This is a genomic window from Bradyrhizobium nitroreducens (assembly GCF_002776695.1).
GTDB lineage: Bacteria > Pseudomonadota > Alphaproteobacteria > Rhizobiales > Xanthobacteraceae > Bradyrhizobium > Bradyrhizobium nitroreducens.
In genome coordinates this window covers 1,834,296-1,890,073 of the sequence record NZ_LFJC01000003.1, presented here as the reverse complement: position 1 = coordinate 1,890,073, position 55,778 = coordinate 1,834,296, and the positions used below count along the sequence as shown (strand labels likewise).

Below are 55,778 nucleotides of genomic sequence, written 5' to 3'. Positions count from 1 at the left end.
CGGCATTGAGCTCGATCTCGCCGTCCTGGATGAAGAGTTCGCCGGGGATCATGTTTGACTTCCTATGTCATTCCGGGGCTCGCGGAGCGAGAACCCGGAATCTCGATCAACAACCTCTGGATTCCGGGTTCGCCCTTTGGGCGCCCCGGAATGACGAATTCAAACTACCTGATCGGCTCGTGCACGGTGACGAGCTTGGTGCCGTCCGGAAAGGTCGCCTCGACCTGGATGTCGTGGATCATCTCGGGGATACCAGGCATCACCTGATCGCGGGTCAGGACCTGCGCGCCGGATTGCATCAGCTCGGCAACGGTTCGGCCGTCGCGCGCGCCTTCAAGGATGAAATCGGAGATGATCGCGATCGCCTCGGGATGGTTGAGCTTGACGCCGCGGTCCAGCCTGCGGCGGGCCACGATCGCCGCCATCGAGATCAGAAGCTTGTCCTTTTCGCGGGGAGACAGGTTCATGAAGCATCTCTTCCGTTCAACAAGTCAATTCAGCCAGTCAGTTCAACCAGAGTCGCGGCAGCGCGGCACCGGTACGCGCCAGCACGGCCATCATGTCGGCGCGCAAGCGCGCCGCATCTTGGGCACAGAACCGCGCCATTGCAAATCCATTCCAGGCGGAGATTCCCACCTCGCCGGAGAACGAGTCCGCGGCTTCGCGGATGCGCTCGACGAGGGCCTCGTCGCCGGGAACGATCAGCGCCGTGCCGATCGCCGCGCCGCCCTTCGCCACCGCCGATCGCCCAAGTCTTGCGCCGATATTGCCGTCGAGCCTGACGGTCTCGGCGAACACCAGCCTGCCACCCCGCCGCAGTCGCCAGCGGTCGACGAATTCCCCCTGCTCCATCCGCTCGCCCATGGCGGTGCGGCCGAACACCACGATCTCGCACAGCAGAAGCGAGGCGGTCTCGTCGAGCTCGATGTCGAAGCGGCGATGGACCCGGGCGCGATCGAACAGGATCGTCTCCTGCGGCAGCCAGCCGAGATGCGCGCCCGCGGCGATTTTCAAGGAAATATTGAGCTGCGCTGCCGCTCCCGGCGCGCGATAGACCTTTTCGGCCGCCGCCGTCGTCAAGGTCAGGCGCGAGCGCTCGCCCCCTGCGATGTCGATCTCGAAACTGTCCCCTCCCGCGACGCCGCCGGCCGTGTTGACGAACACGCCGGACAACCCCTCGCCTTCCGGCGAGGGAAAGCGCACGCGCAACGAGCCGGATTCATGCAAGACGCCGCGCCGCGTCACGCCGTCACACGCATGGACGTCGAAGCGCACCGCGCCGCGGGCACGGTTCGCCTCGAAAACCCCTGACGTGACCGAAACGTCGCTGCGCATCCGCCTCCCCCAGCCGGTCGCGGCAGAATGCTTACAGCGCCATCTGGCGGCTGATCTCGCTCGCGTCCAAATTGGCGCGATCGCAGGTGAACTTCACCGCGCCGCGATCCATCACGGCAAAACTGTCGCCGAGTTCGCAGGCAAAGTCGAGATATTGTTCGACCAGCACGATGGCGATGTTGCCGAGGTTGCGCAAATAGGAGATGGCGCGGCCGATGTCCTTGATGATCGAGGGCTGGATGCCCTCGGTCGGCTCGTCGAGCAAGAGAAGCTTCGGCCGCATCACCAGCGCGCGGCCGATCGCGAGCTGCTGCTGCTGGCCGCCGGAGAGATCGCCGCCGCGCCGGCCGAGCATGGATTGCAGCACCGGAAACAGCGAGAACACGTCGTCCGGAATGTTCTTGTCCTGGCGCTTGAGCGGACCGAAGCCGGTCTTGAGGTTCTCCTCGACCGTCAGCAGCGGAAAGATCTCGCGGCCCTGCGGCACGAAGCCGATGCCTTTGCGCGCCCGCTCATAAGGCTTCAGGCCGGTGATATCGCTGCCATCGAACACGATCGCGCCCGACGAAATTGGATATTGCCCGACCATGGCGCGCAGGAGCGAGGTCTTGCCGACGCCGTTGCGTCCAAGCACGCAGGTGACCTTGCCCGGCTCGGCCGCAATCGAGACGCCGCGCAGCGCCTGCGCCGCGCCGTAGAACAGGTTGATGTCCTTGACCTCAAGCATGGCTCAGCGTCCCAGATAGACTTCGATGACCCGCTCGTTTGACGAGACCTGGTCGATGGTCCCTTCCGCGAGCACGGTGCCTTCATGCAGGCAGGTGACCTTGACGCCGAGCTCGCGCACGAACGTCATGTCGTGCTCGACGACCATGACGGTGTGGGTCTTGTTGATCTCTTTCAGCAGCTCGGCGGTGAGATGCGTCTCGACGTCGGTCATCCCCGCGACGGGCTCGTCGACCAGCAGCAGCTTCGGATCCTGCGCCAACAGCATGCCGATCTCGAGCCACTGCTTCTGGCCGTGGCTGAGGCTGCCGGCGAGGCGGTTGCGGGCCTCCGTGAGTCGGATCGTCTCCAGCACCTTGTCGATGCGCTCGGACTCCGCCTTGCTGCCGCGCCAGAACAGCGTGCCACGGACCGAGTGATCGACGTTGAGCGCCAGCAGCAGATTGTCCTGCACGGTCTGGCTCTCGAACACGGTCGGCTTCTGGAATTTGCGGCCGATGCCGAGCTCGGCAATGCGGGTCTCGTCCAGCCGCGTCAAATCGGTGACGCCGTCGAACAGCACGGTGCCCTCGTCCGGCTTGGTCTTGCCGGTGATGATGTCCATCATCGTGGTCTTGCCGGCACCGTTCGGACCGATGATGGCGCGCATCTCGCCGGGCTCGAGCGTCAGTGACAGATTGTTGATGGCGTGGAAGCCGTCGAACGAGACGTGCACGCCGTCGAGATAGAGCATCGCGGAGGTGGCGCGGTTGTCCATGACGTTCATGTGTGCCTACTCCGCCATCTTCGGTTGGGTGACACCGTCTTCGGCGGCGGCACTCGCAGAGGCCGCATTGCGCTTTTCCTTCGAGGAGTCCCACCAGGCATTGAAGGTGCCGACGATGCCCTTCGGCAGCAACAGCGTCACCAGGATGAACAGCGCGCCCAGCATGAACAGCCAGTACGGCGCCAGCACGCCCGAGGTGAAGAAGGTCTTGGCGTAGTTGACCACGACGGCGCCGAGCGCAGCGCCGACCAGCGTGCCGCGACCGCCGACCGCGACCCAGATCACCGCTTCGATCGAATTGCCCGGCGCGAATTCGCTTGGATTGATGATGCCGACCTGCGGCACGTAGAGCGCGCCGGCAACGCCGGCCATGCAGGCCGACACCGTGAACACGAACAGCTTGTAGGATTCGACGCGGTAGCCGAGGAAGCGCGTACGCGATTCCGCATCGCGTACCGCGATCAGCACCTTGCCGAGCTTGGACGAGACGATCGCGCGGCAGATCAGGAAACCGAGGATCAGCGCCAGGCAACTCAGCGCAAACAGCGCAGCGCGGGTTCCTTCAGCCTGCACGTTGAAGCCGAGGATATCCTTGAAGTCGGTCAGGCCGTTGTTGCCGCCGAAGCCGAAATCGTTGCGGAAGAAGGCGAGCAGCAGCGCATAGGTCATCGCCTGCGTGATGATCGAGAGGTACACGCCGGTGACGCGGGAGCGGAAGGCGAGCCAGCCGAAACAGAAGGCGAGCAGGCCCGGCACGACCAGCACCATCAGCGCGGCGAACCAGAACATGTCGAAGCCGTACCAGTACCAGGGCAGCTTCGAGTAATTCAGGAACACCATGAAGTCGGGCAGGATCGGGTTGCCATAGACGCCGCGGGTGCCGATCTGCCGCATCAGATACATGCCCATGGCGTAGCCGCCGAGCGCGAAGAAGGCGCCGTGGCCGAGCGAGAGGATGCCGCAATAGCCCCAGATCAGGTCGATCGCGAGCGCCAGGATGGCGTAGCAGACATATTTGCCCCAGAGCGCGACCAGATAGGTCGGCACCTGCAGGAACGAGCCCGCGGGCAGCAGCAGGTTGGAGAGCGGGATGAGGATGCCGCAGGCCGCGACGACGGCAAGGAAGATCGTCGCGCTGCGGTCCAGCGATCGTGTCAGCATGTGAGGGGTCATGCTTCCACCGCACGGCCCTTGAGCGCGAACAATCCGCGCGGGCGTTTTTGAATGAACAGGATGATGAGAACGAGGATCGCGATCTTGCCGAGCACGGCGCCCGCAACCGGCTCCAGGAACTTGTTGGCGATACCGAGCGTGAAGGCGCCGACCAGCGTGCCCCAGAGGTTACCGACCCCGCCGAACACCACGACCATGAAGCTGTCGATGATGTAGCTCTGGCCGAGATTGGGGCTGACATTATCGATCTGCGACAGCGCCACGCCGGCGATGCCGGCAATGCCCGAGCCGAGGCCAAAGGTCAGCGCGTCGACGCGCGAGGTGGCGATGCCCATCGAGGCCGCCATGCGGCGGTTCTGCGTCACCGCGCGCATCTCGAGACCGAGCGCGGTGTAGCGCAGCATCGCGAGCAGGATCGCGAACACGGCGAGCGTGAAGACAAGGATCCAGAGTCGGTTATAGGTGATGGTGATCTGGCCGAGCTCGAACGCGCCGCTCATCCAGGAGGGATTGCCGACCTCGCGATTGGTCGGGCCGAACATGGTGCGCACCGCCTGCTGCAGCACCAGCGACAGGCCCCAGGTCGCCAGCAGCGTCTCCAGCGGACGGCCGTAGAGGAAGCGGATGATGCTGCGCTCGATCAGGACGCCGATGGCGCCGGCGACGAGGAAGGCGAGCGGCACGGCGATCAGCAGCGAATAGTCGAACAGGCCGGGATAGCGGGTGCGGATCACCTCCTGCACCACGAAGGTGGTGTAGGCCCCGATCATCACCATCTCGCCATGCGCCATGTTGATGACGCCCATCACGCCGAAGGTGATGGCGAGCCCGATCGCGGCGAGCAGCAGCACCGAGCCGAGCGAGAGGCCGTACCAGGCATTCTGCACGCCGGACCAGACCGCGAGCGAGGACTGGATCGAGCTGATGGCACTGGCCGCCGCCTTGGTCACCGAGGCCGGCTGATCGCCCATGCCCGTGAGCAGCGCCAGCGCTTCCTGGTCGCCGCGCACCTTGAGGGTGGCGACTGCCTCGAGCTTCTCGACTTCGGTGGCATCAGACTTGAACAGCAGGATGGCCGCACGCGCATCGCCCAGCGCGGCCTTGACGGATTTGTTGGTTTCCTTGGCGAGCGCGCCATCGACCGCCTCGAGCGCGGTCTCCTCGTGCGACTTGAAGACGGATTGCGCAGCCTGGAGGCGCGTCCCGATATCCGGAGACTGCAGCGTCAGGCCGCCGATCGCGGCATCGACGCTGCGGCGCAGACGGTTGTTGAGGCGGACCGCGCTCGCACTATCGGGGACGCTGGCAACCGGCTCGCCGGTCGCGGCATCGATCGACTTGCCGTCGGTACCGGTAACGTAAACCTTCTTGCTGTCAGGATCGGCCATGAGGCGGCCGTCCTGAAGCGCGCTGATGATGGGAAAGGCCAGCTTGTTGCCGCTGCTCGCGACCACGCCGATCGCCTCTTCCGTGTCGGAGAAATCGTCATTGGCGAACTTGGCGACCCCGTCCTCGAACGGACCGGCAAAGGCCGGCAGCGCGAACGCGATCAGCAGTAACGAGAGCGCAAATGCGCGGAGACGCGCGGACAAATGGGCTGGCACTGTGAAAGACCCCGGCAGAAATGGGTGGAGAAGGCGGCGGGATCGCCGCCTTCTCCGATCTCGCAATGGAGCGTCAGATCCGGATCAGGAGCCCGAACCGAGGCACTTGTTGGTCTTGGTGTTGAAGTTGCCGCACTTCTTGCCGACCCAGTCGCCGATCAGGTCCTTGGAGCCGTCGAGCTCCTTCGACCAGGCGTCGCCCGGAACGAGGCTCGGGGTCTTCCAGACCACATCGAACTGGCCGTTGCCCTTGATCTCGCCGATGAACACCGGCTTGGTGATATGGTGGTTCGGCAGCATCTTCGACACGCCGCCGGTCAAGTTCGGCGCCTCGATGCCGGGAAGCGCGTCGATCACCTTGTCCGCATCGGTCGACTTCACCTTCTCGACGGCCTTCACCCACATGTTGAAGCCGATCACGTGCGCTTCCATGGGGTCGTTGGTCACGCGCTTCGGGTTCTTGGTGTAGGCCTGCCAGTCCTTGATGAACTTCTCGTTCGCCGGGTTCTTGATCGACTCGAAGTAGTTCCAGGCGGCGAGATGGCCGACCAGCGGCTTGGTGTCGATGCCGGCGAGCTCTTCTTCGCCGACCGAGAACGCCACCACCGGGGTGTCCTTCGCCTTGATGCCCTGGTTGCCGAGCTCCTTGTAGAAGGGAACGTTGGCGTCGCCATTGATGGTCGAGACCACCGCAGTCTTCTTGCCGGCCGAGCCGAACTTCTTGATGTCGGCCACGATCGTCTGCCAGTCGGAGTGACCGAACGGCGTGTAGTTGATCATGATGTCTTCCTGGGCGACACCCTTCGACTTCAGATAGGCTTCCAGGATCTTGTTGGTGGTGCGCGGATAGACGTAGTCGGTGCCGGCGAGCACCCAGCGCTTCACCTTCTCTTCCTTCATCAGATAGTCGACGGCGGGGATCGCCTGCTGGTTCGGCGCAGCACCCGTGTAGAACACGTTGCGCTCGCTCTCCTCACCCTCGTACTGCACGGGATAGAACAGGATGCTGTTCAGCTCCTTGAACACCGGCAGCACCGATTTGCGCGACACAGAGGTCCAGCAGCCGAACACGACCGAGACCTTGTCCTTGGTGATCAGCTCACGCGCCTTTTCGGCGAACAGCGGCCAGTTCGAGGCGGGATCGACGACGACGGCTTCGAGCTTCTTGCCGTTCACGCCGCCCTTCTTGTTCTGCTCGTCGATCAGGAAGAGGATGGTGTCCTTCAGCGTGGTTTCGCTGATGGCCATGGTGCCGGAGAGGGAGTGCAGCACGCCGACCTTGATGGTGTCATCGGCGGCCTTCGCGCCGGTCAATGAAGCCAGACCGAGCATCAATCCGGCGGTCGCGGCGAGCACGCCGCGGCGGCTAAATGACGCCGCTATATCGTGAGTAGATTTGCTAAGCATGAGTTTCTCATCTCCCTGACGCAGACGTTAAAACGCTGCGAAACGGCCCCACGGCCGCCTGCGATTAACGGATTCGCAAGAACTGTGCCATGGACTGAGCACCCATCAACTCTTTGATTTTGCTGGAAGAATTACCCGAAAACAAAGTTTCGAAATGGACGCACAGCCTAAATCTCAGGCAATTCAAATGTATGCCAAAGCGGCATGCGGTCTATTTTTTGAGCAAATTGCCTATTCTGGCTAAATTTCCGGCATAACTATTTCTGCACTGCAATCGCCGTTTAGGGCCGTGCTGCCTTGAAAGCGCCCCCTCAATGTTCCATATGAACAGCCGAGACTTCTTGCGAATCAAGGGGTCGTTGCGAGCCGCGTGTTCTTAAGCCCTCTACGGGCGTCTGGCTTGCCCCATATCTCCCAAGCCATCCGACACCCCAAACACGCAGGTGTCTCCTCGACACCCTTTTGCGCGCGCCGCGCTAGATGCGCCGGGCGTTCGCTTTCGACATGGAAAGAACCCCTCTTTTGACTTCGTTTCAGGACTTCGGCCTCGCCGAACCCATCGCGCGCGCTCTTCAGGAAGAGAATTACGTCACCCCCACCCCGATCCAGGCCCAGACCATTCCGCTGGCATTGACCGGCCGCGACGTCGTCGGCATCGCCCAGACCGGAACCGGCAAGACCGCGTCCTTCGCGCTGCCGATCCTGCACCGCCTGCTCGAGAACCGCATCAAGCCGCAGCCCAAGACGGCCCGCGTCCTGGTGCTGTCGCCGACCCGCGAGCTGTCGGGGCAGATCCTCGACAGCTTCAACGCCTATGGCCGCCACATCCGCCTGTCCTCGACCTTGGCCATCGGCGGCGTGCCGATGGGCCGCCAGGTCCGCGCCCTGATGCAGGGCGTCGATGTGCTGGTCGCCACCCCGGGCCGCCTGCTCGACCTCGTGCAGAGCAACGGGCTGAAGCTTGGCAGCGTCGAGTTCCTCGTGCTCGACGAGGCCGACCGCATGCTCGACATGGGCTTCATCAACGACATCCGCAAAATCGTCGCCAAGCTGCCGATCAAGCGGCAGACGCTGTTCTTCTCGGCCACCATGCCGAAAGATATCGCCGAGCTCGCCGACGCCATGCTGCGTGACCCCGCCCGCGTCGCGGTGACCCCGGTCTCCTCGACCGTGGAGCGCATCCAGCAGCGCATCATCCAGGTCGATTTCTCCGCGAAGCCGGCTTTCCTCGCCAAGCTGTTGAAACAGGAGCAGGTCAACCGCGCCCTGGTTTTCACCCGCACCAAGCACGGCGCCGACAAGGTGGTGAAAACCCTTGAGAAGGCCGGCATCCCTGCCTCCGCCATCCACGGCAACAAGTCGCAGAACCATCGCGAGCGCACCCTCGCCCAGTTCCGCTCGGGCGAGATCCGCACCCTGGTTGCCACCGACATCGCCGCCCGCGGCATCGACGTCGACGGCATCAGCCATGTCATCAATTTCGACCTGCCCAACGTGCCGGAAACCTACGTCCACCGCATCGGCCGCACCGCGCGCGCCGGCGCCGAGGGCACCGCGATCTCGCTGGTCGCAGGCGGCGAAGAACTCAGCTACCTCCGCGACATCGAGCGGCTGATCAAGGTGACGCTGCCGCGCGAAGACCTCCGCACCGATGCCGGCCGCCGCGACGCCGGTCCGCCCCCGCAGCAGCAACGACAGGGACGACCGGGCGGCCGCCCGGGCCAGCGCCCGCAGGGCGCCCGGCACGGCGACGGGCGGCGCGACGACAGGCAGGACGGACGTCACCATAGCGCCGGCAGGCAGGGCGACAGCCGGCATGTTGACGGCAGGCCCGTCGAAGGACGCCAATTCGAGGGCAGATCTGTTGATGGCAGGCCCGGTGAAGGCCACAAGGCCTCCAAGGGGTCTCGCCGCCGCCGCGGTAACGGTGGTAAGGTGAACTCCTCACCAGCCGATCGGTCGGAACAGCGTCCCGCGCATAGCGCCGGCAAGCCTGATGGAATACAAGGCGTTGCCTTTTTGCGTCGCGAGAGTCGCCCCACCGGCCGACCGAACCGCAATCCTCATTCGAACTAGCAGTCCACGACTGGAGACACCCACATGGCTAAGGAAGAGCTGATCCAGTTCGAAGGACTGGTCACCGAAATCCTCCCCGACGCCCGCTACCGCGTGCAGCTCGATGCCGGACACGAGATCGTTGCCTATACCGCCGGCAAGATGAAGAAGAACCGCATCAAGACGCTGGCGGGCGACCGCGTGACGGTGGAGATGTCGCCCTACGACCTCGAGAAGGGCCGCCTGATTTTCCGCCACAAGGACGAACGTCCGAGCACCGCGGGCGGCCCCCCTCGCCCCGGACAGCGTGGCGGCCAGTTCCGCCGCCGCTGATCGATTGCCGGCGCGGAAGAAGCGGAATTCCAACCTGTATGATGATCCGCCGTGGACGCCACGGTGGATCAAAAAATCGTGTGCGCCCGGATTGTTTTGAGGCCCCAATTCCGATAAAATGAAATTATCGATTTTCGGCCGGACGACATTAGCATCCACCGGTACAGCCGGTTCAGACACGCTGACGACCCTTCCAAAATTCGATCCAACCGGCCCGCGCGAGCGGGCTCTGACATTGTGTTATCTGAGAAGGGACTACCCCCGTGAGCATGGGAACCGTGAAGTGGTTTAACGCGACCAAAGGCTTCGGCTTCATTCAGCCCGACGATGGCGGCCAGGACGTGTTCGTCCACATCAGCGCCGTGGAACGTGCTGGCCTCGGCACGCTGCGTGAAGGTCAGAAGATCTCCTACGAGGTCGTGGCCGACCGCCGCTCCGGCAAGTCGGCAGCGGACAACCTCCGCGCCGCAGGCTGAACCCGTCGGGCCCCTGGCCCGATCGGCTCGCGAGAAAGCAGGAAGGCCGTGCGCAACGCACGGCCTTTTTCATTTCAGGTCCTGCGCAAGGATGTCAGCACGAGGACGGCACGCCGTTGTAGGGAACGCAGGTGACCTGACGCGGCCGCGTGTAGGACAGATCGCTCAGCGGGATGCTCGACTTCAACACGTAGCCCACGGTCGGCTTGTAAGTGTAGCTCGCCTCGCTGAGGATCAGGTAGGTCGACGGAACGAGCAGGGTCGAGGGTATCTGGCTGGTCACCTTGTCGCCGGCCTTGCGAGCCGAAGTTGCCAGCGTCGCTTGCGTGGCGCCGTTCGCGATGGTGCCGGCCTTGCTCCACTGCACCGTGGCAATGCTGTTGGCATCGATATAGATCTGGGAGATCGAGCTCTTCACGAGAGAAGCGTCGTAAGGCATGATGATCGAGATGCTTGCCGTGAACGAGTTCTGCATGTCGGAATCGGCAAGCGTCGTCGACTGCGATGTCAGATCGGACAGCGTTCGCGCAATCAGCGTGACCTTGCGATCGATCGCAATGGCCGACGAGAATTCGACCGTGCCGAAGAACATCACCAGCATCAGCGGGACGATGACCGCGAATTCGGTCGCCGCGAGCGCGCGCTTGTCGGCGAGGAAGTCGCGCACCGCCTCGCGGGCATTCCTCGAGAAATTCGCAATCGCCTGCATTGGTCCGCCCAGATCCATCTGCATCAGAAGGGTTCGTTCTTGAAGGCCGCGGTCGCCACCAGCAGCCGCTTGCTGCTGCAACCGATGTTGTAGCCGAGGCCGGTGACGAAGAGCGGCCATTGATAGAACATCCGCACTACGACGACCTGGCTGGCGCTGCCGGGATTGTATTGCACGCCGCTCGGGTTGAAGCTGCAGGAATCGCCGTAATCGGGAAGGCTCAGCGTCGTGAAGGAGGTTGTGCTCACCACGTCGACGTAAAGCTTGCTGCAATCGAACAGCGCCGGGATCTGGGTGCAGACATAGGCCTTGAACGTCGTCTGGTCGCACGCCGAGACCACGTTGGGCTTCGTCTGGCAGGCCGCCACCGAGCCTCCTTGCGCCTGCGCCTGGCCGGTCAGAATGGCGCGCGCGGAAGTCTGCGTGACGGTTTCGAGCACCTGGCCGGCGAAGAACACCATTGCCGTCTCGATGATGGCGAACAGCAGCCCGAAGAAGATCGGAGCGACCAGCGCGAACTCGACCGCCGCGGAGCCGCGGCGGCTGCCACGAAACCGGCATAGCGCTTTGCGGAGCGTGAACCTGGTAGGTGGAGGCATCGCGTCAAATTCCTGAAGCAGCGGCGATTATCTGCGATCATTAGCTAAAACTGATTGTTTAAGTGTTGCAGGCGATTCACGCTCCTCCAACCGCACCGTTAAGGATGCGTTAACCGCACACGCTGGCGGGAGAAGACGACGCGCAGAGAGACGTCGCCCTGACGCGGAAACGCCAAGGCCTGTTCAGGCGCAGCCGATCCGGTCAATTGGTCTTGGCGCCCGCACCGGCGTTGCCGCTGGCATTGTTGCTCAGCGAACCGGCCTGGCTCATCGTGTTGTTGAAGTAGGCGTCGCTGTCGCCGAGCGTCACCCGACGCTGGCAAAGCGGCATGCAGCTGTAGGACTCGCGCTCGACCCCGCGATAGACCGTGACGAGCCGGTCGCTTGGACCTTCGACCTGGATCTGGCGGTCGACCAGGATCTCGCCGGCCCGGTCCAGCGCGATGAAATTGGTGGCCCCGTAGCCCTTGCCGGTCACGACGATCATGCCGCCGGGCTGGAGCGTGACGTCGGCGATCAGGGGATTGCCGACCACGATGGTCGCCACCTTGCCGGGCAGTCGCACCAGCTTGGCCTGGTCGACGCTGACGGCAATGGTATCGGCTGTGGGTTCGGCCAGACCGGCCGCCGGCGATGCCAACACGGCGGCGGCAACCAGAAGACAGACGCGCGCCTGACGGCGCAGCAACTCTTTACGCATACTCTTACCCCCGGGACGTCACAAACCGGCAGAAGCGAACAGATGACAGCGGAGCCGGTGCCCGACCCGGCTAACCTGCCTTTAATTCATGAACGTTCCGCAAATTCGCCGGCGATTGTTTGAACGGACTGGATATTTGCGCCCCCGAATTTCCGCCCTATTGGCGGAATGGATAGGCCAGCTGGCCGCCGAACTCCCTCGGCATGGTCGCTTCGTCCTTGCCGTAATCCTGCGGCAGTTGCCCTTCCGGCATGCGGAAGGTGCCGAACAGCACGTCCCAGATCGGGAACGTTCCGGCAAAATTGGTATCGCCGCCCTCCTGGAGCGAGGTGTGGTGCCACCGGTGGAACACCGGCGTCGCCAGCAGGTATTTGAATGGTCCGAACGTCCAGTTCAGGTTGGCGTGCACGAAGGCCGAATGGAAGGTGGTGAAAGGGCCGACCCAGATCATGACGTTCGGGGAGATACCGGCCATCAGCAGCACGACGTCGACGCTGATCGTGCCGAGCACGAGATTGACGGGATGGAAGCGGGCCGCCGAAATCCAGCCGATCTCCACCGACGAATGATGGACGGCGTGATACTTCCAGAAGCCACCGCCGTGAAACAGCCGGTGCACCCAATAGAGCATGAAATCAGACAGCACCAGGAACAGCGCGCCCTGCACCCACAGCGGCAGCTCCGACAGCGGACCGTGGCCGTTGTCGTAGAAGGCGATGAGCCCGTCGGCGTCATGGATGTTGAAGACGACGCCGGCGCCGACGATCAGAAGTCCGATCCGCATCGTTCGGGCGAAGACCGGAACGAAGAACCAATAGCAGATGTCTGTGATGATCTCGCGCTTGCGCCACCACGGCGCGCCGGGATTGCAGGCCCAGAAATGCTCGAGCACGGTGAAGACTGCCGCGAGCACGAAGGTGACGGGGATCACCTTGATGATGGTCTCGCCAATCATCAGGGCGACTAGCATGGGCAGGCTCGACATCGTCGCCTCTCTCCGCGGATTCCGTGCCCTTAGGCGTACTCCGCGAAATTTAAGGGAGGATGAAGCGACCGCCGCGCCGGCGGTGCATCCGGAACCGGAACGGTTTGCAGGCGCCGTCTTAAGGCGAAATTCACTCTGCGCCAAAGCATCGCGCCAGAGCCGGGTTTGCTCGATCGAATTAACCGCGCCGAAAGAGCTCGGCTATCATGGTCATCGGGTCAAAGACGGCGCCGAACGAGGCGATCCCACCCCAGATGGAGTTTTGTTCATGAAGAACTTGATTGCGCGTTTCGCGAAGGATGAATCCGGCGCCACCGCCATCGAATACGGTCTGATCGCCGCCGGCATCGCGCTGGCCATCATCACCGTCGTCAACAATCTCGGCACCACGCTGAACACCAAGTTCACCTCGATCAGCTCTTCGCTGAAGTAAGCAGGTCACCGGACGACGGCAAAAGCCCCGGACCTCCGGGGCCTTTGCTTTTCTGAAGACGGCGAGTTCCAGTGGCGTTGCGCAAGTACAGTACCGATGCCGCGGTCGCGGCGAACGAGGCAGGGGCGCAGGCCGCATCGCCGGTCTATTGGGTCTGCCTTGCCTTGCTGCTTGCAACGGTCGCGCTCGCCGCACGCATTGCCAGCCTCTGGTGAACACGCGTTCCGCCGGCTTCGGTCCCGCACGTCCCTTCGGGCCGTTGTCGGTTTGTTTAGCACTGCGGGCTAGCATCCGGCGACGCCAGTTCCCGCGGCAAAACCAGGCCTCAAGACGCAGCCCATGATCCTCGACCTTGCGCGCCTTCTGCTCTTCCCGGCCCTGATGGCGTTCGCCGCCGCGAGCGATCTCTTCACCATGACGATCTCGAATCGGGTGTCGCTGGCGCTGGTCGCAGGCTTCTTCGCGCTTGCCCTTGCCGGTGGCATGGCACCTTACGAGGTGCTTGCCCACGTCGGTGCCGGGGCGCTTCTGCTGGTCGTGGCCTTCGCCTGCTTCGCGATGGGCTGGGTCGGCGGCGGCGATGCCAAGGTTGCCGCCTCCGTCGCGCTCTGGTTCGGCTTCGCGCAACTGGTGAACTTCCTGCTCTACGCTTCGCTGTTCGGCGGCGCGCTGACGCTGCTCCTGCTCCAGTTCCGGCAATGGCCGCTGCCCTACGGGCTGGCGGGTCAGGCCTGGCTCGCACGGCTGCACGCCAAGGAGAGCGGCATCCCCTATGGCATCGCGCTCGCGCTGAGCGCGCTGATGGTCTACCCGGAGACCGAATGGGTGAAGGCGATCGACCTCGCCCACCTCGCACTGCGCTGAACGCACGGGTAACCCTGCGTTAAGGCGATTTAGATACGCCTCATTAACCATGCTTTGACGAATAGCTGGTCAACTGCCGATTACGGCGGCGGCAGCGTCGCGGCGTCTTGTGGAAAGTGAAGCGTATGAATAGGGCACGCATTGTCGTCCTGACGGTCGCCATCTGCGCCGGCGGCGTCGCCGCGTACCTGGCGAGCGGCTCGGACAATTCTGCGCCGCCCCCAGTGGCTCCGGTCGCGCAGCTTCCCACCGTCGACGTTCTCGTGGCCAAGAACGACATCGGCCTCGGCCAGACCGTGAAGCCGGAAGACGTGCAATGGCAGACCTGGCCGGCTGCGACCGCCAGCGCCACCTTTATCCGCCGCAACGAGCGTCCCGAGGGCGCGACCCAGGTCACCGGTTCGATCGCGCGATCTCCCTTCATTCAGGGTGAGCCGATCCGCGACCAGAAGCTGGTCAAGCCCGAAGGCTCAGGCTTCATGGCGGCGATCCTGCCTACCGGCATGCGGGCGATCTCGACCGAGATCTCGCCGGAGACCGGTGCGGGCGGCTTCATCCTGCCCAACGATCGCGTCGACGTCCTGCTCACGCGCCGGCTGAAGAATCCGGACCAGGCCAACGGCGCTCCCGACATCGTCACCTCCGAGATCATCCTGTCCAATATCCGAGTCCTGGCCATCGACCAGGCGCCGAAGGAGAAGGACGGCCAGAACGCGGTGGTCGGCAAGACCGTCACCCTCGAGCTCAATCCCGCGCAGACCGCGACGCTTTCCGCGGCCCGCCAGAGCGGCACGCTGTCGCTGGCACTGCGCAGCATCGTGGACATCAAGATGAGCGAAATCACGCTCGACGATTCCGCACAGAAGCGGGACGGCATTTCGATCATTCGCTACGGCATTCCAAGTCAGACGGCGAAAGCACGATGAAGACAGTCGATATGAAAAACAGGGTGAATTTGGCGACGTTGCGAACCTCCATGGTTCGCGCCCTGTCGTTTTCGGCCGCTCTCGCGCTGGCGCTCAACCCGGTGCTGACCCCCGTGGTCGCCGCCGATTACCGTCCCGTGGCGCCGGCCGCGGCGGACGGCCAGATGAACGCGCGCTTCCTCTCGCTCGGCGTCGGCAAGTCCATCGTGATCGACCTGCCGCGCGACATCAAGGACGTGCTCGTCGCCGATCCCAAGATCGCCAATGCCGTGGTCCGCTCGGCCCAGCGCGCCTACATCATCGGCGCCACGGTCGGCCAAACCAACATCGTGTTCTTCGATTCCGCCGGTCAGCAGATTGCGGCCTATGACATCGCGGTCAAGCGCGACCTCAACGGCGTGCGGGCCGCGCTGAAGCAGGTCCTGCCCAATTCGGACATCCAGATCGACGGACTGGGAGAAGGCGTCGTCCTGACCGGTACGGCGGCGAATCCGCTCGAGGCACAGCAGGCCAACGATCTCGCGGCGCGCCTGGCCGGCGGCTCCGACAAGGTGCTGAATTCGATCGTCGTGCGTGGCCGCGATCAGGTCATGCTCAAGGTGACGGTGGCGGAAGTCCAGCGCAGCATCGTCAAGCAGCTCGGCATCGACCTCACCGCCAACCTCAATTACGGCACGTCGGTGGTGAGCTTCACCAATTCCAATCCGTTCACGGCGCTCGGCAAGAATCTCGTCGACGGCAACAACCTGACGACGAAGTTCGGCGGCGCGCCGACGGTGCAGGCCACCCTGCGCGCGATGGAAACCGCGGGGGTGATCCGCACTCTGGCCGAACCGAACCTGACCGCGATCTCCGGCGAATCGGCGACGTTCATTGCCGGCGGTGAATTCCCGGTCCCGGCAGGCTATGCGTGCGACCCCACCACGCATGTCTGTACCACCCAGATCAGCTTCAAGAAGTTCGGCATCTCGCTCAACTTCACCCCCGTGGTGCTGAGCGAGGGCAAGATCAGCCTGCGCGTGATGACCGAAGTCTCCGAGCTGTCGAACGAGAACGCAATCACGCTGTCGCAGGCCGTGACCTCGACGTCGGTGAACTCGCTGACAGTGCCCTCGATCAGAACCCGCCGCGCGGAGACCTCGCTGGAAATTCCCTCCGGCGGCGCGATGGCGATGGCCGGACTGATCCAGCAGCAGACCAAGCAGGCCGTCAGCGGACTGCCCGGACTGATGCAGCTTCCGATCCTCGGCACGCTGTTCCGCAGCCGCGACTTCGTCAACAACGCGACCGAGCTGGTCGTGATCGTGACGCCGTATGTCGTTCGCGCGGTGGCGCCGAAGGACCTGTCGCGGCCGGATGACGGCTTCGCCCCGCCACCGGATCCGCAGGCCCAGCTGATCGGCAACATCAACCGCCTCTACGGCGTGCCCGGCCGGACCGAACCGGCCAAGAACTACCGCGGCACCTACGGCTTCATCACCGATTGAGGCGGAACGGGGACTTCACGATGATCACAAGACCACCCCAGCTTCGCAAAGGCGCCGTCCGCCTCGGTGGCGCGCTCGTCGGCCTGACGCTCGCGCTTGGCGGCTGCCAGCACAACGAAGTCGTCACCGCCTCCATTCCCGACGACTACAAGCAGCGCCATCCGATCGCGATCGAGGAGCAGAACCGTTCGATCGTCGTCTTCGTCGGCCATGCGCGCGGCGGATTGACCGCCGCCCAGCGCGCGGACGTGATGGGCGTCGCGTCGGCATGGTTGCACGAAGGCACGGGCGCCATCCGCATCGACGTACCGTCCGGCACGCCCAATGCGCGTCCGGTCGCAGATACGATGCGAGAAATCCAGGCGATGCTGGCGGGCGCAGGCGTTCCGCCGCGCGGCGTCAACGTTCGCCCCTACCAGCCCGACGACAAGCGCTTCCTGCCGCCGATCCGGCTCACTTATTCCAAGATCGCCGCGGTCGCGGGTCCCTGCGGCCTGTGGCCGGAGGACATCGGTCCTTCGATGAAGAACAAGAGCTGGTTCGAGAACAAGGACTATTACAATTACGGCTGCGCGTATCAGCGCAATCTCGCCGCCATGGTCGACAATCCGTCGGACCTCGAGCAACCGCGGCCCGAGACGCCTTCCTACACGATACGGCGCACGGCGGCCTTCGAGAAGTATCGCAAGGGAACGTCGACGGCAGTCACCTATCCTGAGGCCGACAAGGCCAAACTCAGCGACACCGGCAAATGATCAGCTACGCCCGCCAGACACACGAAGAGCAGCCGGATGCAACTCCTCCGCCGGTCGAGGAGCATATTGCGCCCGCGCCGCGCGTCTCGGTCCAGGCTTTCTGCGAGACCGTGGAAACCGCGGCCGCGGTCCAGTCGGCCGGCGAGGATCGCCGCCTCGGCAAGGCCCATCTGAAGATCCAGATGGGCGGCATGGCGGCCGCGATCGAAGCCTACCGCTCGGCTCCGACGCCGAACGTCATCGTGCTCGAGAGCGACGGCCGCAACGATCTCTTGAGCGGGCTCGACCAGCTCGCCACCGTCTGCGATGCCGGCACCCGCGTGGTCGTGATCGGCCGCATCAACGACGTCATGCTCTACCGCGAGCTGGTGCGCCGCGGCGTCAGCGACTACGTGCTCGCGCCGGTCGGCGCGATCGACGTCGTGCGCTCGATCTGCAACCTGTTCTCGGCACCGGAAGCCAAGGCGGTCGGCCGCATCATCGCCGTGGTCGGCGCCAAGGGCGGCGTCGGGGCCTCCACCATCGCCCACAATGTCGCCTGGGCGATCGCCCGTGACCTTGCGATGGATGCCGTCGTCGCCGATCTCGACCTCGCCTTCGGCACCGCCGGTCTCGACTACAACCAGGATCCGCCGCAGGGCATCGCCGACGCCGTGTTCTCGCCCGATCGCGTCGACACCGCCTTCATCGACCGCCTGCTGTCGAAATGCACCGACCATCTCAGCCTGCTGGCGGCGCCGGCAACCCTCGACCGCGTCTATGATTTCGGTACCGACGCCTTCGATTCCGTGTTCGATACGCTGCGCTCCACCATGCCCTGCATCGTGCTCGACATTCCGCATCAATGGTCGGGCTGGACCAAGCGCGCCCTGATCGGAGCGGACGACATCCTGATCGTGGCCGCCCCAGACCTCGCCAATCTGCGCAATGCCAAGAACCTGTTCGATCTGTTGAAGGCCGCGCGCCCCAACGACCGGCCGCCGCTCTACTGCCTGAACCAGGTCGGCGTGCCGAAGCGGCCCGAAATCGCCGCCACGGAGTTCGCCAAGGCGATCGAGAGCCAGCCGATCGTCTCGATCCCGTTCGAGCCCCAGATCTTCGGCTCGGCCGCCAACAACGGCCAGATGATCGCGGAGATTTCCGCCAACCACAAGTCGATAGAGATGTTCCTTCAGATCGCCCAGCGCCTGACCGGCCGCAGCGAGACCAAGAAGCAAAAGTCGTCCCTGCTTTCACCCCTGATTGACAAGTTGCGGGGAAAATAGCCCGCGTGGAGTTGTTAAGTGTTCGGTAAGCGTAGCGGAACAGACACCGACCTTCGGGCGCCCAAGCCCGGCGCCGTGTCGCCCGAGCCTGCCCAGGCTCCGGCGCCGACGGTGTCGCGCGCCCCGGCGCCGGCCGTCGCCTCACCGCCGCTTGCCCCTGCCAAGGCTCCGCCGCCTCCGCCGATGGAGAGCCGGCGTTCGGACAATTACTACGAGGTCAAGGCCACCATCTTCGGCGCGCTGATCGAGGCGATCGACCTCGCCCAGCTCGCCAAGCTGGACTCGGAATCCGCGCGCGAGGAAATCCGCGACATCGTCAACGAGATCATCGCGATCAAGAACATCGTGATGTCGATCGCCGAGCAGGAAGAGCTGCTCGACGACATCTGCAACGACGTTCTGGGTTACGGTCCGCTCGAGCCGCTGCTGTCGCGCGACGATATCGCCGACATCATGGTCAACGGCGCCAACACCGTCTATATCGAAGTCGCGGGCAAGATCCAGCGCACCGGCATCCGCTTCCGCGACAACCAGCAGCTGCTCAACATCTGTCAACGCATCGTCAGCCAGGTCGGCCGGCGCGTCGACGAATCCTCTCCAATCTGCGACGCGCGCCTCGCCGACGGCTCCCGCGTCAACGCCATCGTGCCGCCGCTGTCGATCGACGGCCCGACGCTCACCATCCGCAAGTTCAAAAAAGACAAGCTGACGCTTGATCAGCTCGTCAAGTTCGGCGCGATCTCGCCAGAAGGCGCCGAGATCCTCCAGATCATCGGCCGCGTCCGCTGCAACGTGCTGATCTCCGGCGGTACCGGCTCGGGCAAGACCACGCTGCTCAACTGTCTGACCAATTACATCGAGCACGACGAGCGCATCATCACCTGCGAGGACGCTGCCGAGCTCCAGCTCCAGCAGCCCCACGTGGTGCGGCTGGAAACCCGCCCGCCCAATATCGAGGGCGAGGGTCAGGTCACCATGCGCGAACTGGTGCGCAACTGCCTGCGTATGCGCCCCGAACGCATCATCGTCGGCGAAGTCCGCGGACCCGAGGCGTTCGACCTGCTCCAGGCCATGAACACCGGCCATGACGGCTCGATGGGCACCCTGCATGCCAACAACCCGCGCGAAGCCCTGTCGCGCTGCGAATCCATGATCACGATGGGAGGCTTTTCGCTTCCCTCGCGGACCATCCGCGAGATGATCTGCGCCTCGATCGACGTCATCGTCCAGGCGGCGCGCCTGCGCGACGGCTCCCGCCGCATCACCCACATCACCGAGGTGATGGGCATGGAAGGCGACACCATCATCACCCAGGACATCTTCCTCTACGACATGGTCGGAGAGGACGCCAACGGCAAGATCATCGGCCGTCACCGCTCGACCGGCATTGGCCGGCCGAAATTCTGGGAACGCGCCCGCTATTACGGCGACGAAAAACGCCTTGCCGCTGCGCTGGACGCGGCGGAAGTCACGCCGAAGACGTGAGCAGGTCGCCATGAACATGCAAGTTCTCGCCCTCGCATTCCTCGCCACGGCAGCGGTCGGCGGCATCGCCTGGGTCTTCCTCTATCCGCTGCTGTCGGGGGAACGAAAGGCCGAAAGCCGCCGCGCCTCGATCTCGCGCGCCGAGGCGCCCACGACCCGTCAAGCCGAGAAGACCCAGCGCTCGCGCCGCGAGCAGGTCGAGACCACGCTGAAGGATCTGGAGGCGCGACGCCTGCAGGAGAAGAGCGTGCCGCTCACCGTCCGCCTGTCGCAGGCGGGGCTCGACTGGACGCCGCAGAAATTCTGGATCGTGTCGGCTGTCGTCGCCGCCGCATTCTTCGCGGTCGCCCTGTTCGCCGGCGGCGGCCTGATTGGCGCTGTCGGCCTCGCCTTTGCCGGCGGTTTCGGCCTTCCGCGCTGGGCGCTGAGCTTCCTGAAGAAGCGGCGCGAGACTAAGTTCCTGGCGGCACTGCCGGACGCGGTCGACGTGATCGTCCGCGGCATCAAGGCGGGCCTGCCGCTGTTCGAATCGATCAAGGTCGTCGCAGCCGATTCGCCCGAACCGCTGCGCAGCGAATTCCTGGCGATCATCGAGACGCAGGCGATCGGCATGCCGCTCGGCGAGGCCTGCTCGCGGCTCTACGAACGCATGCCGCTGCCGGAGGCCAATTTCTTCGGCATCGTGGTCTCGATCCAGCAGAAGTCGGGCGGCAACCTCTCCGAAGCGCTCGGCAACCTCTCCAAGGTGCTGCGCGACCGCAAGAAGATGAGAGAGAAGATCCAGGCGATGTCGATGGAAGCCAAGGCCTCGGCCGGCATCATCGGCTCGTTGCCGCCGATCGTGATGTTCCTCGTCTACCTCACGACACCGCAATATATCTCGCTGCTTTGGACTCACCCCACCGGCCAGCTGATGCTGGTCGGCTGCGTCGTCTGGATGTCGATCGGCATCATGGTGATGAAGAAGATGATCAATTTCGATTTCTGACGGTGCCGTATGGTCGAATTTCTCGTTGCGAAGCTACATGACGTCCGCTTCATGACCATGCTGCTGGCGGCCATTGCCGCCAGCGCCACCGTCTATACGCTGGTGATGCCGCTGTTCGCCGGCGAGGGACTCTCCAAGCGCATGAAGGCGGTGGCGAGCGAGCGCGAGCGCATCCGGCAGCGCGAGCGTGAGCGCCTGCACAAGAACGAAAAGGTCACGCTGCGCCAGACGCCGAAACAGATCGTCTCCAAGGTCGTCGAGGACTTCAACCTCACCAAATGGCTCGCGCAGGAAGCCGCGCGCGACAAGCTCATCATGGCGGGCTACCGCGGTCAGGCGCCCTACATCACCTTCCTGTTTGCCCGCATGGTCGCTCCGATCGTGCTGTTCATCGGCTCGATCGTGTATGTGTTCCTGATCGCGCATATGGAGCAGTCGATGCCGATCAAGATCGGCATCTGCATCGGCGCGGCCTATCTCGGCCTCCAGGCGCCGATGCTGTTCCTGCGGAACGCGATCTCCAAGCGCCAGCTCTCGATCAAGCGCGCCTTTCCGGACGCGCTCGACCTGCTGCTGATCTGCATCGAGTCAGGCATGTCGGTCGAGATGGCGTTCCGGAAGGTCGCCACCGAAATCGTCGGCCAGTCGATCGCGCTGTCGGAGGAGTTCACGCTCACCACGGCCGAATTGTCCTATCTGCAGGATCGCAAGGTCGCCTACGAGAATCTGGCCCGGCGCACCGGGCTCGAGGGCGTCAAGTCGGTGTGTCTGGCACTTCAGCAGGCGGAACGCTACGGCACCCCACTCGGTCATTCCTTGCGCGTCATGGCGCAGGAGAACCGCGACATGCGCATGACGGAGGCCGAAAAGAAGGCTGCCGCCTTGCCGCCGAAGCTGACGGTGCCGATGATCCTGTTCTTTCTGCCCGTGCTGTTCGTGGTCATTCTCGGGCCGACCGGCATCAAGATCAGCGAGATGCAGTGACGGGAACGCAGGCGCGCCGCGCGGGAACCGCGCGGCTGCAAGACGGCAAAATCGGATTTGATCAGTCGCCCTGGCTGAGCGCGGCAACCGGCGTGCGCTTCGGTGCGCCGCGCTGACCGTCGTTGCGGTTCAGCATTTCCTTGAGGTAGGCGACATTGGCCGCAGCCTGATCCGGCGGCAGATCCGCCTTGACGATGGTCTCGGCTTCCGCGAAGCGGCCCTGGAGACCGACGACCAGGCCGAGATTCTGCCGCACCCGGCCGCTCGCACGCGGTGAGGCATAGGCCTGCCGCAGCGCTTCTTCGGCCTTCGGCAGGTCTCTCGAGAGCATGTAGGACAGGCCAAGATTGGAGAGCACGCCAGGATCACCCGGCGCGATCTTGAGGGCAGTCGTGTAATAGGAGCGCGCCTCCTCGTGACGGCCCATCTGGTCCAGCGCGGTGCCCTGCACCGAGAGCAGGCGCCAGTCCGGATTGTCAGGCGAATGCGCCTTCGACAGGACGTCGTAGGCCTGCTGGAAACTGCCGTTGTCGGCGAGGGCGCGGCCGTACTGGGCGAGCAGCGCCTTGTTGCCCGGATTGGCGATCGTCGCCTGTTCGAGCACGGCGACGGCTTGGGCGCGCTGGCCGTTGGCGCGCAGCGCCTGACCGTAGGCGAGTGCGGTGTCGGCATCCTTGGGATTGGCGCGGTAGCGCTCGCCATAGACCTCGACGGCGCGCACCGGATCGGTGGGCGCGCGGTCGGCCGGAGGCGCCTCCGCGCGGGGTCCGCCGATCGAGCCCGTCACGTCGGAGAGTTTCGACATGGCCGTGCAGCCGCCGAGGCCCATGGCCACCGCAGCGACCATCGACGTGGACGCAAGAAGCCGGGCAAGACTGAACCGTTGACGCATGACGCTTTGACTCTCGAGCCGATTGATCGAGCCGAACGCGCCAGCAATAGACTGTTAACCCTAACGGCCGGTTAACGCCCCCGAGCCGCACGTCTCGCGGCGAGGCTTGCGATGCCCGCCGCCGAAGCCGCGATCGAGGCGGGCGCCCTCACCTGCTCATTCGGATGCCTCGGCAGCTCCGACCTCAATACTCGATGGCGAGCCGCTTGCGGATTTCGTCGATACGCCTGTCGAGCGCATCGAACCGCGCGTGGACGGATCGGTCGTGGAGATAGAACACGTAGCCACCGGCAAGGAACGCGAAGATCCAGTGGTGATGCTCGACATAGCCGAAGATCACCTCGATGGCCTGGCCGATGAATGTGACCACGCTCCACACAAATTCCATTGCATGTCCTCCCGGCGCGCTTTGTCGTCGGCCGCCCGAATTCTCATCCCCGGCGACCGTTGCCGGAACCTAGCATGAGCGCCTTGCTGCGAGTAGCGGCTCGCTGAACGGTGACAGCAAAGCCGATTGCGGCCGCGGCGAAACTCTGCGAAGTCTCGTCCGTTCGCATGCCCCGTTTGATCCGACGATCCGGACCCGCCAATGCCTTCTGTCTTCGAGACCTCATCCACCGCCATCCCGATCCTCTTCGTCACCAAATCGAGCTGGGATCAGGTCGCCGAGCAGCTGCCGCCGCAGCAGCGGCAGTTCGTCACGGCATGTGCCTTTACCGCCAAGCCGGGCGCCTATCTGGCGCTGCCTGCGCCCGACGGCGCGGTGGCGCAGGTGCTGTTCGGCCTCGAAGACGAGGGTGCGAGGTCGCGTGATCTGTTCCGGCCCGGCGCCCTGCCCGGGCTTCTGCCACCGGGCACCTATCGCTTTGCCAATGCACCTCACGATGTACGGCTGGCGGCGCTCGCCTTTGCACTGGGGTGCTACCGCTTCGCGCGCTACCGCAAGGCTGACAGGCCCGACGTCCGGCTGGTGCCGCCCGACGGCGTCGATGCCGCCGGGATCGAGCGGATCGCCGACGCCGCGATGTTCGCGCGCGACCTCATCAACACGCCGTCCAACGACATGGGCCCGGACGAGCTCGCCGCTGCCGCGCAAGCGCTGGCCGCCGAATTCGGGGCGAGCTTTGCCTGCACCATCGGCGCTGAGCTGGAGAAGCATTTCCCGCTGATCCACGCCGTCGGCATGGCCTCCAGCCGCGCGCCGCGGCTGATCGACATCGGCTGGGGCGATCCTGCTCATCCCAAGGTGACGCTGGTCGGCAAGGGCGTCTGCTTCGACACCGGCGGGCTCGACCTGAAGCCGTCGAGCGGCATGCTGATCATGAAGAAGGACATGGGCGGCGCCGCCAATGTGCTGGCGCTGGCGCGCATGGTGATGGACGCGAAGCTGAAGGTGCGGCTGCGCGTGCTGATCCCGGCCGTCGAGAACGCCGTCGCCGGCAATGCCTTCCGCCCGCTCGATATCTTCACCTCGCGCAAGGGCATCACGGTGGAGATCGGCAATACCGATGCGGAGGGCCGCCTGGTGCTCGCCGACGCGCTGGCGCTGGCCGACGAGGAGAAGCCCGAGTTGCTGATCGATCTGGGCACGCTCACCGGCGCCGCGCGCGTCGCGCTGGGACCGGATCTGCCGCCCTTTTACACCAATGACGAGGCCCTCGCCGCCGATGTCGCGCGCTGCGCGGCGAAGGAGAACGATCCGTTGTGGCGCATGCCGCTGTGGCCGCCCTACGATGCGTGGCTGGATTCCAAGGCGGCCACCATCACCAACGCGCCGTCAGGCGGCTTTGCCGGCTCGATCACCTGCGCACTGTTCCTGCAACGCTTCGTCGAGCATGCCGGCAGCTGGCTTCATGTCGACATCTACGGCTGGACGCCGTCGGCCAAGCCGGCGCGACCCGAAGGCGGCGAGTGCCAGGCCGCGCGCGCCATCTACACCTTGCTGAGCGAGCGCTATGCATGATCCGCGAATAACTCCGGCCCGAGGCGACCTCGCCGCGAAATATCTCGAAGGCAAGGTCGAGGCGGATCGCTACGTCACCGGCGAGGAATTCGAGGTGGCCGAGCCGGTCGCGCCGGTGCGCGAGCAGCCCTCGTCGAACGCGATGCTGATGACGGAGGCCCTGCGCGGCGAACGCGTCACGGTCTACGACCGCAATGGCGAAGGCTGGGCGTGGGGCCAGCTCAATGGCGATGGCTATGTCGGCTGGCTGCCGGAAGCCGCGCTCGTGAAACCCTTGGCCACGCCAACCCATGTGGTCAGCGCGCTGCGGACATTCGCCTTCCCCGGCCCCTCGATCAAGCTGCCGCCGGCCGAGACGCTGGTGATGGGATCCAGGCTCGCCGTCGCACGCGAAGATGGCAGCTTCGCCGTGACGCACGAGGGACGATATCTGCCGAAGACGCATCTCGTCCCGCTCGATCATCGCGAGCCTGATTTCGTCGCGGTCGCCGAGCGCTTCGTCGGCACGCCCTATCTCTGGGGCGGCAAGAGCAGTCTTGGCATCGATTGCTCCGGTCTCGTCCAGGTCTCGCTGACATCGGCTGGGATCGGCTGCCCGCGCGACAGCGACATGCAGCTGGCCGGGCTCGGCCGCGCCCTGGAGCCGCATGAACGGGGCAGCTTGCAGCGCGGCGATCTGATTTTCTGGAAGGGACATGTCGCCATCGTCCGCGATGCCAGCACCATGGTTCACGCCAATGCGCATCACATGGCGACGGTAATCGAACCGATCGAGCCGGCCATCGTCCGGATCAGGAAGGCCGGCAGCGAGGTCGTCGCGATCAAGCGGCTCTAGAGCATTTTGTGTTCTGATTGAATCAGAACCGAAGCTCTAGATTCTTGTTTTGACGCGTTTTCTTCACGCGAACCGGTGTCCACTTCGCTCGAAAACGCTCTAGTCCTCGCTGGACGCTGCGGAGCGATTGCGCAGATGGGCCTGCGACAACAGGAAGAACAATGCGCGCTCGCCATGATATTTGGCGGACGGCCGAGTGCGCTCGAAGCCGTCGGCAAAGATCTTGCCGGACTGGTCGCACACCTGCCATCGCCAACCAAACCGCTTGCGCCTGGTGAGGATCACTTCGAACATGCCGGCGAGTTGGTCCCCTGCTCCCGCCGGTCTCGCAGACGCACAAGCCTGCTCCGGCCTCCTCCATTAGACGGATGCCCGACATATAACGCAGCGGGATGGAAAGAGAATAAAATTGATGATCGGAAATAAGTATCTTGCACCGACTGTGATGAACGCGCGGAGCGCGGGGAATAAGCGTTGATCAGCGGTGTTTGCTCAGCCCCGAACGGCAAATTGCTTCGCCGCTACCGGTATTCAATACCGTACACGGAGCACGAAGATCGGCTCTCGGCCCCGCAATTGGCGGCAAGCGGTAACAGGAGATGCACGATGATGCGCGCAGCGAGAAGCCGCCGTTCGACGTCGAGCCGGACTTGATCCAGCAGGCAGCCGCGCCGCCCGGCACCAGAGCATTTTCGGTTCTGATTGAATCAGAACCGAAGCTCTAGATTCTTGTCTTGACGCGTTTTCTTCACGCGAACCGGTGTCCACTTCGCTCGAAAACGCCCTACCGCGCGACGACTTCCACTTCGCCGTCGACGCCGTTCACGACGTTGAAGCCGCGCTCGTAGACCTTGCCCTCGTTCTTGGCGATGGCGCGGTATTCGCCTTCGGAGAGCACGACGCGCGGGAAGGCGCCGATCGATTCCTTGATGACGTCGCCGCCGGGTGTCAGCACCGACCAGGCGGTGTTGGCGAGCGCCTCGCCGCCCTTGTCGCTGACCAGCTTGAGCGTGATCACGGCGGCGCGGTGGGTGATGGTGACGTCGGTGAGCTTGCCGGCCTGGACGCGAATGTCCGAGCGCACCACCGAGTTGGCGTCGCCATAGTTGGAGATGATGTAGTAGGTGCCTTCCGGGATCAGCACGACGTCGCCGGCGGCGACGTTCGGCACCAGGGAGGCGCGCTCGCCGGATTCGAACTGGCTGCCCTTGTAGATCGCGAACGAGATCTGGTTCTGCGGGATGCGGCTGGTGCCGACGCGGCCTTCGATGCGCAGGCCCCCCGCCGGCAGCACGAAGGATTCGCGGTCGGTCTCGGCCTTCAGGCTGACGGTGCGCACCGCGCTGACGAGGCCGAAGGCGACGTGCACCACGTAATTGCCGGGCGGCAGCACGATGTTCGGCGTGGCGTTGCGGTCTTCGCGGATCAGCTTGAAGGTGCCGTTCTCGTCGGGACGGTCGGCGAACACGCGCCAGACCAGGCCGCTGGTGATCGGCGGCGTGTCCTTGCCGTATTTGGCGGTCAGCGACAGCACGCCCTGTCCGGGCACGGCGGCATTGAGCGGCGCGGCCGGCGGCACGGTGGAGACCGCGGGCGGCGGCATGCTGGGGGTCGCCGGCTGCATCAGGGTCGGCGGCAGGCTGGGGGGACCGGCGCCCGGACCGCCGGGCGGTGCCAGATTGATGGCGCCGCCGGGGTCGGGCACCGATGCGGGGGGTACCGGCGGCGGACGATCGGAGAAAAGCTGCGCCTGCGCAGTGTTTTGGCCCGAGGTAACGAGGCACGCAACAAGGATCAGCGCCGGCAGCAGCCTGCCGCTGCGCCGCCATCCGATGATGCCGTCACCCCCGCGTGTCATGCCTCCTGCTTTTCACTGAAAACGCGGCAAATTCAAGCCTCTGAAACCCCAGGAAATACGGGTCCCCGGATCGATGGAACCCAGTTGACGCCTGCGTGATTAGTCCTGAGGCAACCGCCCCTCGCCATACTCCTGCCCGGTGCCCTCTCCAAAGCGGCATAAACCATGCTTCGCGCCCGGGATGGCGGAGTGCGAGTGCGGTGCCTAGTCTGACGATACGGGCCTGGCCCCGGCGTAGGAGAGTTTCGGTGCTGGACATCTTGAAGGGGCGCGGCGCAAACGGCTCGAGCGGTGAGAAGATTGGCCTTGGCCCCACCCGCCGTCCCGTCATCGGCCTCGCCCTCGGTGGCGGCGCGGCCCGCGGTTTTGCTCATATCGGTATCCTCCGGACCCTGCTCGCCAACGGCATCGTGCCCGATGTCGTGGTCGGCACGTCCATCGGCGCCGTGGTCGGCGGCCTCCATGCCGCCGGCCGGCTCGAGACGTTCGAGGAATGGGGGCGCAGCCTGCAAGGCATGCGCAACATCATCGGCTATCTCGACATCCGCCTCAACGGCTCCGGCCTGCTTGGCGGCGAGAAGCTGGCGACCCGCCTCGAAGAGGCGGTCGGGCAGACCCTGGTCGAGGACCTGCCGGTCAAGTTCGCGAGCGTGGCAACCGAGGTCCGCACCGGCCACGAGATCTGGCTGACGCGTGGCCGCGTGGTCGATGCGATGCGCGCGTCCTACGCCCTGCCCGGCATCTTCTCGCCCGTCCTGATCGGCGATCGCTGGCTGGTGGACGGCGCGCTGGTGAATCCCGTGCCGGTCTCGGCGGCCCGTGCGCTCGGCGCCGAAATCGTCATCGCTGCAAATCTTTCCAGCGACATCTTCACCCATTCCACGACGATCTATTCGCACGGCGCGATGCCTGCGCCTGTTACGCCGGAGGCCGAGGAGCCGACCGCCAAGCGGCGCTTTCCGCGCTTGTTCTCACCCGAGAAGACCATGAAGCGCGAGTTCTTCGGCAGCGCCGGGCGCCCGGGCATCTCTTCGGTGATGGTCGATGCCTTCAACATCATGCAGGACCGCATCACCCGCGCCCGCCTCGCAGGCGATCCGCCGGATCTCTTGATCTCGCCCCGGGTCGGCCATTTCGGCTGGTTCGACTTCCATCGCTCCGAGGACCTGATCGCCCACGGCGCGCGCGCAGCCGAGCGCGCGCTGGACTCGATCCAGGAGGCGATCGACGTGCTGGCGCCGGCGCCCGCGGGCCACGCGCCGAAGGCGGACGAGCAGGCCTGATCAGGCCGTCTTGATGTAGTCGCGCAGGGCTTCCTGCTCGTTCTCGTATTCCTGGACGCGGCGCTTGACGATGTCGCCGATCGAGATCAGGCCGACCACCTTGCCGTTGTCGACCACGGGCAGATGGCGGAACTTGCCAGTCGTCATCGTCTCCATGAGCTCGGCGACCGTGTCGGTCTCCTTGCAGGTGACGACCTTGCGGGTCATGACCTGGGAGACCGGCTCGTCCAGCACCGCCGCGCCGCGCTCGCCGAGCACGCGCACGATGTCGCGCTCGGACAGGATGCCCTCGAGCCGGCTCTGGTTCATCACCAGCACCGCGCCGATCTTCTTCTCGCCGAGCAGTTTGACCGCGACAGCCAGCTTCGCGTCGGGCTCGACGCTCATGATCTGGTGGCCCTTGGTATTGAGAATGGAACGTACCGTCATTGTCGCCTCCCTGAATCCGAGCCGTCCACCCGTGGGCGGTCCGGACCTGTTCTTCGAGTCTTCAACTAACAGTCTTGCTTGGCGCGGGTTTCACGCTCGCGCGCTTTGCGAGGCGCGGCTAGGGCCGTCGCTTCGGAACATTCTTCGCGCAAATGATGGATGAATTCGGGCCGCGCCGCAAGCGCCGCTTCAGATACGGTCTGAAACGTCCTGTGATGACGCATCCGCAGCATCGCTTCGCACGCGCGGCACGGGATCGAACAGGGTGAACAGCAGCAGGCCGGCGAAGAAGCCGCCGATATGCGCCTGCCAGGCGACGCTCGTGGTTTCGGAATCGACGCCGATCGCACCGACGCCGAAGATGATGTTGACGCCGAACCACACGGCGAGGAAGCCGACCACGCGCCCGTCGCGCAGCGCGCGCGACAGCGGCAGCGCCGGAACCCTCGCGGCGGTATCGGCATCCGATCGGTTGAAGGACAGAAAACTGCCGCGGACGAAGGCGAAGCGGATCGCGGCGGCCATCGCGCCCGACACCGAGGCCGAGGCGCCGATCATCGGCGCCACCGCATGCTCGTGGGTGACGAGATGGGCGAGCGCGCCGGCCGCCGCCGTCACCGCGAGAAACAGGAAGAACCTGACGGCGCCAAAGCGCCGCGCCAGCGCGCTGCCGAACGGCAGCAGCCAGAGTACGTTGAAGCCGAGATGCGTCAGATTGGCGTGCAGCAGCGAATAGGTGACGAAGGTCCAGACCTTCGCGCCGGCGCCGCCGGGGATCTGAAGATTGAGCAGCGAGGAATCGTAGCGCTTCGGGATGAAGCCGAAGACGTCGATGGTCCAGTTCTCCAGCTCCGGCGGCAGCAGCACCCGCAGATGGATCACCGCCAGGAGGAGGACATAGGCGGTCAGCGCCACAGGCAGCGTCAGAATCGGCTCGCGGGGGGCCTCCTCACGGACGGCCTGATGTGCGGCCGGCAGGCCCGGCTGGGAATCTTGCGAGGAATCGTGCGGCGGGGAATCCAAGGCAGCTTCGCTTTCAGGCGCGATCGGAGCGATCCCCTTGCAGATAGTCGCCTTTCCCGGCCTTGCGCAAGTGCACAAAAGGAAATCGTGCAGGATGGCCCATTTCAATGCCGGAGGGAACGCTGGGCCCCGGCTCAGCAGTGCAGCGCTTCAGGAGCGCTGCACTGCGTCCGGGGCACGAAGCCAGCCCAGCCCGTGTCCCGGACAAGGCGCGGCACGAAGTGACGCGCTGCAGAGCCGGGACCCAGATTGGCCGCAAGCTCGAATTGTGCAATTTTAAGTAGTTACCATATCCGGACCTGGCCGATGCAAACTGCCTTCTTCGTTTACATCCTTGCGAGCAAACGAAACGGCACCCTGTATGTCGGCGTCACCAACGACCTCGCTCGCCGGATGACCGCCCACAAGGCCAAGCTCATGCCCGGCTTTACGAAGCAGTACGGGGTGACCCTGCTCGTCTATTTCGAGACCTACGGATCCATCCTTGAAGCCAGGGCTCGCGAGCATTCACTGAAGCGATGGCGGCGGGCCTGGAAGCTCAAGCTGATCGAAGACCTCAATCCGGACTGGCGCGATCTGACGGATGAACTGAACTCGCTGGCAGGCTGACTGGATCCCGGCTCTGCGCAGCAGCGCTACGCGCCGCAGCGCGTCCGGGACACGGAGAGCGCGTGTCCCGGACAAGGCGCGGCACGAAGTGACGCGCCGCAGAGCCGGGACCCAGAAATGCCGGGCACGAGAGCTGATGGCTGAAAAGGAAAAGGCAGGGCCCTGGGAAGCCCTGCCTGTCCGTGTCGGCCTTCTGGTGCCGGAGGAATGAAGGTGTATCCCCACCCCTCCCCGGCCCGTGGCCAAACTGTTTGACGCCCTGTGTACAGACCCCGCCGAGAACCTGGAGAAAGCGGCGAGGCTTGCGACTGCGATCACCATAGCAGCGGCGCGGCGAACGGAAAGCCGATAGTTAATTTAACGTTAACACCGCAAAGACCGGCTTAACGGAGGCGAAAACGCCCCCGCGGCATGGACGCTGCAAATCCCCTCCTGCACAACAACACAGGGGATCGCGGGTGCACTGAAGCGGGACAGCTCTGTCCCTTCGAGGTTGCACCCCGGGATAAGCGTTCAGACATGAAACATTCGTCGAGCCGTGCGTTCTTCGCGTACTGGGACAAGAAGCGCGGCGCTGCGCGGGCCCCCGACAGGGCCGACATCGATCCGGCCGCCGTCCGCGGCCTGCTCGGCGACATTTTCGTCCTCTCCTGCGAGCCCAATCTCGGCTTTCCCTTCCGCGTCGCCGGCACGCGCGTCTGCGCGCTGGCGGGGCGCGACCTCAAGGACCAGAGCTTTGCGGCGCTGTTCGCCGAAGCCAGCCGCAGCGAGATCGAGGAGATCACGACCATCGTCGCCGACGAGACGCTGGGTGCGATCGCCGGCGTCACGGCCGCGCGCGAGGACGGCAGCAAGGCCTATCTCGAGCTGTTGCTGCTGCCCTTCAACGCCCGCCCGCACACGCCGGTGAGCGTGACCGGCGTGCTCGCGCCGTTCGACGACGAGTGCGGCGCGCTTTCGGCCTTCACCCTCACCTCCTGGCGTTATCTGCACCAGCCGGAGAAGCTGCTGCCGCGCGCGATCCGCAAGCTGCAGATCGCACGTGGGCTGATGGTGTATGAGGGACTGCGGTAGGTCCCACTGCGTGACAATTGATCGCGCCGATGCGCGCGACCGTTTTTGCGGGATCTGCGTCATTCCTGATCGTGCCGCGAACGGGTAGCTTCCGCGCTGCGTGAAGCAACGACGATCGGGTGACATCTCATGAGCTGGCGCATTCTGGCATGGAGCGCGCTCGGCTGCGTGGCGCTGCTCGCAGTCATCGGCGGAACCTGGCTGTTGCTGCTGCCCGGCGTGCCGGCTCAGGGAACCGCGCCTGCGATATCCAAAGACGAAACCGAGGCGACGCTTGCGGCGCTGAAGCCGCCCAGGCGCAAGCGTCCCGTGATCGCCATCGTCGGCATCAACGACATGACCGAGACGACCGACTATCTGATGCCATACGGCATCCTCGCGCGGGCCGATGTCGCCGACGTCCTCACATTGTCGACGCAGCCTGGCCCCGTCACGCTCTTTCCCGCGCTGAAAGTGCAGCCGCACGCAACCATTGCCGAGTTCGATGCGGCCCATCCCGACGGCGCCGATTACGTGATCGTGCCCGCGATGAGCCGCGAAGACGATGCCGCGGCCTTGCAGTGGATCAGAAGCCAGGCCGGCAAGGGCGCGATCGTCGTCGGCGTCTGCGTCGGTGCCATGGTCGTTGCCAGCACCGGGCTGCTGGACGGCCGGCAGGCCACCACGCACTGGTATTCCGTGCGCGACCTGCGGAAGCATCCGGCGATCCGCTATGTCGCGGATCGCCGGCTCGTGGTCGACCGCGGCGTCGCGACCACGACCGGTATCACCGCATCCATGCCGATGGCCCTGACCCTGGTCGAGGCCATCGCCGGCCGCGCCAAGGCGGAGGCGGTCGCCCGCGAGATCGGTCTTGCGCACTGGGATGCGCGCCATCGCAGCGAGCCCTTCCAATTCACACGCCCCTTCGCGCTGACGGCGATCGCCAACACGCTCTCATTCTGGAACCGCGAGCAGCTCGGAATTGCGCTGACATCTGGCGTCGACGAGGTCTCGCTTGCGCTCGTCGCTGATGCGTGGTCGCGCACCTATCGCTCGCGTGCCCTCACCTTCGCCGCCGCGGCCGAGGCCCAGATCAGCCGCGGCGGTCTTCGCATCCTGCCCGACAAGGTCGCGGCCGAGTGGCCGGCAAAGCTGACGCCGCCGGCCGCATTCGACTTGCCGCCGGCGCGTGCGCTGGACCAGACGCTGCACGACATCGACGCGCGCTACGGGGCGCGCACGGCCGACTTCGTCGCGATGCAGCTTGAATATCCGAGATAGCGCCGCGACCGCGCGCCTGACGTCGCGAACGACAGCCGGCGCGCGATGCGCATTTACGGCATCGCCAGGTGCCAGGCGCCGTTCAGGAAACCGTCGCCGGTGACGTCGCCGGGCTTGGTGTCCTTGGCGAAAGTGTAGAGCGGCTTGCCCTTGTAGGCCCACTGCCTGGAGCCGTCGTCGCGGGTGATGATGGTGTAGCCGTCGCCGGCGGCGTCGCTCGCCTCGGCCTTCAGCACCGGCCAGTTGGTCGCGCATGGGCCGTTGCAGGCGGACTTGCCGTCCGCGTCCTTGTCGAAGGTGTAGAGCGTCATGCCCTTGGCATCGGTGAGGACGTTGCCCTTGTCGGTCTTGCCGGTCTTGGTCGGCGGTGCGGCGAAGGCGGCCGGAACGATCGCGAGCGAGATTGCGAGCGTGAGCGCGAGGCGGATCGGGGACGTCATGATATCTCCTGTCATGCAATTGGCTTGCATGGGGTAGGACGCCGCGCGAAGCGTCGTATTCCCAAGACGGCGACGAAGATATTTTTCGCTGCGCGCGACTGCGCAGTGGAATAAACTGGATGACGTAACGGAACGACAGATCAAGATGAGCAAGCTGCATTGGCGCCCGGCGCGGGTATCCGACTTCCGCGCGATCGTTGCGATCGCCACACAGATCCATCCCGATCTGCCGGAACGCCCCGAAGTGTTCATGGAGAAGATGCAGCTCTATCCTCCCGGCTGCCGCGTGCTCGTTGCGGAGAATGCGGTCGCCGGCTACGGCCTCGCACATCCCTGGACGCAACATCAGATCCCGCCGCTCGACGGTTTCCTCGAACGGCTGCCCGAGAATGCGGACTGCCTCTACGTCCATGATGTCGCCGTGCTGCCGGACCGGCGCGGCGGCGTTGCACGCGATTACATTGCCGGGATTGCGGAGCTGGCGCGTGCCTCCGGCATCGCGACGCTCGCACTGGTCTCGGTCTACGCCACCCGGCCGCTATGGGAGCATCTCGGCTTTCGCGCCGTTACGGCAGATGCGGCGCTGCGTGCGAAGCTCGCCTCCTACGGCGAAGGCGCGACCTATATGCTGCGCAACCTCACTGCGACGTAACGTCCCTCCCCGGCCTCACGCGGGCGTGAACCGCAGCCTCGAACCCGATTGGATCAGCCCCCGTCGAAGGTGTGTGCGAGCCCTTCCGGTCTCGCCGAACCGAGGCTGGAGACCATCCATGAAACTCACATTGTCGAAACTTGCTTTCGTCGCGTGCGTGGCGACGGCCGCATTCACCGCGACCAGCGCCAACGCCGCGCAATACCGCACCTATGGCTGCGACACCGCCTTCTTCGAAGGCTGCGGCATCGTGGTCGAGATGCCCAACGCGCCTGGCAGAAACCGCCCGAGCGTCACCCATCACGACACCTCGCCGATCTACATGAAGCAGACTGACCCGCGCTACAGCTCGTCGATGCGCGACGGCGGCGGAGGCGGTGGCGGTGGTGGTGGCGGCGGAGGTGGCGGTGGTGGCGGCGGCGGTCGCTGAACGCACACCTGACCTTTCAGATGATGCCGCCGGTGCGATCCGACGGCATCATTGCCGTCTGCACTGAGCGACGGCGGTTCAGCCGCGATGCTTTTTCTTCTTCGGCTTTTTTCCCGGCGCACCCTTCACCGGCCACGGCGTGACCGACGGCTCCGCGCGGGCCTGCTTGTCGCGATTCTTCTTCTTCTTTGCAAAGGACGGCGCATCGTCGAAACGAGGTGCGCGCTCGCCGGGCGGTTTGCCGCGTGGCTTGAATTCGCGCGGCTTGAATTCACGTGCCTCGCGCGGGCGCTCGTCGCGGCGTTCGCGATGATCGCCATCGTCCCGCTCGCGCCGGGGCGCGTGGGACCGCTCTTCGGCAGGCGCCTGTTGCTGTGGCGCGCCCGCCATCGGCTCGAGGCGGATATTGTCCTCCTTGTCCGGACGCTTGATCTTGACGGCGAAGGACTCCGCGACCCGCTCGGAAATTTCAAACTCGGTGGTGGTGTCCATGATCTTGATGGCGCCGATATCGCCCTTGTCGATGCCGCCACGACGGCAAATCATCGGCAGCAGCCAGCGCGCTTCAGCGTTCTTGCGTCGTCCGATATTGGCGCGGAACCAGACGGTGGCCTCTCCCATGCCGTGACGCGGCGAGGATTTGCCTGGCTTCGATCGCGGCCCCGCCGGGCGATCGTCGCCGCGTGAGCTGCGGCCGTCGTCGCGCGGCGTGCGAACATTGTCGCGACCGCGATCGTCACGTGACCGGGCGGGTCGCTCGCCGGGATCGATGATGTCCTCCGGCGACGGCAGGCGCGCGCGATAGAGCCGCGCCAGCGCAGCGGCGATGTCCTCGGCCGACCGCTCGGCGAGCAAGGCCTGCGCCAGCGCCAGATCGTCGGGCGTGGTCTCCTCGGTGAACAGCACGTCCTTCATGCGATCGTGGTCGAGCTTGCGGATCTCCTCCGCCTGCGGCGCGGTGGCCCAGGCCGCATCGATCCCGGAGAGATTGAGCAGCAGCTCGGCGCGACGACGCCGTGCCGGCGGCACCAGCAGGACGCTCGTGCCCTTGCGGCCCGCGCGCCCTGTGCGCCCCGAACGATGCTGCATCACCTCGGCGTCGTTGGGCAGGTCGGCGTGAATAACGAGGTCAAGGCTCGGCAGGTCGATGCCGCGCGCGGCAACGTCGGTCGCGACGCAGACGCGGGCGCGGCCGTCCCGCAGCGACTGCAGCGCCATGGTCCGCTCGTTCTGCGTCAATTCGCCCGAGAGCGCGACCACGGCAAAACCGCGCTCCAGCAGTGCCGCCTGCAAGTGCCTGACGTTGTCGCGCGTGCTGCAGAAGACGAGCGCGCTCGGCGCCTCGTAGAAGCGCAGCACGTTGACGACGGCATGCTCGACGTCGGCGGGCGCGATCCGGATGGCGCGGTACTCGATGTCGGCGTGGCCGCCTTCGTCGCCTGCGACCTCGATGCGGAATGCATCATGCTGATACTGCTTGGCCAGCGCGACGATGCCGCGCGGGAACGTCGCGGAGAACATCAAGGTGCGGCGCGTCTCGGGCGTCGTCTCGAGGATGAACTCCATGTCCTCGCGAAAGCCGAGATTGAGCATCTCGTCGGCCTCGTCGAGAACGACGGCCTTCAATTCGGAGATGTCGAGACGGTTGCGGCGCAAATGATCGCACAAGCGGCCAGGCGTGCCGACGACGATGTGAGCGCCGGCCGCAAGCTCGCGCTGCTCGCGGCGCGGGTCCATGCCGCCGACGCAGGAGACGACGCGCCCGCCGGCATGTCCATAGAGCCAGGCAAGCTCGCGCTGGACCTGAAGCGCCAGCTCGCGGGTGGGCGCCACGATCAGGGCGAGCGGCGCGCCGGCCTGCTCGAACCGCTCGTCGTCGCCGAGGAGATTTTTGGCGATCGCAAGGCCATAGGCTACGGTCTTGCCGGAGCCGGTCTGCGCCGAGACCAGCAGGTCGCGGCTGGTCGCTTCGTGGGCGAGCACGGCGAGTTGGACGGGGGTCAGTGAATCATAGTTCCGCTCGGCCAAAGCGTGGGCGAGCGGCGGGGTCAGGGCCGGAAGAGACACGAGATGGGAAACCTTGGTTAATTCAGGCGCGGCACAGCAAGCCGGGGCGCCTGAGGCTGGCGTGCGCGGCAATCGGCCCGGCCGCACGCTGGATTGTTCTGGCCGCTCTTTACGCCAAGTGTCCGGGAATCACCATGCCTTTGATGCATGGCTTGACGAAAAGCACCGCGCCTGAAGGTTGCGGCGGATTTTTGCGCCCGTTTTCTTCACGCGAACCGGTGTCCACTTCGCTCGAAAACGCTCTAAGATCAGCGCAACCGGAGCCGGCAGTAACCGGCCGAGATGAACGGGGCGCAAAACGATGCGATTGGCAGTCATTTCCGATATTCACGGCAACCTTGCTGCGCTGGAGGCCGTGCTGGCCGACATCAAGGCGCGTGGCGTCGATCGCACCGTGAACCTCGGCGATTGCGTCACCAGCCCGTTGTGGCCGAAAGAGACCTTCGAGGCCCTGCAAGCGCTGGCGTTGCCGACGGTGCGCGGAAACCACGACCGCTGGATCGAGGAGTTTCCGGACGACAAGCTGTCGCCGGCAGGCCTGTTTGCCCGCAACGCATTGACTGCGGAGCAGCGGCGCGCGCTCCATAGCCTGCCGTCCCACCTGCAGCTGGACGACGGGATCTTCGCCTGCCACGGCACGCCCGACAACGATACGGCGTGCCTGCTGGAGGAATCGCTCGACGACGGCCGCTTCGTCCCGGCACGCCGCGAGGTGCTGGCGACGCGCCTCGCAAGCGAGCCGACGGCGCGCGTGGTGTTGTGCGGCCATAGCCACCGCCAGGCCGCGGTTCAGGGACCTCGCGACTGCCTGGTTCTCAATCCCGGAAGCGTCGGCTGCCCCGTCTTCGCGGACATTCCCTTTGCCGCAAAGCTGGAACATCGCTCGCCTCACGCCCGCTATGCGATCCTCACCAGGAAACAGCGGGGCTGGCAGGTCGAGCTCCTGGCCCTGGAATATGATTGGGACGCCGCATCGGCGCGTGCGCTCGCCAACAACCGCCCCGAATGGGCGCACGCCATGTTGACCGGGTACGTCGAATAGCCGGCTTCGACGCGATTTCCGGGGGGAGCATCGGCATGGCAAGGTCGACCGGTCAATGACGATGGTCTTGCCGCGCCGGCCACGCGATCCCACATCGTGCCTCACGCGGGAGCTACGGGGGAAACATGGCAGATAGCATATCGCTGGCCGACAAGCTCGCGACCTTCGAGGAGCATTGGTCGCCGCGCACGGTCACCACCTTCAACGATTGCGACGTGATGGTGGTGAAGGTGAAGGGCGAGTTCACCTGGCACAAGCACGACGACACCGACGATTTCTTTCTGGTTCTGAAGGGCCGCCTGGACATCGAGTTGCGGGACCGCACGGTGACGCTCGGCCCCGGGGAGCTCTATGTCGTGCCCAAAGGGGTCGAGCACCGCCCGGTGGCCCGCGAGGAGGTTCACCTGATGCTGATCGAGCCGACCGGCACGCCGAACACCGGCGACAAGGCAACCGCGGCGAAGCGCAAGCTCGCGTAGGTATCGCGGGCTGACGGAGCTCTAGTCGGCAGGGACGAAGCGAAGGGTGCCTGCCTGACGCGTCGGCTTGCCGGTGTCATTGGTGTGATTGACGCCGTCCATGACCGGCACCTCGGCGAAATCGAACGGGCTCACCCCATCCAGGCAGGCGACATTGACGGCATAAAGGGATTGGTCGGACCGGCGCTGGTGGTGGGTGTAGATTCCGCAGCGGGAGCAGAAGAAGTGCTGCGCCGATCCGGTATGGAAGCGGTACGTCGTCAGCGCCTCCTCGCCCCGCAGGAACTTGATCCCGCCCATCGCCGCCATGGCAACGACGGCGCCTCGCATTCGACAATAGGAGCAGGTGCAGCGGCGGATCGATTTGAAGCCGTCGCTGAGTGTCACCTCGAAGCGTACCGCGCCACAATGGCACTGGCCGGCTCGAAGGTTCGCGTCACTCGTCATGGTCCCTGTGTTCCCTGATCCAGATCATGTCCCCGCCGCTCCGGGCGCACTTGGATTGTCTTAGCGAGGATCGCGCGCGATGTAAGACAAATTCGCGCGACCCTTTCAGTCCCGGGAGGTCGCCAGCCTGCTGAAACCGCTGACCAGCCTTGCTCTTGCCCGCGCAACACTGTCCCTCACCGTGCGGCTCACGGCCCGGACGAAGCGCCAAGCGTCCGTCTCCTGCAGCCACGCCTTCGCCGCGGCGTATTTTCCGTAAGCCCAGGCAAAGGCGGGAATGCGCATCAGCTTGTCGCGCGTCAGATGAAACAGGCGTTCGACCAGCACCAGCTTGAGCAGCTCGCCCACGATCAAGACCACGGCTCCGCTCAGCACCTGACCGGTTGCGGTGAAGTACGCAGCAACCGGCTTGACCGGCTCCAGAATGATGACGGGCACCAAGAACAGGGCGAGTGACGCATATGGCGAAAGTGATTCGATCCAGGCGCGCAACCGCTTGAATTGGACATACCGCCCGATCCAGCGGGCGACGGGTGCGGCCACGGCCATGAAGACCGCGTCCACCAGGAAGTAGATCGCCGCCAGGATATAAGTGACCGGTTTCAGGATTCGCTTCACGCCATCACTCCCGCAGAGTGAAAGCCGGAACCTGGGCCTAAGTTTCACCTGTGCGTGCACAGTTCGACGCAGCCGGAGGGAACTTTTGCGGAACGGCCGCTCAGATCTCCGCGTAGACCTCCAGCAAATTGCCGTCGGGGTCGCGGAAGAACAGCGTGCGGTGGCCGAAGGACTGGTTCGTCGGCGGCGACACCAGCGCCACGTTCTGCCGGACGAGCTCCTCGGCGCAGGCATCGACCTCTGCCGCGGAGACCTTGAACGCCAGCTGCAGCGCCGCGCTGCCCGCCGGCAGCGGCGCATCACCAGCCGTGCGGCTCGGTCGTGCCAGCGCCAGCGTGTTGCTGCCGAGGCCATACTCGATCCAGTTCGGCGACAGCTCGCGCAGCAGCGGGAACGCGAGCACGTCTTCGTAGAAGCGGCGCATCGCGGCCATGTCGCGCACGAAGATGACGGTGTAGTCGATCGCGCGGATGGCGCTGAAGGGGGAGCGTGGCGAGAGCGGCTGGGGCGTCATCGGCTGTCCTACTTCTGGTCAGACGAGCGATCGGCGACGAAGGTGCCGTTCGGCTGATGGAAGACGAGCTGGCTGATCCCTTCGCGCTCTCCGCGAAACTCGACGGCGAAACCCTCCAGCTCAACGATGCGAAACCGACGGCCCTGTTCCGGCTCGAGACGATACGCAGGCTGGTAGTCCGGCTTCAGGACGAGCCTGCCTTCTCCGTCCAAGGTCACGCGATGGGTCATGGCGCCGCTCCTGAACTGCCCGACGCAGCGCGCGCGGAACGCGGGATCGACGCAATCGCCCGCGGCGCGTCGTTCGAATATGATGTCCTTCACCGTCGGCTCCAGCGGCGCCGACAAATGCACGATGTTGCCGTGACGGTCGGTCTGGAAGGTGATGAACAGATGATCCGGATGGAGCTGGTCGACGATCTCCGGCGTGACGAAGGTCTCGAAATGCCAATGCGACAGCGCCGCTCCCATGCCGCGCCATGACCAATGCAGCGCGTCCTCCCGCTCGGCAATCGAGATAACGCCATAGGCGGGATGGGCGTAATCGGCGACATAGGCGGATAGTGCGTGCGCAGGCCTGGTGTCCTTGTGACGGGTGTTGTCGCGCGCCTCCTTGTCAGCCGGGATGTGAGCGATGAATTCCTCGCGCATCTTGCGGAATCGCGCAAACCAGTCCACTGGCTCGCGCTCCCGCAGTCGATCGAGGATGTACCAGGTCAGGATGGGCGGGATCTCGCTCGGGCTGCGGTTCGTCAGCACGGCGACACCGATGCCGGCCTCCGGCACCAGCGTCATCAGCGAACCCCAACCGTTCCAGCCACCGCTGTGCGAGACGACGCGATCGCCCCGATAGGCGTTGGACTGAAAGCCCAATCCATAGTGCGCCTGGCCGAACTCCGAAAACTCGGACTTGCCGACATGCACCAGTGGCGCATGAAGTTGCTCCACAAGTGCCGCCGGCAGCAGCCTCTCCCCCTCGAACTCGCCCATGCCAAGATGAAGCCGCATCCAGTTGCCGAGGTCGGCCACCGACGTGTTGATCGCGCCGGCGGCCGTCGTACGGATCGGCAGCCGCAACCCCGGCAATCGCGTATCGACGTCGATCTTGTAAGGACGCGCAGGTTCGGGCCCGGCTTCGAGCTCGTCCAGCGAGAAGCTTACCGTCATGCCGAGCCGATCCGTCAGGCGTTCGCGAATGAAGGACTCAAAGCTCTTCCCGCTCAGCCGCTCGATCATGAGCCCGACAGCGTTGTAGCAGAGATTGTTGTATTGCCAGGCCGCGCGGATATCGCGACTCAGTTCGAGATGTTGCATCAGAGGCAGCATCTCCGCCGGCGCAAGGTCGCCAGGCAGATGAATCCAGTCGTGACGCGGCAGCCCCGACTGGTGGCTGAGTAGATCGCGCACCGTGACGCGCTCCGTCGCGACAGCATCGCAGAGCCGAAACTCAGGCAAATTGTCGCGGACCGGTTTGCTCCAGTCGAGCGCCCCTTCGTTGTGCAGCAACGCGATGGCGGTGGCGGTGAACGACTTGGTGATCGAGCAGATCACGAAATGCGTATGCGGCGTGACCGGCAAATCCGCCTCGACGTCGCGCTGCCCGTAGGCGCGCGTGAGCACGACCTCGCCGCCCTGCACGATGGCGAGCGCGGCGCCCGGCACCTTCCAGACCGCCATCGCCTCCGCAGCAAGCCGATCGAGATCGGGAATGAGAGACGCGATTTTGGAACTTTGAATATCGGCAGATGCGTTCATGGCACATGGGGCTATTTGCGAGACGCGCACTATAAATGCATCAACTTCAGATGGAAGCGGCACGCTAATGCTTTCGCGGAGAATTGAAGCCGGGATCGCGAAGCGGCGGCCTTACCGCAGCATGCCGCCACCATAACGTAGCTGGTAGAACGACGTGCCGTCCTGCCCCGCAATCGTCTCGACCCCATGAAACCGATCGAGCGCGCCTTCGGCCTCATTGCGATAGACCATGCCATCCTGCTCGAACCGGCGCGGTCCGCGGTACGGCTCCTCGGCCGGCACGGCCAGCAGCGCCTGGCGCAGGAATTGGTAGATCGAGAGGAAAGTGTCGCGATCCGCAATGTCCCCGCGGACGCCGCCACTGTAGCTCATCGACCAGATGACGCGCTCGTCCCGCGAGACGGTCTCCTGCCCGACGAAAAACCCCATCCCGAAATAGATGTCGCGATAGGCGTATGGCGCAGCGCGATGCTCGAGCTGCTTGGAGCCGGCGAGCAGCGGGGTTGCCACCGTCGCGTCGTCGTCGAGGCCGGCATAGGTGCGCCGTTTGGCCTCGACCAGGAAGGCCGCGAGATCGTGCGGGATCGACGGCATCAGCTACTCCACCAGTTCCGGCCACGGCACGATGGTCGACTTCACCGTCTTCATCGCCATCGCGTCCTTCACCGCTTGCGAAACGCCCGCTTCCGTGAACGGATAGATCGTCTGCATCTTGAGCCACGGATATTTGCCTCGCGTACGGTAGAGCATGTCGACGCCGAGCGGCAGGTCGTTGCCGGTGAAGCCCCAGGAGCCGAGCACGTTGAGGTCCTTGGTGCAGATGCGGTGCCAGGAGGTGTCGATCGAGCCGGCGTCGGTGAACTGGCCCATCTCGACATAGGTGCCGCCGTCGCGCAGCATCTCGATGCCCTCGGGGCCCGCGGTCGGATGACCCGAGCAGTCCATCACGAGATCGGCGCCGAAGCCGCCGACGATCTCGCGGACGCGCGCGATGCGCTCCTGCGGTGACTTGAGCTCTTCGATGTTGACCGTTGCCTCCGCGCCGAACTCGCGGGCGAGCTTGAGCCGCGGCTCCTCCGGCGCACCGACGCAGATCACGCGCCCCGCCCCCATCTCCTTGGCGGCCGCGACCGCCAGAATGCCGATCGGGCCCGAGCCCTGGATCACCACCGTATCGCCCCAGGAAAATCCGCCGGCGCGGCTCGCGCGGTTGAAGGCACGGATGCAGGAGGTCAGCGGCTCGGACAATGCGCCGAGCCGCAGCGACATGTCGTCGGGCAATTTGTAGATCTTGGTGCCCGGCAGCATCTCGAGATCGACATAGACATATTCGGCCCAGCCGCCCCACATGTGCGGCGCCTTGTCGAAGCCGAGATAGCGGCCGTAATAGACCGGCGTCAGACACTTGTTGGCCGTTTGCGGATAGTGGATGCAGTAATAGCAATGGCCGCAGGGCATCAAGGGCGGGATCATCACCTTCGATCCGACCTTGAGCGGCTTGCTCATGAAGTCCTCGGTGAACTCCTCGCCGCATTCGACGATGACGCCGCCGAGCTCGTGGCCCAGCGTGAACGGCCAGGGCAGCGGTTTCGGCCAATGCCCCTTGAGGATATGCAGGTCGGTGCCGCAGACCCCGCAAGCGCCGACCTTGATCAGCGCGGCCTTCCTGCCGACCTTCGGCCACGGCACGGTGCGGATGACGGGCTCCGAGCCGGGACCGGCGTGAGTGCAGACGCGGATCTGTTGCATGGCTGTTTCCTCGGTGCCCGTCTGTTATGATTGATGGGTGCGGGCTGAGGCGAAGCGTATGTGAGATGCGCGGTCGTGCCAAGCTGCTGGTCCTCATAGCCCGCATGAGCGAAGCGATATGCGATGAGACAAAGAGCCCGGATGTCGCTGCGCTCCATCCGGGCTACAGCGCCGCCCCACACACCGCCGTCATCCTGAGGTGCGAGCCTTGCGATGCGCCAGCATCGCGAGGGGAGCCTCGAAGGATGGGCTACAGGCGCTTGCGGCCCATCCTTCGAGGCGCGCAAGGGCGCGCACCTCAGGATGACGGTGGAGTGTGTGGTGGCAGTGCATGGCTGATGTCCAAGCACACCCTAGTGTCTTGAGCCTGCACCAGCGAACGTGTATGGCCGGATGAGATCCCGCCCCAGGTAATCCCTTGAACCCCCTGCCCCAAAATCCAGCCGCCGCGTCCGGCTCGTTCGCGGCGATGAAGTCGGGGCCGTACCGGCTCCAGTTCGCCTCCTACGTGCTGGCGATGATGGCCGACAATATCGAGCATGTGATCAGCTATTGGGTGGTGTTCCAGAAATTCCATTCGCCGGCGCTGGCGGGTTTTGCGGTGCTGTCGCACTGGCTGCCGTTCCTGCTGTTCTCGGTCGCGGTCGGCGGGCTTGCCGACCGGGTCGATCCGCGCCGCATCATCCAGTGCGGCATGCTGCTGTTCATCGTGGCATCGAGCGGATGGGGATTCTTCTTCCTCACCGATACGATCCAGATGTGGCACGCGATGCTGCTGCTGGTGATCCATGGCTGCGCCGGCGTGCTCTGGCAGACGCCGAACCAGCTGCTGCTCTACGACCTCGTGGCGCCTGCCGACCTGCCGAGCGCGGTGCGGCTCAACGCGATGGCGCGCTATCTCGGCATCCTGGTCGGGCCTGCGGTTGGCGGGATCATCATGCTGACGCTCGGCTCCTCACACGGCATCATCTTCAACACGCTGTTCTATCTGCCGATGCTGCTCTGGCTGTTCTGGGCGCCGGTGCGCGACAGAAGCGTGGCGGCGCGGCGCTTTGCGGTCCGCGGCTTCGCCGACATCGTGCTGACCATCCGCGCCATCGCCACCCAGCCGGTGCTGACGGCGATGACCTGGCTCGCCGGCCTCACCTCCTTCATGATCGGCAATGCCTACCACGCCCAGATGCCGGGCTTTGCCGGCGACCTCGGCCATGGCGATCCCGGCGTCTCCTACAGCGTGCTGCTCGCGGCCGATGCGGCCGGTGCAGTGCTCGCCGCAATCGCGCTGGAATCCTGGGGACGCCTGAAAGGCACGCCGCGCGCCGCGATCCTGCTCGCGATGCTCTGGAGCCTGGCACTGCTCGGCTTTGCCGTGGTGCGGGTCTATCCGGTCGCGATCGTGCTGTTGTTCTGCGCCGGCTTTTTCGAGCTGTCGTTCAACACCATGGCGCAGGCGCTGGTGCAGCTGAACGCGCCGCACGACATCCGCGGCCGCGTCGTCGGTCTTTATAATATGGCGGGGCTCGGGATGCGGGCCTTCAGCGGCATCACGGTCGGGCTGTTTGGCGCGGCGATCGGCATTCACTGGTCGCTCGGCCTGTCGGCCGCGCTGCTGCTGGCGCTGCTGGTCGTGCTGCAGCGTCGGGCGACGAGGCCGGCTTGAGCGCCGCCACCGGGTGTGGCTTTTCGGGCGCATTGTGTCCGTCCGTGTCCGCCGCGCCCAATCCTAACGCGGCATTAACCCTGTGCACCTTAGGGTCGTCCCGGACTCCGCCCGGGCGGGGGGTCGGGTGTTGAAAATGGCGTTGGCGAACAAAAAATTTCTTCCGGCCGCCGAGGAACGTCGGCGTTTCCAGCGGGTGAAGGTGCACCTGCTCGGCCGCTACATGCTGCCCGACCGCCGGGAATTCCCCTGCCAGGTGATCAACATGTCACCGGGCGGGCTCGCCCTGCTCGCCCCCGGCATCGGCAATGTCGGCGACCGCGTGGTCGCCTATCTCGACCATATCGGCCGCGTCGAGGGCAAGATCACCCGCATCATCGACAACGGCTTTGCCATGACGATCGGGGCGACGCCGAGGAAGCGCGACAAGCTCGCGGCGCAGCTGACCTGGCTCGCCAACCGCGACATCCTCAATCTGCCGGAAGACCGCCGTCACGACCGTATCGTGCCGCGCAACCCGATCGCGGTGCTGACGCTCGAGGACGGCACCAAGATGACCTGCCGCATCATCGACCTCTCGCTGTCGGGCGCGGCCATTGCCGCGGAGAACCGGCCGCCGCTCAAATCGACGGTTCTGCTCGGCCGGGTCCAGGGCCGCGTGGTCCGAAACCTCGAAGACGGCTTCGCGCTGGAGTTCTTGCACGAGCAGCCGATCGAGACTCTCGAAGAGAGCGTTACCGCGCGGTAAAGCGCGAGCACGCGAAAACCCCTGTATTTCCAGCCCGAAGGCGGCCTCCGCAATGCGGACGCCGCCTTTTTCGTGCCCCGCGACGGCTCCGGCGCGGGTTAACGCGCGCACCGTTTGCGGATGGAAACGGCGGTTCCGCCAGCATTTCCGCGTTAATCGATAAAATTTGAATCAATTGCAGTTGTTTCAAATTTTACGAGAATTCGATTCAAGTATAGATCGAATTCGCTCCAGCTTTTACTTGTATTCGTCTCGACTTGACTTGGCTGACTTAGCGGCAACTCAAAAGCTCCGTGCGAAATGTGGTCCCAACAAGAAACGGGGGCCGCAATGTTTGACTTCAGGGGACAGGGGAAAGGGCTGGCGCTGGCCGCCATGCTCTTCGGGATCAGCGCGGCAGCGCAGGCCGGCGAAGGCCGTCTGCTCTACGCGAGCCTCGGTGACACCACGCGTGCACCGATCGGCTGGGTCGAGTTCTGCGCGGACAATGCCGCCCAGTGCCAGGGCGCACCGACGCAGCCGCGCGACATCGTGATGTCGCAGGCTGCATGGCGCGACCTCGTCAAGGTCAATCGCTGGGTCAACGAGACCGTCAAGCCTTTGACCGACCAGGAGCACTGGGGCGTGATCGAGAAGTGGTCGCTGCCGACCGACGGTTACGGCGACTGTGAAGACTACGTGCTGTTGAAGCGCAAGATGCTGATCGATGCCGGATGGCCGCGTGAGGCCCTGCTCATCACCGTCGTGCGCGACAAGAAGGGCGAAGGACACGCGGTGCTGACGGTGAAGACCGACAAGGGCGAGTTCGTTCTCGACAATCAGAACGAGAACGTCGTCGCCTGGACGGAGACCGGCTACCGCTTCGTCAAGCGCCAGTCGCAGAGCGATCCCAACGTCTGGGTCTCGCTCGGCGATACCAGGCCGGCGGTGTCCACCGCCAGCGCACGAGACTAGAAACGAGACAACAGGTTACGCGACCCGGTCACATCCCCACCCCTCCCCGTCCCAGACCGGTTCGCGCGCGGCCAGGCTTCCCCCAAAGCCTGGCCGCAACTTTTTTGAGGGCTGTGCTCAGCCCTGTGACGACCACGGCACACGCGCGCGGGTGAAATCGCGCCAGCTGCCTTGCAGGACGGGCTGCACGCCGACCGATGCGCGCGCCTGCCAGCCGGCAATGGCCGCCGCGGCAATGGCGCTGTCGGGCTCGGCAACGAGCCCCTCCAGCAATGAGGCCGTGACCGCCATGTCGTTGAAGGCACCGAGCTGCTCCTGCAGCCCGGCAAGCCGGCGCGAGAAGCGTCTGGCGGACTTGCGGTCTTCATACAGCGGCAGCAGGAATTCGCCGAGATAGCGCAGCCGCTTGGTCGCGAGCCGGACCCTGTGCAGCTGCTCGATGGTGAGCGACTTGAAGCGGCGGCCGCGCCTCAGCACCTTCGCGTGCTGCTCCGACAGGATGCGCTGCGCGAAATTGATGGCGGGCTCGGCGAGCAGGCCGAGGTCTTCGGCGGCCACGTCGTTGCGCCATCCCCGCGTCTCGATCCAGTGACCGAGGCCGATCAGGAATACGGCGCAGCGGCGGTCGTCGAGCGCATGATGCGCCCCGCGATAGGCGTCGGACTGGCGCCTGGCAGCAGCCCGGCCGAGCGCATCGAAGCCTGCGACCGCAGGACAGGCCGTTGCGACCGCCGGCAAGGTCTCCAGCCGGAACACATCCCAGTCGCGCGCAGCGGACAGCGCTTGCGCCAGCCATTTGGCTTCCGAGCGCAGCGCGTCGAGATTGCTGAGCGCGCCGACCGATCGCATCAGATCCAGCGCCGATCGCAGCCGGCGCAGCGAGACGCGCAGCTGATGCACGCCTTCCGCATCGCGGCCATCCTCGGCCGCCGGCAGCGACTGCAGCAAGTGAAGGAAGCAGGAGCGCAGGATCGTCGCGAAGGCTTCGTCGAGCGTCACCGACGGATCGAGGCGAAGTTTGCGCGGCCGTCGCGCCGCCGGCGGCAGGTCGGCGGCAAGGTCGAAGCCGCGCGCCGACTTGCTGCGAATCGACGGCTTCACCGCCCCCTGCTCCGCAAGCAGCAAGGCGACCTCGTAGATCGTGCTCGCGCTGCCGCTCTTGAGTTCGAGCTCGATCTCGCTCACCGGCAGCGAGCGGTCGCCGGCCGTCAGCTGGCCCTGGTCGAATGCGACTTCAACCGCGCCGGTCGGCAGGTCGATCATCCGTGCATGCCGATGGATGTCGGCGGTGAAGACGGCTTCGAGCGGATGCGCTTGGAGAGCGCCGCGAAGCTTCTCCGGAATGAAAGGCATCGCCAGAGCGAGATCGGGCGCAAGCGACGGCACGCTCGCCTCCCACTCGCCACGGCGCAGCGGATCGTCGGCAACCTCGGTCTTCACGGTCTGCACGAAGCGCGCACCAATCTGGCGAACGCGCAGGCTCAGGCCGTTGCGCCGAAGCGCCCGCTCCGGCGTGTCGTAATAGACGGACTTGAGATGCTTGCGCACGCCCTTGTTGCGCGCGTTGGCCGCGATGACGGGCGCGGCGTCGAAATCCGCGATGCGATGGGCATCGACGAGAAGCTTGAGCTCGATCTCGCCGGCGGGGCGCGCGGCAACGGTCGATGGAGCTGGTTGCGGCGTGGGCGTTGTGCCTTGCGATGGCGTCTGATCGATCACAGCGCCCTCGACGACCGCAGGTTCCGCGCCGGGCCCGGCCGGTTCAACCTGCCTGAGGAAGCCCGCGATAACTTGCGTTCTCTTGTTGTCTTTCGGGACAGGAATCCCGTCCGGCGCGCTCACAGCTTTGCGCGCCGGCGTAGCGTCTGATTTCAGCATTTCCGGAGACATGACAGTTCGATGACAGAGCGCCAGCATATAGCCTGTCCGGCCCGCGAGGAATAGTCACGTTACGTCGCGCGGCGTGATCGTCGACTGTCATAATTCGTCGCGACGTTGCGAACTAAATTGCTGCAGAGATTCGCGAGCGATCGAATTGATAGCGAATCTCGCTGCTCTCGAAACCAAGATGAACGCATCAGCGAACCCAACTCATGCTAGCCGAGAAATTCTCTCTGGCTTTGAAGACGCTTAGAAGTCACGCCTCCGATGACAGACCCGAGCTTGTGACGAGCGCTGCGAGCCGCAGCGCGATCCCGGAGCCCGCAGGTCGGGCGCCGCGAAGGCCACCGGTTCCCCACGATCAGAGCTAGAAACGTTCTTCGCTTCGCGCGCGGAATGTTCCTCCAAATGGCCGGCCTAGTGGCTCGCAGCAACCTGTTGGGCCGCGGCCTCCGCCGTCCCGGCCGGCATCGCGGCCGGCCGAGCGATCAGGGCATAGGCGACCGGCACCACGAACAGCGTGAACAGCGTGCCGATCGACAATCCGGTCGCGATCACGAGGCCCATGTTGTAGCGCGACACCGCGCCCGCGCCGCTCGCGGTGATCAGCGGAACGACGCCGAGCACCATCGCCGCAGTCGTCATCAGGATCGGCCGCAGCCGGATCGCCGCGGCCTCGATGATCGCGTCCGTCGCCGTCTTGCCCTCGAGGCGCAGTTCGTTGGCCACCTCGACCATCAGGATGCCGTGCTTGCTGACGAGGCCCATCAGGGTGAGCAGCCCGACCTGGGTGTAGATGTTGAGGCTGGCGCCGCCGATGCCGAGGCTGATGAAGATCAGGGCGCCGGCCAGCGACATCGGCACCGAAACCAGGATGACGATGGGATCGAGGAAGCTGTTGAACAGCGCGGCGAGCGCCAGGAAGATGATGATGACGGCAAACGCGAACGTCGTGACGAAGCCGCCCGACTCCTGCTCGAGCTGCCGCGAGGCGCCGCCGAAATCCACCGTGTAGCCGGCCGGCAGGGTCTTCGCGAGATCCTTGAGCGTGGCGAGCGCGCTGCCCATCGACACCGTCGGCATCGCAACTCCGGAGATCGTCGCCGCATTGATCTGCTGGAAATGGTTGCGCGACTGCGGAACGGTCCTGTTCTCCAGATGGGCGACGGTCGACAGCGGCACCATCGAATTGTCGCTCGCCTTGATGTAGTAGCCGAGCAGCTGGTCTGCCGCCAGCCGATCGTTCTGCTTGGCCTGAGGAATCACCTTGTAGGAGCGGCCGTCCAGGCTGAAATAATCGAGGTAGTTTCCCCCGAGCATGGTCGCGAGCGCGCCGCCGAGATCACTCATCTTCAAGCCGAGATCACCGGCCTTGTCGCGGTCGAAGGAGACCAGCGTCTGGGGCCTGTCGATCTTCAGGTCGGTATCGAGGAAGATGAATTGGCCGCTCTTCAGCGCCTGCACCATGAAGTTGCGCGAGACCTGGTCGAGTTCGTCGTACGAGCCGGTCGTACCGATCACGAACTGGATCGGAAGGCCGTTGCTGCCGGGCAGCGGCGACGGCTGGAAGGCGACCGAGCGCGTGCCGGCGATGGTATTGAGCAGGTTCTGGAAATCCGGCTGGAGGGTCTTCGTGGTCAGGCTGCGCTGGTCCCAGGGCTTGAGCACCCAGCCTCCGATCGCCTGGGTGGGCGTGTCGATCTGGAAGAGGGTCTTCGTTTCCGGGCGCTTGGCCACGAGATCGTAGATCTGCTGGCTGTAGAACTGCCGCTGCTGAAGTGTCGCTGAGGGCGCCGAGGTGGTCAGCGAGAGCACGACACCCTGGTCCTCGTCGGGCGCGAGCTCGCTGGTCGAGGTCGCGTAGAGCCAGGGAATGCCGGCCAGCAACAGTAGCGCGAACACGGCCACGACCGGCTTCATCGCAAAGACGGCCTCCAGCCGACGGCGATAGGCACCCGAGAGCCGCTCCAGCACGTGGTCGATGGTCCGGACCAGGCGCGCCTCCCAGGTCGTCGCATCGCGCTCGGTCTTGCGCAACAGCCAGGCGCAGTTCATCGGCGACAGCGTCAGCGCGATCACCGCAGATACCGTGACCGCGCCTGCGAGCGTGAAGGCGAACTCGGTGAAGAGCGCGCCGGTGAGGCCGCCCTGGAATCCCACGGGCACGTAGACTGCGATCAGAACCACGGTCATGGCGATGATCGGGCTTGCCAGCGCGCGTGCGGACTGGATCGCGGCCTCGACCGGCGCGACACCTTCGTCGATGAGCCGGTGCACGCTCTCCACCACGATGATGGCATCATCCACCACGAGCCCGATGGCGAGCACGAGTGCAAGCAGGGTCAGCAGATTGATGGAGAAGCCCATCAACAGCATCAGCCCGAATGTTCCGATCAGCGACAGCGGGATCGCGATGACCGGAATCAGGACCGATCGCCACGAGCCCAGGAACAGGAACACCACCGCGATCACGATCAGCACCGCTTCCACCAGCGAGTGGACAACTTCGTCGATCGAGGAATTGACGAAGTCGGTGGAGTCGTAGAGCACCTCGCCGACCAGACCGTTCGGAAGCTGCGCCTTGATGTCGGGCAGGACCGCCTTCACACCGTTGACGACGTCGAGCAGATTGGCCGTGGGCGCCGTCTGGATGCCGACATAGACCGCCGTCTTGCCGTTGAATTTCGTTTCGCTGTCGTAGTCGTCGTTGCCGAGCGTGACGTTTGCGACGTCGCGCAGGCGGATGATGGCGCCGTTAACCGTCTTGACCACGAGGTTGCGGTACTGCTCCAGCGAATGGAGGTTGGTCGAGGCCGCCAGGTCGACCTGCACCAGCCGGCCCTTGGTGGTGCCGAGGCCGGAGATGTAATCGTTGCCCGAGAGCGCCGTCGAGACGTCGCTTGCGGTGAGACCGTAAGCCGCCAGCTTGTCGGGATCGAGCCAGGCGCGGAGCGCGAACTTCTTGGCGCCGAGGAGCTCGGCGGTCTGCACGCCGGCGACGGCTTGGAGCCGCGGCTGCACCACGCGCGTCAGATAGTCGGTGATCTGGTTCGGCGCCAGCACTTCGCTGGCGAAACCGATATACATCGCGTCGATGGTCTGGCCGACCTTGAGTGTGAGCGTCGGCTGCTGCGTGCCCGACGGAAACTGGTTGAGCACCGAGTTGACCTTGGCGTTGATCTCCGTCATCGCCTTGCCGGAATCGTAGTTCAGCCGCAGATTGATCGTGATGGTGCTGGAGCCGGTGACGCTGCTCGACGTCATGTAGTCGATGCCGTTCGCCTGGGCGACGGCGTTTTCGAGCGGCGTCGTAATGAAGCCCGCGATGATGTCGGAATCCGCGCCGGCATAGGCGGTGCTCACCGTGACGATGGCGTTCTGCGTGCGCGGGTATTGCAGGATCGACAGCGTCGTCATCGAGCGCAGGCCGAGCACGAGGATCAGGGCGCTGACCACGAGCGCCAGCACCGGCCGGCGGATGAAGATATCGGTGAAACGCATGATGTCGTGGTACTCGTTGTCTTGAGAAACCGGCGTCGACGCGAAGCCTTACTGATCGACGATATTCGGCGCGGCTTCGGTCTGCGGCACGTGCGAATTGTCGATCTTGACCGGGCTGCCGTTGCGCAGCTTGAGCTGGCCGGCGATGACCACGGTCTCGCCCGGCTTGACGCCGTCGTTGACGGCGACCTGATCGCCCTTCGGGGATCTCGTCTTGACGAACATCTGCCGGGCGGTGCCCTGACCGTCGCGCAGATCGTCCACGAGATAGACGAGGTCGCCGTAGGAATTGTTGACGATCGCGGTGAGCGGGATTGTGACGACCTGCTCGGGCTTGCCGATCGCGATCTCGATCTTTGCGAACATGCCGGGCAGCAGCCGCGCCTCGCCGTTTCGCAGGGTGGCCCGCACCTGGACGTTGCGGCTGGTCGAATCGACCTTGGCGTTGATCGCCGTGATCTGCCCGGTGAAGCGCTCGCCGGCGATGGCGTCGACCGCGACCGAGATGTCCTGTCCGATGCGGATCGAGGCCAGCGCCTGCTGCGGCAGGTAGAAGTCGGCGTAGATCGGGTCGAGGCTCTGGAGCGTCACGATGCTGGTGCCGGCCGAGAGATACTGGCCGAGATCGACGGCGCGGATGCCGAGCCTGCCGGCGAACGGCGCCTTCAGCGTCTTCTGCTCCAAAAGCGCCCTCTGCTGCTCGACCAGCGCCTGGGCATTCTTCAGATTGGCCTTGTCGCTGTCGACTGTGGCCTGGCTCACCGCGTTGAACTTGATCTGCTCCTCGTCGCGCTTGAGCACGATGGCGTAGTTCTCGGCCGTCGCCTGCAGCGACCGCAGCTTGGCGGCGTCGTCGGTCGCCACCAGCGTCAGCAGGGTCTGCCCGGCCGCAACGTTGTCGCCGGAGGAGAAGTCGATGCTCTGCACGATGCCGGCGACCTGGAGCGCGAGGTCGGCGCCGTTCACCGCGCGCAGCGAACCGACGGCGCTCAGGCTGGACTGCCAGGGCGCATTGGCGGCGACCACGGTGGAGACGGTCTGCGGCGGATTGGCCATCGCGCCGATCGCCTTGCGGATCATCATCTCCTTGAAGGTCTGGAATCCGTACAGGCCGCCGAACAGGATCGCCATCCCGCACAGCATGATTGTCATCCGCTTGATCATCGCAACGCGTCCTCGGTCTTCTTGTCGGTGCCGGCGAAGTATCCGGCATTGGCGCGCGGCAGCGCGTCCGGCGTCTCATCCACGCGATTCCACCAGCCGCCGCCGAGCGACTGGAACAGCGCGGCGGTGTCGGTGAAGCGGGTCGCCTGCGCCTTGATGCGCGAGACCCGCGAATTCAGATAGGATTGCTGCGCGTTGATGATGTTGGCGTAGGGCACCGCGCCGGTCTTGAACTGCTCGATCGCCATGGCGAGGCTGTCCGCCGTCGCCTTTTCGGCGGCGGCCTGCGCCTTCAGCGTCGCCGCGTCGTACTGGATGGCGCGCAGGGAATCCGCGACGTTCTGGAAGGCGGTGACGACCGTGCTCTTGTACAGCGCCAGATCCTGCTCGAAGGCCGCCACGTCGGCTTCCTTGGTGTGGTACAGCGTGCCGCCGTCGAAGATCTTCTGGCTGACGCTGGACGCCGCGCTCCACACGATCGTCTCCGGCGAGAACAGCCGCTCCGGCGCGGTGGAGCCGTAGCTGCCGGACAGCGTGAGCTGCGGCAGCAGATTGGCGATGCCGACGCCGACGGTTGCGGTGGCCTGATGCAGGGTGGCCTCGGCCTGACGGATGTCGGGGCGCTGCCGCACCAGCCTCGAGGGCAGCGACAGCGGTAGCCGCCCCGGAAGCCTGAGATCGGCGAGCGTCACATGCTCACCGCGGTCCTGGCTCGGCAACCGGCCGAGATAGGCCATCAGCTGGTTGCGCTGCTGCGCGAGTTGCTTCTGGAGCGGCGCCAGCGTCGCCTTGGCCTGCGCCAGCGTCGCCTCCTGCGACAGCACGTCGGACTTCGAGATCGCGCCGATGTCGAACTGACGCTGAATGCGCGTGAGCTGGTCCGTCTCGGCCTTGATGATCTCCTCGGTCGCGAGGATTTGATCGCGCAGCGAAGCGTCCGTGATCGCGGCGGTCACCACATTGGCGGTCAGCGTCAGATAGGTCGCTTCGAGCTTGAAGCCCTGGTAATCGGCCTGGGCCTGAAGTGCCTCGACGGAACGGCGCGTGCCGCCCCAGATGTCGAGCGCGTAGGAGACGCTGACGGATGCGTTGTAGAGCGTGTAGGTCGAGGCCTGCGCCGGCCATTGTCCAGATTGCGACGTGCTGACCCGATCGCGCTCGGCCGAGGCGCTCCCGGTCACTTGCGGAAACAGGCTGCCCTGCTGCGCCAGCGCGTTCTCGCGCGCATAGCGCAAAGCGAATTGCGCTGCCTGGACGTCGGGGTGATTGCGGATTGCCTCTTCCACGAACGCATTGAGCTGTCGCGAGCGGAACAGCGCCCACCAGGCGCCGGGAATGTCCCTGCCGGTCTCGAAGCCCTGCGAATTGCCGCCCGGCGTCGGCGCGCTCTCGGTGGCGGACGGACGCCGCTCGCGCGAATAGCCATCGACCGCCGGCCCCGATGGCGACACGAAGTCCGGACCGAGCGCGCAGGAGGCGAGCAGAAGCCCCGCGAGCGAGACGCCGGTCCAGGGCACGATCCGCGCCGATCTGCGGCATGCGGCGGAAGGAGCGCCCGATTGAGCGGCCGAGAGAGGAGCTGTCAAAGAACTAAACCGTTTAGTTTTTCCCCGATCAGCTGTATGTTGCAGACAGGAACCAAAAGTCAAGCCGTGGAGCTACGGGGTAAATGGCGATGACAGTGCACAAGGCGCAGATGCGAGAGACCAAGAATTCGACGGAAACAATCCAGCAACAACGCGCCCGGGCCAAATACTATCAGATTCTCGACAGCGCCCGCGCACTCTTCCTTGACCAGGGCTTCGACACCACCAGCATGGACGCGATCGCGCGCGATGCCGGCGTCTCGAAGGCCACCCTCTACGTGCATTTCGACGACAAGGACGACCTGCTGCTGGCGCTGATCAACGAGGAATGCAAGCGCTACGGCCCCAAGACGCTGTGGCGCAATCACGGCGGCAAGATCGACCTCAGGACCGAGCTGCACGCCATCGGCACCAAATTCCTCGAGGCCTTTCTCGACCCGCGCGGACTTGCCGTGCATCGGCTCATTATGTCCTGCGCCTCGCGCTATCCCCGCGCGGCCGAAGTCTTCATGACGAGCGGACCGGAGCGGTGCGATGCCGAGGTGGCCGCCTTCCTGCGCGCGGCGCAGGCCCAGGGCCTCGTCGACATTCCGGATATCGGCATGGCGGCCACGCAATTCCTCAGCCTCGTCCAAGGCAAGGAGATCCTCAAATGGGCGCTGTCCATGAAAACGCCGAGCCCGGCCCACCACCGCGCGCTCATCGAGAACGGCATCAACGTCTTTCTCGCCGCCTATGAGCGCCGCCCCGCAGTGGACGGACCGGCGCACCGGAGCGCAGCCAAAGCGCGCAAGCGCCGGTCGCCGAA

At 65.0% G+C, this 55,778-nt stretch carries 58 protein-coding genes (1 of these 58 only partly in view); 28 read left to right on the top strand and 30 right to left on the bottom strand.

The features are described 5' to 3' along the window. The 8 genes from TSA1_RS09420 to urtA all read right to left on the bottom strand — a co-directional run. A protein-coding gene (locus TSA1_RS09420; protein WP_100176107.1) for an urease subunit beta crosses the window boundary here: on the bottom strand, positions 1–52 show its beginning. 254 nt of this gene lie to the left of the window's left edge; 52 of the gene's 306 nt are visible here — the first part of the coding sequence; its start codon is at positions 50–52; its stop codon lies beyond the left edge, outside the window. A gap of 112 nt (positions 53–164) precedes the next feature. Then, positions 165–467, bottom strand: coding sequence for an urease subunit gamma (locus TSA1_RS09415; RefSeq protein ID WP_007605424.1), 303 nt, complete (start codon positions 465–467; stop codon positions 165–167). A gap of 37 nt (positions 468–504) precedes the next feature. Then, on the bottom strand, positions 505–1,335 hold the full coding sequence (locus TSA1_RS09410; protein ID WP_100176106.1) for an urease accessory protein UreD: 831 nt from the start codon (positions 1,333–1,335) through the stop codon (positions 505–507). Positions 1,336–1,366: 31 nt separating this feature from the next. Next, complete coding sequence (gene urtE / locus TSA1_RS09405; protein ID WP_094892819.1) at positions 1,367–2,062, bottom strand: urea ABC transporter ATP-binding subunit UrtE; 696 nt, start codon at positions 2,060–2,062, stop codon at positions 1,367–1,369. A 3-nt stretch (positions 2,063–2,065) separates the two neighbouring features. Next, the gene (gene urtD / locus TSA1_RS09400) at positions 2,066–2,827 is read right to left on the bottom strand and encodes an urea ABC transporter ATP-binding protein UrtD (protein WP_097659970.1); all 762 of its coding nucleotides are present in this window, start codon (positions 2,825–2,827) and stop codon (positions 2,066–2,068) included. A 6-nt stretch (positions 2,828–2,833) separates the two neighbouring features. Then, positions 2,834–4,000, bottom strand: a complete 1,167-nt coding sequence (gene urtC, locus TSA1_RS09395) for an urea ABC transporter permease subunit UrtC (RefSeq protein ID WP_100176105.1) — start codon at positions 3,998–4,000, stop codon at positions 2,834–2,836. Continuing rightward, complete coding sequence (urtB, locus tag TSA1_RS09390; RefSeq protein ID WP_100176104.1) at positions 3,997–5,604, bottom strand: urea ABC transporter permease subunit UrtB; 1,608 nt, start codon at positions 5,602–5,604, stop codon at positions 3,997–3,999. Before urtB ends, urtC begins: the two co-directional genes overlap by 4 nt. Before the next feature lie 84 nt (positions 5,605–5,688). Continuing rightward, positions 5,689–7,011 (bottom strand): urea ABC transporter substrate-binding protein, encoded by a 1,323-nt coding sequence (gene urtA / locus TSA1_RS09385; RefSeq protein ID WP_100176103.1) that lies wholly within the window; start codon positions 7,009–7,011, stop codon positions 5,689–5,691. A gap of 480 nt (positions 7,012–7,491) precedes the next feature. Here urtA and TSA1_RS09380 point away from each other — a divergent pair, with 480 nt between their 5' ends. The 3 genes from TSA1_RS09380 (at position 7,492) to TSA1_RS09370 (ending at position 9,875) form a co-directional block, all read left to right on the top strand. Next, positions 7,492–9,087: a DEAD/DEAH box helicase gene (locus tag TSA1_RS09380; protein ID WP_100176102.1), complete on the top strand. Its 1,596-nt coding sequence runs from the start codon at positions 7,492–7,494 to the stop codon at positions 9,085–9,087. A gap of 24 nt (positions 9,088–9,111) precedes the next feature. Further along, positions 9,112–9,399: a translation initiation factor IF-1 gene (gene infA / locus TSA1_RS09375; protein WP_024340539.1), complete on the top strand. Its 288-nt coding sequence runs from the start codon at positions 9,112–9,114 to the stop codon at positions 9,397–9,399. Positions 9,400–9,662: 263 nt separating this feature from the next. After that, the gene (locus tag TSA1_RS09370) at positions 9,663–9,875 is read left to right on the top strand and encodes a cold-shock protein (RefSeq protein WP_097659975.1); all 213 of its coding nucleotides are present in this window, start codon (positions 9,663–9,665) and stop codon (positions 9,873–9,875) included. A 94-nt stretch (positions 9,876–9,969) separates the two neighbouring features. Here the strand turns inward: TSA1_RS09370 and TSA1_RS09365 are convergent, their stop codons facing one another. The 4 genes from TSA1_RS09365 to TSA1_RS09350 all read right to left on the bottom strand — a co-directional run bounded on the left by TSA1_RS09365 (position 9,970) and on the right by TSA1_RS09350 (position 12,868). Then, the gene (locus tag TSA1_RS09365; protein ID WP_100181051.1) at positions 9,970–10,602 is read right to left on the bottom strand and encodes a TadE/TadG family type IV pilus assembly protein; all 633 of its coding nucleotides are present in this window, start codon (positions 10,600–10,602) and stop codon (positions 9,970–9,972) included. A 5-nt stretch (positions 10,603–10,607) separates the two neighbouring features. Beyond that, complete coding sequence (locus tag TSA1_RS09360; protein ID WP_100176101.1) at positions 10,608–11,183, bottom strand: TadE/TadG family type IV pilus assembly protein; 576 nt, start codon at positions 11,181–11,183, stop codon at positions 10,608–10,610. A 202-nt stretch (positions 11,184–11,385) separates the two neighbouring features. Next, positions 11,386–11,883, bottom strand: a complete 498-nt coding sequence (locus TSA1_RS09355) for a pilus assembly protein N-terminal domain-containing protein (protein WP_100176100.1) — start codon at positions 11,881–11,883, stop codon at positions 11,386–11,388. 157 nt (positions 11,884–12,040) lie between these two features. Beyond that, a complete protein-coding gene (locus tag TSA1_RS09350) occupies positions 12,041–12,868 on the bottom strand; it encodes a sterol desaturase family protein (RefSeq protein WP_100176099.1) in 828 nt (275 codons plus the stop codon). A gap of 268 nt (positions 12,869–13,136) precedes the next feature. Here TSA1_RS09350 and TSA1_RS09345 point away from each other — a divergent pair, with 268 nt between their 5' ends. From TSA1_RS09345 to TSA1_RS09305, 10 genes are all read left to right on the top strand, one after another. Further along, positions 13,137–13,301: a Flp family type IVb pilin gene (locus TSA1_RS09345; RefSeq protein ID WP_097660093.1), complete on the top strand. Its 165-nt coding sequence runs from the start codon at positions 13,137–13,139 to the stop codon at positions 13,299–13,301. A gap of 77 nt (positions 13,302–13,378) precedes the next feature. After that, entirely contained in the window at positions 13,379–13,516 is a 138-nt protein-coding gene (locus tag TSA1_RS39620; RefSeq protein WP_174718668.1) for a hypothetical protein, read from the top strand. Positions 13,517–13,640: 124 nt separating this feature from the next. Next, positions 13,641–14,165 (top strand): A24 family peptidase, encoded by a 525-nt coding sequence (locus TSA1_RS09340; protein WP_100176098.1) that lies wholly within the window; start codon positions 13,641–13,643, stop codon positions 14,163–14,165. A gap of 125 nt (positions 14,166–14,290) precedes the next feature. After that, a complete protein-coding gene (gene cpaB / locus TSA1_RS09335; RefSeq protein WP_174718833.1) occupies positions 14,291–15,091 on the top strand; it encodes a Flp pilus assembly protein CpaB in 801 nt (266 codons plus the stop codon). A gap of 11 nt (positions 15,092–15,102) precedes the next feature. Continuing rightward, a complete protein-coding gene (locus tag TSA1_RS09330) occupies positions 15,103–16,578 on the top strand; it encodes a type II and III secretion system protein family protein (RefSeq protein ID WP_174719291.1) in 1,476 nt (491 codons plus the stop codon). Between the two features lie 20 nt (positions 16,579–16,598). Next, positions 16,599–17,333 carry a CpaD family pilus assembly protein gene (locus TSA1_RS09325; RefSeq protein WP_100176096.1) on the top strand — a complete coding sequence of 245 codons (735 nt, stop codon included), beginning with the start codon at positions 16,599–16,601 and terminating at the stop codon, positions 17,331–17,333. Further along, a complete protein-coding gene (locus tag TSA1_RS09320) occupies positions 17,330–18,598 on the top strand; it encodes a CpaE/TadZ family protein (RefSeq protein WP_100176095.1) in 1,269 nt (422 codons plus the stop codon). The genes TSA1_RS09325 and TSA1_RS09320 overlap by 4 nt, the downstream gene beginning before the upstream one ends. Before the next feature lie 18 nt (positions 18,599–18,616). Continuing rightward, positions 18,617–20,083: a TadA family conjugal transfer-associated ATPase gene (locus tag TSA1_RS09315; protein WP_100176094.1), complete on the top strand. Its 1,467-nt coding sequence runs from the start codon at positions 18,617–18,619 to the stop codon at positions 20,081–20,083. Positions 20,084–20,093: 10 nt separating this feature from the next. Next, positions 20,094–21,071: a type II secretion system F family protein gene (locus TSA1_RS09310; protein WP_100176093.1), complete on the top strand. Its 978-nt coding sequence runs from the start codon at positions 20,094–20,096 to the stop codon at positions 21,069–21,071. Between the two features lie 9 nt (positions 21,072–21,080). Then, the gene (locus TSA1_RS09305) at positions 21,081–22,055 is read left to right on the top strand and encodes a type II secretion system F family protein (protein ID WP_100176092.1); all 975 of its coding nucleotides are present in this window, start codon (positions 21,081–21,083) and stop codon (positions 22,053–22,055) included. Between the two features lie 61 nt (positions 22,056–22,116). Here TSA1_RS09305 and TSA1_RS09300 read toward each other — a convergent pair whose 3' ends face one another. Together TSA1_RS09300 and TSA1_RS09295 are read right to left on the bottom strand one after the other, a co-directional pair. Continuing rightward, positions 22,117–22,947 carry a tetratricopeptide repeat protein gene (locus TSA1_RS09300; RefSeq protein ID WP_100176091.1) on the bottom strand — a complete coding sequence of 277 codons (831 nt, stop codon included), beginning with the start codon at positions 22,945–22,947 and terminating at the stop codon, positions 22,117–22,119. A gap of 184 nt (positions 22,948–23,131) precedes the next feature. After that, positions 23,132–23,335 carry a hypothetical protein gene (locus TSA1_RS09295; protein WP_100176090.1) on the bottom strand — a complete coding sequence of 68 codons (204 nt, stop codon included), beginning with the start codon at positions 23,333–23,335 and terminating at the stop codon, positions 23,132–23,134. A 201-nt stretch (positions 23,336–23,536) separates the two neighbouring features. Between TSA1_RS09295 and TSA1_RS09290 the strand changes: the two genes are divergently transcribed. Together TSA1_RS09290 and TSA1_RS09285 are read left to right on the top strand one after the other, a co-directional pair. Next, a complete protein-coding gene (locus tag TSA1_RS09290; RefSeq protein WP_100176089.1) occupies positions 23,537–24,910 on the top strand; it encodes a leucyl aminopeptidase family protein in 1,374 nt (457 codons plus the stop codon). Then, positions 24,903–25,745 carry a C40 family peptidase gene (locus tag TSA1_RS09285; RefSeq protein ID WP_100176088.1) on the top strand — a complete coding sequence of 281 codons (843 nt, stop codon included), beginning with the start codon at positions 24,903–24,905 and terminating at the stop codon, positions 25,743–25,745. The genes TSA1_RS09290 and TSA1_RS09285 overlap by 8 nt, the downstream gene beginning before the upstream one ends. Before the next feature lie 99 nt (positions 25,746–25,844). Here TSA1_RS09285 and TSA1_RS39615 read toward each other — a convergent pair whose 3' ends face one another. Then, entirely contained in the window at positions 25,845–26,039 is a 195-nt protein-coding gene (locus tag TSA1_RS39615) for a hypothetical protein (RefSeq protein WP_008143513.1), read from the bottom strand. Between the two features lie 305 nt (positions 26,040–26,344). On the opposite strand from TSA1_RS39615, the gene TSA1_RS40910 reads away from it, so the two are divergent. Next, entirely contained in the window at positions 26,345–26,470 is a 126-nt protein-coding gene (locus tag TSA1_RS40910; RefSeq protein ID WP_283814350.1) for a hypothetical protein, read from the top strand. Between the two features lie 59 nt (positions 26,471–26,529). Here the strand turns inward: TSA1_RS40910 and TSA1_RS09270 are convergent, their stop codons facing one another. Further along, entirely contained in the window at positions 26,530–27,603 is a 1,074-nt protein-coding gene (locus tag TSA1_RS09270) for a hypothetical protein (protein ID WP_100176086.1), read from the bottom strand. 248 nt (positions 27,604–27,851) lie between these two features. Between TSA1_RS09270 and TSA1_RS09265 the strand changes: the two genes are divergently transcribed. Next, positions 27,852–28,886, top strand: coding sequence for a patatin-like phospholipase family protein (locus TSA1_RS09265; RefSeq protein ID WP_174718832.1), 1,035 nt, complete (start codon positions 27,852–27,854; stop codon positions 28,884–28,886). On the opposite strand, the gene TSA1_RS09260 is transcribed toward TSA1_RS09265, so the two are convergent. Both TSA1_RS09260 and TSA1_RS09255 read right to left on the bottom strand, forming a co-directional pair. Further along, entirely contained in the window at positions 28,887–29,315 is a 429-nt protein-coding gene (locus tag TSA1_RS09260) for a CBS domain-containing protein (RefSeq protein WP_100176084.1), read from the bottom strand. It abuts the gene before it with no gap. A 189-nt stretch (positions 29,316–29,504) separates the two neighbouring features. Further along, the gene (locus TSA1_RS09255) at positions 29,505–30,338 is read right to left on the bottom strand and encodes a rhomboid family intramembrane serine protease (RefSeq protein WP_430649762.1); all 834 of its coding nucleotides are present in this window, start codon (positions 30,336–30,338) and stop codon (positions 29,505–29,507) included. Between the two features lie 306 nt (positions 30,339–30,644). Between TSA1_RS09255 and TSA1_RS09250 the strand changes: the two genes are divergently transcribed. The 3 genes from TSA1_RS09250 (at position 30,645) to TSA1_RS09235 (ending at position 33,284) form a co-directional block, all read left to right on the top strand. Beyond that, positions 30,645–30,947: a GIY-YIG nuclease family protein gene (locus TSA1_RS09250; protein ID WP_100176083.1), complete on the top strand. Its 303-nt coding sequence runs from the start codon at positions 30,645–30,647 to the stop codon at positions 30,945–30,947. 519 nt (positions 30,948–31,466) lie between these two features. Beyond that, positions 31,467–32,021, top strand: coding sequence for a PAS domain-containing protein (locus TSA1_RS09240; RefSeq protein WP_100176081.1), 555 nt, complete (start codon positions 31,467–31,469; stop codon positions 32,019–32,021). Positions 32,022–32,150: 129 nt separating this feature from the next. Beyond that, entirely contained in the window at positions 32,151–33,284 is a 1,134-nt protein-coding gene (locus tag TSA1_RS09235; RefSeq protein WP_100176080.1) for a DJ-1/PfpI family protein, read from the top strand. Positions 33,285–33,337: 53 nt separating this feature from the next. On the opposite strand, the gene TSA1_RS09230 is transcribed toward TSA1_RS09235, so the two are convergent. Beyond that, the gene (locus tag TSA1_RS09230) at positions 33,338–33,724 is read right to left on the bottom strand and encodes a COG4315 family predicted lipoprotein (RefSeq protein ID WP_174718831.1); all 387 of its coding nucleotides are present in this window, start codon (positions 33,722–33,724) and stop codon (positions 33,338–33,340) included. Between the two features lie 145 nt (positions 33,725–33,869). On the opposite strand from TSA1_RS09230, the gene TSA1_RS09225 reads away from it, so the two are divergent. Beyond that, positions 33,870–34,376, top strand: a complete 507-nt coding sequence (locus tag TSA1_RS09225) for a GNAT family N-acetyltransferase (RefSeq protein ID WP_100176079.1) — start codon at positions 33,870–33,872, stop codon at positions 34,374–34,376. A 118-nt stretch (positions 34,377–34,494) separates the two neighbouring features. Further along, on the top strand, positions 34,495–34,806 hold the full coding sequence (locus TSA1_RS39610) for a hypothetical protein (RefSeq protein ID WP_174718830.1): 312 nt from the start codon (positions 34,495–34,497) through the stop codon (positions 34,804–34,806). Between the two features lie 78 nt (positions 34,807–34,884). On the opposite strand, the gene TSA1_RS09220 is transcribed toward TSA1_RS39610, so the two are convergent. Then, positions 34,885–36,873, bottom strand: a complete 1,989-nt coding sequence (locus tag TSA1_RS09220) for a DEAD/DEAH box helicase (RefSeq protein WP_100176078.1) — start codon at positions 36,871–36,873, stop codon at positions 34,885–34,887. 301 nt (positions 36,874–37,174) lie between these two features. On the opposite strand from TSA1_RS09220, the gene TSA1_RS09215 reads away from it, so the two are divergent. Both TSA1_RS09215 and TSA1_RS09210 read left to right on the top strand, forming a co-directional pair. Further along, complete coding sequence (locus TSA1_RS09215; RefSeq protein WP_100176077.1) at positions 37,175–37,915, top strand: metallophosphoesterase family protein; 741 nt, start codon at positions 37,175–37,177, stop codon at positions 37,913–37,915. A 125-nt stretch (positions 37,916–38,040) separates the two neighbouring features. Continuing rightward, positions 38,041–38,394, top strand: a complete 354-nt coding sequence (locus TSA1_RS09210; RefSeq protein ID WP_100176076.1) for a cupin domain-containing protein — start codon at positions 38,041–38,043, stop codon at positions 38,392–38,394. Positions 38,395–38,415: 21 nt separating this feature from the next. Here TSA1_RS09210 and TSA1_RS09205 read toward each other — a convergent pair whose 3' ends face one another. The 6 genes from TSA1_RS09205 to TSA1_RS09180 all read right to left on the bottom strand — a co-directional run bounded on the left by TSA1_RS09205 (position 38,416) and on the right by TSA1_RS09180 (position 43,476). Beyond that, positions 38,416–38,841, bottom strand: coding sequence for a GFA family protein (locus TSA1_RS09205; protein WP_100176075.1), 426 nt, complete (start codon positions 38,839–38,841; stop codon positions 38,416–38,418). A 105-nt stretch (positions 38,842–38,946) separates the two neighbouring features. Next, the gene (locus TSA1_RS09200) at positions 38,947–39,459 is read right to left on the bottom strand and encodes a hypothetical protein (protein ID WP_100176074.1); all 513 of its coding nucleotides are present in this window, start codon (positions 39,457–39,459) and stop codon (positions 38,947–38,949) included. 100 nt (positions 39,460–39,559) lie between these two features. Continuing rightward, positions 39,560–39,973, bottom strand: coding sequence for a VOC family protein (locus tag TSA1_RS09195; RefSeq protein WP_100176073.1), 414 nt, complete (start codon positions 39,971–39,973; stop codon positions 39,560–39,562). Between the two features lie 8 nt (positions 39,974–39,981). After that, positions 39,982–41,727, bottom strand: a complete 1,746-nt coding sequence (locus TSA1_RS09190) for a serine hydrolase (RefSeq protein WP_100176072.1) — start codon at positions 41,725–41,727, stop codon at positions 39,982–39,984. Positions 41,728–41,838: 111 nt separating this feature from the next. Next, positions 41,839–42,321, bottom strand: a complete 483-nt coding sequence (locus TSA1_RS09185) for a DUF5680 domain-containing protein (RefSeq protein ID WP_100176071.1) — start codon at positions 42,319–42,321, stop codon at positions 41,839–41,841. A gap of 3 nt (positions 42,322–42,324) precedes the next feature. Continuing rightward, the gene (locus TSA1_RS09180; protein WP_100176070.1) at positions 42,325–43,476 is read right to left on the bottom strand and encodes a zinc-binding dehydrogenase; all 1,152 of its coding nucleotides are present in this window, start codon (positions 43,474–43,476) and stop codon (positions 42,325–42,327) included. A gap of 418 nt (positions 43,477–43,894) precedes the next feature. On the opposite strand from TSA1_RS09180, the gene TSA1_RS09175 reads away from it, so the two are divergent. The 3 genes from TSA1_RS09175 to TSA1_RS09165 all read left to right on the top strand — a co-directional run bounded on the left by TSA1_RS09175 (position 43,895) and on the right by TSA1_RS09165 (position 46,838). Next, complete coding sequence (locus TSA1_RS09175; protein ID WP_283814349.1) at positions 43,895–45,136, top strand: MFS transporter; 1,242 nt, start codon at positions 43,895–43,897, stop codon at positions 45,134–45,136. A gap of 136 nt (positions 45,137–45,272) precedes the next feature. Next, complete coding sequence (locus TSA1_RS09170) at positions 45,273–45,884, top strand: PilZ domain-containing protein (protein WP_024340745.1); 612 nt, start codon at positions 45,273–45,275, stop codon at positions 45,882–45,884. A gap of 330 nt (positions 45,885–46,214) precedes the next feature. After that, entirely contained in the window at positions 46,215–46,838 is a 624-nt protein-coding gene (locus TSA1_RS09165) for a transglutaminase-like cysteine peptidase (protein WP_174718829.1), read from the top strand. Positions 46,839–46,955: 117 nt separating this feature from the next. Here TSA1_RS09165 and TSA1_RS09160 read toward each other — a convergent pair whose 3' ends face one another. The 4 genes from TSA1_RS09160 to TSA1_RS09145 form a co-directional block, all read right to left on the bottom strand. Next, complete coding sequence (locus TSA1_RS09160; protein ID WP_100176068.1) at positions 46,956–48,716, bottom strand: CYTH and CHAD domain-containing protein; 1,761 nt, start codon at positions 48,714–48,716, stop codon at positions 46,956–46,958. A 420-nt stretch (positions 48,717–49,136) separates the two neighbouring features. Continuing rightward, positions 49,137–52,220 carry an efflux RND transporter permease subunit gene (locus tag TSA1_RS09155; RefSeq protein WP_100176067.1) on the bottom strand — a complete coding sequence of 1,028 codons (3,084 nt, stop codon included), beginning with the start codon at positions 52,218–52,220 and terminating at the stop codon, positions 49,137–49,139. A 48-nt stretch (positions 52,221–52,268) separates the two neighbouring features. After that, the gene (locus tag TSA1_RS09150) at positions 52,269–53,384 is read right to left on the bottom strand and encodes an efflux RND transporter periplasmic adaptor subunit (protein WP_245448178.1); all 1,116 of its coding nucleotides are present in this window, start codon (positions 53,382–53,384) and stop codon (positions 52,269–52,271) included. Further along, on the bottom strand, positions 53,381–54,901 hold the full coding sequence (locus TSA1_RS09145) for an efflux transporter outer membrane subunit (RefSeq protein WP_245448176.1): 1,521 nt from the start codon (positions 54,899–54,901) through the stop codon (positions 53,381–53,383). Before TSA1_RS09145 ends, TSA1_RS09150 begins: the two co-directional genes overlap by 4 nt. 152 nt (positions 54,902–55,053) lie before the next feature. Here TSA1_RS09145 and TSA1_RS09140 point away from each other — a divergent pair. Next, positions 55,054–55,778 (top strand): TetR/AcrR family transcriptional regulator C-terminal domain-containing protein (locus tag TSA1_RS09140; protein WP_100181046.1); only part of this gene is annotated, 725 nt, incomplete at its 3' end.

Coding starts and splice junctions, on each gene's coding strand:
- TSA1_RS09415 (WP_007605424.1), bottom strand. CDS start 467: ATGAACCTGTCTCCCCGCGAAAAGGACAAGCTTCTGATCTCGATGGCG.
- TSA1_RS09410 (WP_100176106.1), bottom strand. CDS start 1,335: ATGCGCAGCGACGTTTCGGTCACGTCAGGGGTTTTCGAGGCGAACCGT.
- urtE (WP_094892819.1), bottom strand. CDS start 2,062: ATGCTTGAGGTCAAGGACATCAACCTGTTCTACGGCGCGGCGCAGGCG.
- urtD (WP_097659970.1), bottom strand. CDS start 2,827: ATGAACGTCATGGACAACCGCGCCACCTCCGCGATGCTCTATCTCGAC.
- urtC (WP_100176105.1), bottom strand. CDS start 4,000: ATGACCCCTCACATGCTGACACGATCGCTGGACCGCAGCGCGACGATC.
- urtA (WP_100176103.1), bottom strand. CDS start 7,011: ATGCTTAGCAAATCTACTCACGATATAGCGGCGTCATTTAGCCGCCGC.
- TSA1_RS09380 (WP_100176102.1), top strand. CDS start 7,492: ATGCGCCGGGCGTTCGCTTTCGACATGGAAAGAACCCCTCTTTTGACT.
- infA (WP_024340539.1), top strand. CDS start 9,112: ATGGCTAAGGAAGAGCTGATCCAGTTCGAAGGACTGGTCACCGAAATC.
- TSA1_RS09365 (WP_100181051.1), bottom strand. CDS start 10,602: ATGGATCTGGGCGGACCAATGCAGGCGATTGCGAATTTCTCGAGGAAT.
- TSA1_RS09360 (WP_100176101.1), bottom strand. CDS start 11,183: ATGCCTCCACCTACCAGGTTCACGCTCCGCAAAGCGCTATGCCGGTTT.
- TSA1_RS09355 (WP_100176100.1), bottom strand. CDS start 11,883: ATGCGTAAAGAGTTGCTGCGCCGTCAGGCGCGCGTCTGTCTTCTGGTT.
- TSA1_RS09350 (WP_100176099.1), bottom strand. CDS start 12,868: ATGTCGAGCCTGCCCATGCTAGTCGCCCTGATGATTGGCGAGACCATC.
- TSA1_RS09345 (WP_097660093.1), top strand. CDS start 13,137: ATGAAGAACTTGATTGCGCGTTTCGCGAAGGATGAATCCGGCGCCACC.
- TSA1_RS09340 (WP_100176098.1), top strand. CDS start 13,641: ATGATCCTCGACCTTGCGCGCCTTCTGCTCTTCCCGGCCCTGATGGCG.
- cpaB (WP_174718833.1), top strand. CDS start 14,291: ATGAATAGGGCACGCATTGTCGTCCTGACGGTCGCCATCTGCGCCGGC.
- TSA1_RS09330 (WP_174719291.1), top strand. CDS start 15,103: ATGAAAAACAGGGTGAATTTGGCGACGTTGCGAACCTCCATGGTTCGC.
- TSA1_RS09325 (WP_100176096.1), top strand. CDS start 16,599: ATGATCACAAGACCACCCCAGCTTCGCAAAGGCGCCGTCCGCCTCGGT.
- TSA1_RS09320 (WP_100176095.1), top strand. CDS start 17,330: ATGATCAGCTACGCCCGCCAGACACACGAAGAGCAGCCGGATGCAACT.
- TSA1_RS09310 (WP_100176093.1), top strand. CDS start 20,094: ATGAACATGCAAGTTCTCGCCCTCGCATTCCTCGCCACGGCAGCGGTC.
- TSA1_RS09305 (WP_100176092.1), top strand. CDS start 21,081: ATGGTCGAATTTCTCGTTGCGAAGCTACATGACGTCCGCTTCATGACC.
- TSA1_RS09300 (WP_100176091.1), bottom strand. CDS start 22,947: ATGCGTCAACGGTTCAGTCTTGCCCGGCTTCTTGCGTCCACGTCGATG.
- TSA1_RS09295 (WP_100176090.1), bottom strand. CDS start 23,335: ATGGAATTTGTGTGGAGCGTGGTCACATTCATCGGCCAGGCCATCGAG.
- TSA1_RS09290 (WP_100176089.1), top strand. CDS start 23,537: ATGCCTTCTGTCTTCGAGACCTCATCCACCGCCATCCCGATCCTCTTC.
- TSA1_RS09285 (WP_100176088.1), top strand. CDS start 24,903: ATGCATGATCCGCGAATAACTCCGGCCCGAGGCGACCTCGCCGCGAAA.
- TSA1_RS39615 (WP_008143513.1), bottom strand. CDS start 26,039: ATGTTCGAAGTGATCCTCACCAGGCGCAAGCGGTTTGGTTGGCGATGG.
- TSA1_RS40910 (WP_283814350.1), top strand. CDS start 26,345: ATGCACGATGATGCGCGCAGCGAGAAGCCGCCGTTCGACGTCGAGCCG.
- TSA1_RS09270 (WP_100176086.1), bottom strand. CDS start 27,603: ATGACACGCGGGGGTGACGGCATCATCGGATGGCGGCGCAGCGGCAGG.
- TSA1_RS09260 (WP_100176084.1), bottom strand. CDS start 29,315: ATGACGGTACGTTCCATTCTCAATACCAAGGGCCACCAGATCATGAGC.
- TSA1_RS09250 (WP_100176083.1), top strand. CDS start 30,645: ATGCAAACTGCCTTCTTCGTTTACATCCTTGCGAGCAAACGAAACGGC.
- TSA1_RS09240 (WP_100176081.1), top strand. CDS start 31,467: ATGAAACATTCGTCGAGCCGTGCGTTCTTCGCGTACTGGGACAAGAAG.
- TSA1_RS09235 (WP_100176080.1), top strand. CDS start 32,151: ATGAGCTGGCGCATTCTGGCATGGAGCGCGCTCGGCTGCGTGGCGCTG.
- TSA1_RS09230 (WP_174718831.1), bottom strand. CDS start 33,724: ATGACGTCCCCGATCCGCCTCGCGCTCACGCTCGCAATCTCGCTCGCG.
- TSA1_RS09225 (WP_100176079.1), top strand. CDS start 33,870: ATGAGCAAGCTGCATTGGCGCCCGGCGCGGGTATCCGACTTCCGCGCG.
- TSA1_RS39610 (WP_174718830.1), top strand. CDS start 34,495: ATGAAACTCACATTGTCGAAACTTGCTTTCGTCGCGTGCGTGGCGACG.
- TSA1_RS09215 (WP_100176077.1), top strand. CDS start 37,175: ATGCGATTGGCAGTCATTTCCGATATTCACGGCAACCTTGCTGCGCTG.
- TSA1_RS09210 (WP_100176076.1), top strand. CDS start 38,041: ATGGCAGATAGCATATCGCTGGCCGACAAGCTCGCGACCTTCGAGGAG.
- TSA1_RS09205 (WP_100176075.1), bottom strand. CDS start 38,841: ATGACGAGTGACGCGAACCTTCGAGCCGGCCAGTGCCATTGTGGCGCG.
- TSA1_RS09195 (WP_100176073.1), bottom strand. CDS start 39,973: ATGACGCCCCAGCCGCTCTCGCCACGCTCCCCCTTCAGCGCCATCCGC.
- TSA1_RS09190 (WP_100176072.1), bottom strand. CDS start 41,727: ATGAACGCATCTGCCGATATTCAAAGTTCCAAAATCGCGTCTCTCATT.
- TSA1_RS09185 (WP_100176071.1), bottom strand. CDS start 42,321: ATGCCGTCGATCCCGCACGATCTCGCGGCCTTCCTGGTCGAGGCCAAA.
- TSA1_RS09180 (WP_100176070.1), bottom strand. CDS start 43,476: ATGCAACAGATCCGCGTCTGCACTCACGCCGGTCCCGGCTCGGAGCCC.
- TSA1_RS09170 (WP_024340745.1), top strand. CDS start 45,273: ATGGCGTTGGCGAACAAAAAATTTCTTCCGGCCGCCGAGGAACGTCGG.
- TSA1_RS09165 (WP_174718829.1), top strand. CDS start 46,215: ATGTTTGACTTCAGGGGACAGGGGAAAGGGCTGGCGCTGGCCGCCATG.
- TSA1_RS09160 (WP_100176068.1), bottom strand. CDS start 48,716: ATGCTGAAATCAGACGCTACGCCGGCGCGCAAAGCTGTGAGCGCGCCG.
- TSA1_RS09155 (WP_100176067.1), bottom strand. CDS start 52,220: ATGCGTTTCACCGATATCTTCATCCGCCGGCCGGTGCTGGCGCTCGTG.
- TSA1_RS09150 (WP_245448178.1), bottom strand. CDS start 53,384: ATGATCAAGCGGATGACAATCATGCTGTGCGGGATGGCGATCCTGTTC.